The 43,768-nt window shown below is 71.8% G+C and carries 41 protein-coding genes and 1 rRNA gene (1 of these 42 cut by a window edge); 13 read left to right on the forward strand and 29 right to left on the reverse strand.

The window, feature by feature from the left end; translation table 11 throughout:
• Nucleotides 1–81, forward strand: the final stretch of a protein-coding gene (locus KV205_RS23035; RefSeq protein ID WP_265866447.1) for a DUF2637 domain-containing protein. Its footprint begins 1,188 nt before the window's first position; only the last 81 of its 1,269 coding nucleotides appear in the window; the start codon falls outside the window, past its left edge; the stop codon is at nt 79–81.
• Nucleotides 82–188: 107 nt separating this feature from the next.
• Here KV205_RS23035 and lysS read toward each other — a convergent pair whose 3' ends face one another.
• Nucleotides 189–1,910 carry a lysine--tRNA ligase gene (lysS, locus tag KV205_RS23040; RefSeq protein ID WP_265866448.1) on the reverse strand — a complete coding sequence of 574 codons (1,722 nt, stop codon included), beginning with the start codon at nt 1,908–1,910 and terminating at the stop codon, nt 189–191.
• A gap of 218 nt (nt 1,911–2,128) precedes the next feature.
• Between lysS and argS the strand changes: the two genes are divergently transcribed.
• The 4 genes from argS to KV205_RS23060 all read left to right on the forward strand — a co-directional run bounded on the left by argS (nt 2,129) and on the right by KV205_RS23060 (nt 6,924).
• The gene (gene argS, locus KV205_RS23045; RefSeq protein ID WP_265866449.1) at nt 2,129–3,901 is read left to right on the forward strand and encodes an arginine--tRNA ligase; all 1,773 of its coding nucleotides are present in this window, start codon (nt 2,129–2,131) and stop codon (nt 3,899–3,901) included.
• A 200-nt stretch (nt 3,902–4,101) separates the two neighbouring features.
• Complete coding sequence (locus tag KV205_RS23050; protein ID WP_265866450.1) at nt 4,102–4,866, forward strand: arylmalonate decarboxylase; 765 nt, start codon at nt 4,102–4,104, stop codon at nt 4,864–4,866.
• Entirely contained in the window at nt 4,863–5,603 is a 741-nt protein-coding gene (locus KV205_RS23055; RefSeq protein ID WP_265866451.1) for an SDR family NAD(P)-dependent oxidoreductase, read from the forward strand. Before KV205_RS23050 ends, KV205_RS23055 begins: the two co-directional genes overlap by 4 nt.
• 106 nt (nt 5,604–5,709) lie before the next feature.
• The gene (locus KV205_RS23060) at nt 5,710–6,924 is read left to right on the forward strand and encodes an MFS transporter (protein ID WP_265866452.1); all 1,215 of its coding nucleotides are present in this window, start codon (nt 5,710–5,712) and stop codon (nt 6,922–6,924) included.
• Nucleotides 6,925–7,007: 83 nt separating this feature from the next.
• Here KV205_RS23060 and KV205_RS23065 read toward each other — a convergent pair whose 3' ends face one another.
• Nucleotides 7,008–7,793 (reverse strand): SDR family oxidoreductase, encoded by a 786-nt coding sequence (locus tag KV205_RS23065; protein WP_265866453.1) that lies wholly within the window; start codon nt 7,791–7,793, stop codon nt 7,008–7,010.
• A gap of 78 nt (nt 7,794–7,871) precedes the next feature.
• Here KV205_RS23065 and KV205_RS23070 point away from each other — a divergent pair, with 78 nt between their 5' ends.
• Nucleotides 7,872–8,342: a MerR family transcriptional regulator gene (locus KV205_RS23070; protein WP_265866454.1), complete on the forward strand. Its 471-nt coding sequence runs from the start codon at nt 7,872–7,874 to the stop codon at nt 8,340–8,342.
• Here KV205_RS23070 and KV205_RS23075 read toward each other — a convergent pair.
• The 11 genes from KV205_RS23075 to KV205_RS23125 all read right to left on the reverse strand — a co-directional run bounded on the left by KV205_RS23075 (nt 8,301) and on the right by KV205_RS23125 (nt 19,302).
• Nucleotides 8,301–9,188, reverse strand: a complete 888-nt coding sequence (locus tag KV205_RS23075) for a fumarylacetoacetate (FAA) hydrolase (RefSeq protein ID WP_265866455.1) — start codon at nt 9,186–9,188, stop codon at nt 8,301–8,303. The genes KV205_RS23070 and KV205_RS23075 overlap by 42 nt on opposite strands.
• A 31-nt stretch (nt 9,189–9,219) precedes the next feature.
• Entirely contained in the window at nt 9,220–10,518 is a 1,299-nt protein-coding gene (locus tag KV205_RS23080; protein WP_265866456.1) for a pyridoxal phosphate-dependent aminotransferase, read from the reverse strand.
• Nucleotides 10,519–10,760: 242 nt separating this feature from the next.
• Nucleotides 10,761–12,392 carry an AMP-binding protein gene (locus KV205_RS23085; RefSeq protein ID WP_265866457.1) on the reverse strand — a complete coding sequence of 544 codons (1,632 nt, stop codon included), beginning with the start codon at nt 12,390–12,392 and terminating at the stop codon, nt 10,761–10,763.
• The gene (locus KV205_RS23090) at nt 12,389–13,537 is read right to left on the reverse strand and encodes a Glu/Leu/Phe/Val dehydrogenase dimerization domain-containing protein (protein ID WP_265866458.1); all 1,149 of its coding nucleotides are present in this window, start codon (nt 13,535–13,537) and stop codon (nt 12,389–12,391) included. Before KV205_RS23090 ends, KV205_RS23085 begins: the two co-directional genes overlap by 4 nt.
• 63 nt (nt 13,538–13,600) lie before the next feature.
• Nucleotides 13,601–14,164 carry a gamma-glutamyl-gamma-aminobutyrate hydrolase family protein gene (locus KV205_RS23095; protein ID WP_265866459.1) on the reverse strand — a complete coding sequence of 188 codons (564 nt, stop codon included), beginning with the start codon at nt 14,162–14,164 and terminating at the stop codon, nt 13,601–13,603.
• A gap of 11 nt (nt 14,165–14,175) precedes the next feature.
• Nucleotides 14,176–14,991: an acetylglutamate kinase gene (locus KV205_RS23100; RefSeq protein ID WP_265866460.1), complete on the reverse strand. Its 816-nt coding sequence runs from the start codon at nt 14,989–14,991 to the stop codon at nt 14,176–14,178.
• The gene (gene argC / locus KV205_RS23105; protein WP_265866461.1) at nt 14,988–16,043 is read right to left on the reverse strand and encodes an N-acetyl-gamma-glutamyl-phosphate reductase; all 1,056 of its coding nucleotides are present in this window, start codon (nt 16,041–16,043) and stop codon (nt 14,988–14,990) included. Before argC ends, KV205_RS23100 begins: the two co-directional genes overlap by 4 nt.
• Nucleotides 16,040–16,891, reverse strand: a complete 852-nt coding sequence (locus KV205_RS23110; RefSeq protein ID WP_265866462.1) for a RimK family alpha-L-glutamate ligase — start codon at nt 16,889–16,891, stop codon at nt 16,040–16,042. Before KV205_RS23110 ends, argC begins: the two co-directional genes overlap by 4 nt.
• 1 nt (nt 16,892) lies before the next feature.
• A complete protein-coding gene (locus KV205_RS23115) occupies nt 16,893–17,081 on the reverse strand; it encodes a lysine biosynthesis protein LysW (protein ID WP_265866463.1) in 189 nt (62 codons plus the stop codon).
• A 123-nt stretch (nt 17,082–17,204) separates the two neighbouring features.
• Nucleotides 17,205–18,356 (reverse strand): LeuA family protein, encoded by a 1,152-nt coding sequence (locus tag KV205_RS23120; protein ID WP_265866464.1) that lies wholly within the window; start codon nt 18,354–18,356, stop codon nt 17,205–17,207.
• 241 nt (nt 18,357–18,597) lie between these two features.
• Complete coding sequence (locus KV205_RS23125; RefSeq protein WP_265866465.1) at nt 18,598–19,302, reverse strand: response regulator transcription factor; 705 nt, start codon at nt 19,300–19,302, stop codon at nt 18,598–18,600.
• 206 nt (nt 19,303–19,508) lie between these two features.
• Between KV205_RS23125 and KV205_RS23130 the strand changes: the two genes are divergently transcribed.
• The 3 genes from KV205_RS23130 (at nt 19,509) to KV205_RS23140 (ending at nt 25,138) form a co-directional block, all read left to right on the forward strand.
• Nucleotides 19,509–20,189, forward strand: a complete 681-nt coding sequence (locus tag KV205_RS23130; RefSeq protein WP_265866466.1) for a TetR/AcrR family transcriptional regulator — start codon at nt 19,509–19,511, stop codon at nt 20,187–20,189.
• Nucleotides 20,190–20,318: 129 nt separating this feature from the next.
• Nucleotides 20,319–24,311 carry a type I polyketide synthase gene (locus KV205_RS23135; RefSeq protein ID WP_265866467.1) on the forward strand — a complete coding sequence of 1,331 codons (3,993 nt, stop codon included), beginning with the start codon at nt 20,319–20,321 and terminating at the stop codon, nt 24,309–24,311.
• A gap of 179 nt (nt 24,312–24,490) precedes the next feature.
• Nucleotides 24,491–25,138, forward strand: a complete 648-nt coding sequence (locus KV205_RS23140) for a TetR/AcrR family transcriptional regulator (RefSeq protein ID WP_265866468.1) — start codon at nt 24,491–24,493, stop codon at nt 25,136–25,138.
• Nucleotides 25,139–25,182: 44 nt separating this feature from the next.
• Here the strand turns inward: KV205_RS23140 and KV205_RS23145 are convergent, their stop codons facing one another.
• The 7 genes from KV205_RS23145 to KV205_RS23175 form a co-directional block, all read right to left on the reverse strand.
• Nucleotides 25,183–25,455: a DUF1876 domain-containing protein gene (locus tag KV205_RS23145; RefSeq protein ID WP_265866501.1), complete on the reverse strand. Its 273-nt coding sequence runs from the start codon at nt 25,453–25,455 to the stop codon at nt 25,183–25,185.
• Between the two features lie 54 nt (nt 25,456–25,509).
• Complete coding sequence (hemB, locus tag KV205_RS23150) at nt 25,510–26,511, reverse strand: porphobilinogen synthase (protein ID WP_265866469.1); 1,002 nt, start codon at nt 26,509–26,511, stop codon at nt 25,510–25,512.
• A gap of 121 nt (nt 26,512–26,632) precedes the next feature.
• Nucleotides 26,633–28,303, reverse strand: a complete 1,671-nt coding sequence (locus tag KV205_RS23155) for a uroporphyrinogen-III synthase (RefSeq protein WP_265866470.1) — start codon at nt 28,301–28,303, stop codon at nt 26,633–26,635.
• A complete protein-coding gene (gene hemC / locus KV205_RS23160; protein WP_265866471.1) occupies nt 28,300–29,295 on the reverse strand; it encodes a hydroxymethylbilane synthase in 996 nt (331 codons plus the stop codon). The genes KV205_RS23155 and hemC overlap by 4 nt, the downstream gene beginning before the upstream one ends.
• Nucleotides 29,292–30,647, reverse strand: coding sequence for a glutamyl-tRNA reductase (locus KV205_RS23165; RefSeq protein WP_265866472.1), 1,356 nt, complete (start codon nt 30,645–30,647; stop codon nt 29,292–29,294). The genes hemC and KV205_RS23165 overlap by 4 nt, the downstream gene beginning before the upstream one ends.
• Nucleotides 30,644–31,471, reverse strand: coding sequence for a redox-sensing transcriptional repressor Rex (locus KV205_RS23170; RefSeq protein WP_265866473.1), 828 nt, complete (start codon nt 31,469–31,471; stop codon nt 30,644–30,646). The genes KV205_RS23165 and KV205_RS23170 overlap by 4 nt, the downstream gene beginning before the upstream one ends.
• Nucleotides 31,472–31,743: 272 nt before the next feature.
• Nucleotides 31,744–32,031, reverse strand: a complete 288-nt coding sequence (locus KV205_RS23175) for a glutaredoxin family protein (RefSeq protein WP_265866474.1) — start codon at nt 32,029–32,031, stop codon at nt 31,744–31,746.
• A gap of 118 nt (nt 32,032–32,149) precedes the next feature.
• Between KV205_RS23175 and KV205_RS23180 the strand changes: the two genes are divergently transcribed.
• From KV205_RS23180 to KV205_RS23190, 3 genes are all read left to right on the forward strand, one after another.
• A complete protein-coding gene (locus KV205_RS23180) occupies nt 32,150–33,109 on the forward strand; it encodes an HAD family phosphatase (RefSeq protein WP_265866475.1) in 960 nt (319 codons plus the stop codon).
• A 444-nt stretch (nt 33,110–33,553) separates the two neighbouring features.
• Nucleotides 33,554–34,357: an ECF subfamily RNA polymerase sigma factor, BldN family gene (locus tag KV205_RS23185; protein WP_265866476.1), complete on the forward strand. Its 804-nt coding sequence runs from the start codon at nt 33,554–33,556 to the stop codon at nt 34,355–34,357.
• 298 nt (nt 34,358–34,655) lie between these two features.
• Nucleotides 34,656–35,840: a DUF5667 domain-containing protein gene (locus KV205_RS23190; RefSeq protein ID WP_265866477.1), complete on the forward strand. Its 1,185-nt coding sequence runs from the start codon at nt 34,656–34,658 to the stop codon at nt 35,838–35,840.
• 81 nt (nt 35,841–35,921) lie between these two features.
• On the opposite strand, the gene KV205_RS23195 is transcribed toward KV205_RS23190, so the two are convergent.
• The 8 genes from KV205_RS23195 to KV205_RS23230 all read right to left on the reverse strand — a co-directional run bounded on the left by KV205_RS23195 (nt 35,922) and on the right by KV205_RS23230 (nt 42,772).
• Entirely contained in the window at nt 35,922–36,932 is a 1,011-nt protein-coding gene (locus KV205_RS23195; RefSeq protein WP_265866478.1) for a lysophospholipid acyltransferase family protein, read from the reverse strand.
• A gap of 14 nt (nt 36,933–36,946) precedes the next feature.
• The gene (locus KV205_RS23200) at nt 36,947–38,023 is read right to left on the reverse strand and encodes an NAD-dependent epimerase/dehydratase family protein (protein WP_265866502.1); all 1,077 of its coding nucleotides are present in this window, start codon (nt 38,021–38,023) and stop codon (nt 36,947–36,949) included.
• Nucleotides 38,024–38,173: 150 nt separating this feature from the next.
• Entirely contained in the window at nt 38,174–38,272 is a 99-nt protein-coding gene (locus tag KV205_RS23205; RefSeq protein ID WP_003948845.1) for a 30S ribosomal protein bS22, read from the reverse strand.
• Nucleotides 38,273–38,422: 150 nt separating this feature from the next.
• Entirely contained in the window at nt 38,423–38,632 is a 210-nt protein-coding gene (locus KV205_RS23210) for a helix-turn-helix domain-containing protein (RefSeq protein ID WP_046910004.1), read from the reverse strand.
• Between the two features lie 126 nt (nt 38,633–38,758).
• Entirely contained in the window at nt 38,759–39,574 is an 816-nt protein-coding gene (locus KV205_RS23215) for a phosphatase (protein WP_265866479.1), read from the reverse strand.
• A gap of 153 nt (nt 39,575–39,727) precedes the next feature.
• Nucleotides 39,728–40,906, reverse strand: a complete 1,179-nt coding sequence (locus tag KV205_RS23220) for an acetoin utilization protein AcuC (RefSeq protein ID WP_265866480.1) — start codon at nt 40,904–40,906, stop codon at nt 39,728–39,730.
• A complete protein-coding gene (locus tag KV205_RS23225) occupies nt 40,875–42,083 on the reverse strand; it encodes an MFS transporter (protein WP_265866481.1) in 1,209 nt (402 codons plus the stop codon). Before KV205_RS23225 ends, KV205_RS23220 begins: the two co-directional genes overlap by 32 nt.
• 41 nt (nt 42,084–42,124) lie before the next feature.
• Complete coding sequence (locus tag KV205_RS23230; RefSeq protein ID WP_265866482.1) at nt 42,125–42,772, reverse strand: HAD family phosphatase; 648 nt, start codon at nt 42,770–42,772, stop codon at nt 42,125–42,127.
• A gap of 68 nt (nt 42,773–42,840) precedes the next feature.
• On the opposite strand from KV205_RS23230, the gene KV205_RS23235 reads away from it, so the two are divergent.
• Nucleotides 42,841–43,437 carry a Uma2 family endonuclease gene (locus KV205_RS23235; RefSeq protein ID WP_265866483.1) on the forward strand — a complete coding sequence of 199 codons (597 nt, stop codon included), beginning with the start codon at nt 42,841–42,843 and terminating at the stop codon, nt 43,435–43,437.
• An 87-nt stretch (nt 43,438–43,524) separates the two neighbouring features.
• Here the strand turns inward: KV205_RS23235 and rrf are convergent.
• Nucleotides 43,525–43,641, reverse strand: a 5S ribosomal RNA gene (gene rrf, locus KV205_RS23240).
• Nucleotides 43,642–43,768: the final 127 nt, after the last annotated feature.

Genomic DNA, 43,768 nt, shown 5'->3' on the forward strand with positions numbered 1-43,768 from the left:
AGTACGTCGATCCTGCGGGAGTTGATCCCGCAGTTGCGGCTCCGGATCGAGCAGGAGTGGGCGGAGACCCACACGCCGTAGGCGGCGCCCGCTCATGAGACCGCCCTCCTCCGCGCGATGCGGAGGAGGGCGGTTTTCGTCGGCTCGGGCCGTCGGTTCGGGCCGTCGGTTCGGGCCGACGGTGACGGCTAGGCGCCGAGCAGCTTGCGCACGCGGTCCGCGCCGACCGCGAGCAGCAGCGTGGGGAGGCGGGGGCCGGTCTCGCGGCTCACGAGGAGCTTGTAGAGGAGGGCGAAGAAGGAGCGCTGGGCGAGCTTGAGCTCCGGGGTGGGCTTGGCTTCGGGGTCGAGGCCGGCCATGACCTTCGGGACGCCGTAGACCAGGGTGGTCAGGCCGTCGAGGGACCAGTGGGTGTCGAGGCCCTCCAGGAGGAGGCGCAGCGACTCGCGGCCTTCGTCGTCGAGCGAGCCGAGGAGTGCGGTGTCGGGCTCGTCGCGGACGATGGTGCGCTGGTCGGCCGGGACCTGGGTGGTGATCCAGTTCTCGGCGCGGTCGAGGCGCGGGCGGACCTCGTCGAGCGTGGTGACCGGGTTCTCCGGGTCGAGCTCGGTGAGGATGCGCAGGGTCTGCTCGTCGTGGCCGGCGGTGATGTCCATGACGGAGGCCAGCGTCCGGTACGGCAGGGGGCGCGGGGTGCGCGGGAGCTCGCCGGCGGCGGTGCGGGCGGCGCGGGCGTGGGCGGCGGCGTCGGCGGGGAGCACGGTGCCGTCGGCGACCTTGGCCTCCAGCTTGTCCCACTCGTCGTAGAGCCGCTGGATCTCCTGGTCGAAGGCGACCTTGAAGGACTGGTTGGGGCGGCGGCGGGCGTAGAGCCAGCGGAGGAGCTGGGGCTCCATGATCTGCAGGGCGTCGGCCGGGGTGGGGACGCCGCCGCGGGAGGAGGACATCTTGGCCATGCCGCTGATGCCGACGAACGCGTACATGGGGCCGATGGGCTGGACGCCGTCGAAGATGCCGACGATCTGGCCGCCGACCTGGAAGGACGAGCCGGGCGAGGAGTGGTCGACGCCGGAGGGCTCGAAGATCACGCCTTCGTAGGCCCAGCGCATGGGCCAGTCGACCTTCCAGACCAGCTTGCCGCGGTTGAACTCGCTGAGCTTGACGGTCTCGGCGAAGCCGCAGGAGGAGCAGGTGTAGGAGAGCTCGGTGGTCTCGTCGTCGTAGCCGGTGACGGTGGTGAGGTCCTTCTCGCACTGGCCGCAGTAGGGCTTGTACGGGAAGTAGCCGGCGCCGCCGCCGGAGCCGTCGTCCTCGCCGGCGGCGCCGGAGCCTTCGGCGGCCTCCAGCTCGGCCTCGTCGACGGGCTTCTGGGACTGCTTCTTGGGGGCCTTCTTCGTCCGGTACTGGTCGAGGATGGCGTCGATGTCGCCGCGGTGGCGCATGGCGTGCAGGATCTGCTCGCGGTAGACGCCGGAGGTGTACTGCTCGGTCTGGCTGATCGGGTCGTACTCGACGCCGAGCTCGGCCAGCGCCTCGACCATGGCGGCCTTGAAGTGCTCGGCCCAGCTCGGGTACGGCGAGCCGGCCGGGGCCGGGACGGAGGTCAGCGGCTTGCCGATGTGCTCGGCCCAGGACTCGTCGACGCCCGCGACGCCGTTGGGCACCTTGCGGTAGCGGTCGTAGTCGTCCCAGGAGATGAGGTGGCGGACCTCGTGTCCGCGGCGGCGGATCTCGTCGGCGACCAGGTGCGGGGTCATGACCTCGCGGAGGTTGCCCAGGTGGATCGGGCCGGAGGGGGAGAGGCCGGAGGCGACGACGACCGGTTTGCCAGGCGCACGTCGCTCCGACTCGGCGATGACCTCGTCCGCGAAACGGGAGACCCAGTCGGTCTCGGTGCTGCTCTGAGCCACGGTCGGTTCGTCCTTCTTCCTTGGTTCCTTCGGAAAGCCTGCGGGCCGGTCGGCCCCACACGAGTCATTGTCCCAGACGGAAGGACGCACTCCGAGGTTGTCCACAGGACGGAACACGCTCCGGGGTTGTCCACAGGGGGAGAAAACTCGTTGCCCGCCCGTGGGACACTTGACAGGCGAAACAGCCCGTAAGTCTCCCACCACAGGAACGGAAGCTCATGGCCTCGGTCCCTTCCCTCGCTTCGACCGTGCAGCAGCGCCTCGCGGAAGGCCTCTCGGCAGCCCTGCCGGAGGCCGGGTCCGCCGACCCGCTGCTGCGACGAAGCGACCGGGCCGACTTCCAGGCCAACGGCATCCTGGCGCTCGCCAAGCAGCTCAAGGGCAATCCGCGTGAGCTGGCGACCAAGGTCGTCGAGGCCATCCCGGCCAATGACGTGCTGCAGGAGATCGAGGTCTCGGGCCCCGGCTTCCTCAACATCACGGTCTCCGACGCGGCGATCGTGAACACGCTCGCGGCCCGTGCCGCCGACGCGCGGCTCGGCGTGCCGTTCAACGAGGCGGCGGGCACGACGGTGATCGACTACGCCCAGCCGAACGTGGCGAAGGAGATGCACGTCGGCCACCTGCGGTCGGCGGTGATCGGCGCGGCGATGGTCGAGATCCTGGAGTTCACCGGCGAGCAGGTGGTCCGGCGTCACCACATCGGCGACTGGGGCACCCAGTTCGGCATGCTCATCCAGTACCTGATCGAGCACCCGCACGAGCTGGACCACAAGGCCGAGGGCGCGGGCGCGGAGGTCTCCGGCGAGGAGGCCATGTCGAACCTGAACCGGCTGTACAAGGCGTCGCGTGCGCTCTTCGACTCCGACGAGGAGTTCAAGACGCGGGCCCGTGCGCGGGTCGTGGACCTGCAGGCGGGCGACGAGCAGACCCTCGCCCTGTGGCAGCGGTTCGTCGACGAGTCGAAGATCTACTTCTACTCGGTCTTCGAGAAGCTCGACATGGACATCCGTGACCCCGACATCGTCGGCGAGTCGGGCTACAACGACATGCTTCAGGAGACCTGCCGGATCCTGGAGGAGTCGGGCGTGGCCGTCCGCTCCGAGGGTGCGCTGTGCGTGTTCTTCGACGACATCAAGGGCCCGGAGGGCAACCCGGTCCCGCTGATCGTCCAGAAGTCCGACGGCGGCTTCGGCTATGCGGCGACGGACCTGTCGGCGATCCGCGACCGGGTGCAGAACCTGAAGGCGTCGACCCTGCTGTACGTGGTGGACGCGCGTCAGTCGCTGCACTTCAAGATGGTCTTCGAGACGGCCCGGCGGGCCGGCTGGCTGAACGACGAGGTGAAGGCGCACCAGCTGGCCTTCGGCACGGTCCTCGGCAAGGACGGCAAGCCGTTCAAGACCCGTGAGGGCGAGACCGTGCGGCTGGTGGACCTGCTCGACGAGGCGGTCGAGCGTGCCTCGGCGGTTGTCCGCGAGAAGGCCGGCCAGGACCTGTCGGAGGACGAGATCGCCGAGCGGGGTGCTCAGGTGGGCATCGGCGCGGTGAAGTACGCGGACCTGTCGACGTCGGCGGCGCGGGACTACAAGTTCGACCTGGACCAGATGGTCTCGCTGAACGGCGACACCTCGGTGTACCTGCAGTACGCGTACGCCCGTATCCAGTCGATCCTGCGCAAGGCCGGTGACGCGAAGCCCGCGGCCCACTCGGAGCTGGCACTCGCAGCCTCGGAGCGGGCACTCGGCCTGCACCTGGACTCGTTCGGCGAGATCATCCAGGAGACCGCCGAGGAGTTCGCCCCGCACAAGCTGGCCGCGTACCTCTACCAGCTGGCGTCGCTGTACACGGCGTTCTACTCGGAGTGCCCGGTCCTGAAGGCCGACACCCCGGAGCAGGTCGAGAACCGCCTCTTCCTCTGCGACCTGACCGCCCGGACCCTCCACCAGGGCATGGCCCTGCTGGGCATCCGGACGCCCGAGCGTCTCTGACACCCGGCAGCACGGGAATGGACGGCCATGCCTTCGGGCATGGCCGTCCTCGCTTTTCCCGGCGCTCATAGCGACGCCCATTCGCAAAGAAAATGTGGCGGCTCGTCAAGAAGTGTCAAGACTGAAAGACATTTCAAGATTGACATGGCAGTACGTCAGGACGGGGGAATCGCCCCCGTTTTCGGCGTTAGCTTGCGGGCATGGATATCTTCACGCTGCCCCGCTTAGGGCTGCTCGTTCCGCCCGAGAACCCCATCGCGGAACCCGAGTACCACCAACTGCTCGGCTCCGAGATGAATGTGTACACGACGCGTTTCCCGGTGACTCCCGGATTCACCCTGGAAACGATGGAGATGTACAACGAGGTGCTTCCCGATGTGCTCGCCACCTTCGGGACCATGCAACTCGACGGCGCCGTCGTGGCGTGCAACGCCTCGCACTATCTGCTGGGCCCCGACGGGGACCGCGCCTTCTGCGCGGAGCTGTCGGAGCGCTGCGGGTTCCCCGTGCAGTCGACGACGCTGGCCATCCTCGACCTGTGCGACGCGCTGGGGGTGCGCAGCCTGACGCTGGTGTCCCCGTACGCGTCGTGGCTCACCGAACTGTCCCGCGGCTACTGGGAGAAGGCCGGCCTGACCGTCGAGCGGATCGTGCTCGCGCCCGCCGGGCCGAACCCGCCGGGCCGCGGCGAGGAGAAGGACGAGGACTTCAACCCGTACCTCGTGACGACGAAGACGCTCCTGGAGCGCATACGGGAGGCCGACGTCCCCGAGGACGGGACCGTGCTGTTCACCGGCACGGGCATGGGGACGCTGCCGGCCGTGGCCGCGCTCGCCGCCGAGGGCACGCGGCGGACCCTCATCACCTCCAACAGCGCGGCGGCGTGGTGGGCGCGGCGCACCGCGGGGCTCGCCGGCGCCGGTGAGCACGCCCTGCTCCAGCGGATCGACGGGGCGGTGCGATGACGACCTCCGAATCCCTCGTGGCCGTGGTGAGCGGCGCCGCGTCCGGGATCGGGGCGGCCGCCGCGGCCGCCCTCGCCGCCCGGGGCATTCGCGTCGCCGGCCTGGACCTGAAGCCCGACGAGGTCGCCGCCCCGGCGGTCGGGATCGCCTGTGACGTCACCGACGACGCCTCCGTGCGCGCCGCGGTCGCGCAGGCCGTCGAGCGCTTCGGCCGGGTCGACATCGTCGTCAACAACGCGGGCATCGCCGCCCAGGGCGACATCACGGGCAACGACGACGACGAGTGGCGGCGGGTCCTCGACGTGAACGTCATCGGCATGGTGCGGCTCGCCCGTGCCGCGCTGCCGCATCTGCGCGAGTCCCCGGCGGCCGCGATCGTGAACACCTGCTCCGTCTTCGCGCTGACCGGCGTGCCCCGGCGCACGCTGTACTCCGCGTCCAAGGGCGCGATCTACTCGCTGACGCTCGCGATGGCCGCCGACCACGTCCGGGAGGGCATACGGGTCAACGCCGTCGCCCCCGGCGCCGTCGACACGCCCTGGATCGCGCGCGTCCTGGCGCTGGCCCCGGACCCGGCGGCGGCGCGGGCCGAGCTGAACGAGCGGCATCCCCTCGGGCGGCTCGCACGCCCCGAGGAGGTCGGCGAGGCCATCGCCTATCTGGCCACCCCCGCCTCCTCCGGCACCACCGGCACGGTCCTCACCGTCGACGGCGGCATCCACGCCCTGCGCCTGTAGCCGCCCGCCGGCGCTGCCCGCCGCCCGCGCGGCCGCTCCCCCGGAGCCCCGTCCCCGCACGCCGCCCTTGACCTTCACATCAATGGAAAGGTTTCAGGATCTCGTCATGACGAGTACCGCTTCCCCCGAGTCCCCCACCCGTGACGCCCCGCCGGCCGAGACCGCGAAGCTGCCGATGGCGGCCCTGCTCGCGCTGGCCGTCGCCGTCTTCATCACCAGCCTCACCGAGACGCTGCCCGCCGGGCTCCTGCCCGCGATGAGCGACACCCTGCACACCAGCGAGTCGGCCGTCGGCCAGACGGTGACCATCTACGCGCTGGGCACGGTCCTCACCACCATCCCGCTCTCCGCGGCCACCGCCGGATGGCGCCGCAAGCGCCTGCTGATGGCCTCGATGGGCGCCTTCGCCGTCGCCAACACCATCACCGCCCTGTCGGTGAACTACCCGCTCACCCTGGTCGGCCGCTTCCTGGCCGGTGTGGCCGCCGGCCTGGCCTGGGCGCTGCTCGCCGGGTACGCCCGCCGCATGGTCGCCCCGCACCAGGAGGGCCGCGCCATCGCCATCGCGATGGCCGGCATCCCCGTCGCCCTGTCGCTCGGCGTCCCGGCCGGCACCTTCCTGGGCAAGATCGCGAACTGGCAGGCGGCGTTCCTCGTCATGACCGGCCTGACCGTGCTGCTCCTGGTCTGGATCGCGGCGATCGTGCCCGACTACCCGGGGCAGGCGGCGGGCGGCAAGATCCCCGTACGCAGCACCCTTCGGGTGCCCGGTGTCACCCCGGTCCTCTTCGTCATGCTGGTCTTCGTCCTCGCGCACACCATCCTGTACGCGTACATCGCCTCCTTCCTCGACGACATCGGCATGGGCGACCAGACGGACGCGGCCCTGCTCGTCTTCGGCGTCGCGTCCCTGGTGAGCATCTGGGTCGTCGGCACCTACATCGCCGCGCACCTGCGGACCCTGACCATCGCCAGCACCCTCCTGGTGGGCCTCGCCGTCGCGGTCCTGGGCGCGTTCTCCGGCACCGACGCCCTGGTATACGTCGCCGCGGCGCTGTGGGGTCTGGGCTGGGGCGGTGTGCCCACCCTGCTGCAGACGGCCGCGGGGCAGGCCGGCGGCGAGGCGGCCGACGCCGCCCAGGCCATCCTGGTGGTGCTGTGGAACGTGGCCATGGCCGGCGGCGGCATCGCCGGCGGCCTCGTGCTGCAGGCCGTCGGGGTCACCCCGTTCCCCTGGATCGTCCTCGCCCTCCTGGTCCCGGTCCTGGTCGTGGTCCTCGCCTCCCGCGCGCACGGCTTCCCCGGAAAGAGCCGGGCCTGACGTCCGCGACGCCGTACGAAAGCCGCGAGGCGCCCCGGCCGGGGGAACGGCCGGGGCGCCTCGCGGCTTTCACGCAGGGTTCGTCAGGCGGTGTAGCCGCCGTCGACGGCGAGCGAGGTGCCGGTGACGTAACGGCCGCCGGGGCCCGCGAGGAAGGCCACCGCGGCGGCGATGTCCTCGGCCTCGCCGAACCGGCCCAGGGCCGTCAGACCGCGCTGGAAGTCGCCGCTCTCGCCGGCGGCCGGGTTCATGTCGGTGTCGATCGGGCCCGGGTCCACGGCGGTGACGGTGATCCCGCGCGGCCCGAGCTCCCGGGCGAGGGCCTTGGTGAAGCCGATGAGCGCGGTCTTGGCCATCGCCTGGACGACGAAGTTCGAGCCGGGGACACGGCCGTTGAAGCACGAGCCGATGCTGATGATCCGGCCCTCGTCGCCCATGTGCCGGGCGGCGGACTGGGAGGCGAGGAAGATCGAGCGGACGTCCACGGCGAGCGCGCGGTCCAGGTCCTCGGCGGTCACCTCGTCGAAGGCGCCGTAGGCGAGGAAGCCGGCGTTGTTCACCAGGATGTCGATCCGGCCCAGGTCGCGGACCGTCTGCTCCACGACCGCCACGGCGGCGTCGGACTCGGTGAGGTCGGCCTGGATGGCGACGGCCTTGCCGCCGGCCGCCTCGATGTCCTTGACGACCGCGCGGGCCTGGTCGGCGGCCCGGACGTAGGTCACGGCCACGGCGGCGCCGGCGGCGGCGAGCCGCTTGGCCACGGCCGCGCCGATACCGCGGCTGCCGCCGGTCACCAGGGCCACCTTGCCGGTCAGCTCGGGCGTCTCGGTCACGGTGCTTCCTCCGTTGGACTGGTGGGTGTTCGTCATGACGGGATCCTGAAACCTTTCCATTAATGTGAGGGTCAAGCGGGTCAAATGAGGTACGTACGAGGGGAGTTGACGGGGATGCGGATCGGTGAGCTGTCGGAGCGCACGGGGACCTCGCGGCGGCTGCTGCGCTATTACGAGGAACAGGGCCTGATCGCCTCGTCGCGCGAGCCCAACGGCTACCGCGACTACGCCGAGGCCTTCGTCGACCGGGTCATGCAGATCCGCGGCCTGCTGGCGGCGGGGCTGCCCACCAGGATCATCAAGCAGATCCTGCCGTGCCTCAGTCAGCCCCGTGCCATCCACTTCGAGGAGGCCACCCCGGAGATGCTGGCCACCCTCGAGGAGGAGTGCGACCGCATGACCGAACGCATCCGGTGTCTGGAGCGCAACCGCGACGCGGTCTCCGCCTACCTCGCGGAAGTACGCCGCAGGAAGGCGGAGCGCGTCGCGGCCCGCACCGACACACCGAGTGCGTCAGGGGGTGCGTCCGGCACACCGAGTACGTCAGTGGGACGAGGCCGTGCCGCCGTACTGGACGGTGTTTGAGAGCACGACCCCGTGGCTGGCCACCTCGATGGTGAGCCGGTCGCCGTCGGCGACCTGGAACCCGTCGTGGAAGCTGCTCAGGTCGGCGCCGGTCAGCAGGTAGTTGACCAGCCCGGGGCGGCGAAGCGCGGGGAAGGAGAAGGCCCGGTCGACCATGTCCTCGACCGTGAAGTACAGGGCGTCGGCGCCGCAGTCGAACTTGCCCTCCCAGGCGACCTGTCCGGCGCGCTCGATGGTGACGCGGCCGGTGGCCGAGCGCGGCGGCTCGCCGACGAAGAGGTACGGCGAGATGCCGGTGTCGCAGAGCTTGCCGGACGGCGTGTAGCCGGGGTGGATCCGGTGCAGGCCGATGTCGCAGAAGTCGTTGCCGAAGGTGAAGCCGGCGTAGTGGGGCGTGCCGTCGGCGTCGTTGACGTGGACGAGGGCGACCTCGGCCTCCTCGATCAGGATGATCGGCTCGGCGGGGACGACGAGCGGCTGACCGGGCGTGCGCAGCCACGAACCGAGGCCCTTGAAGTACCACTTGGGGATCGGCGGCCGGCCGTCGTGCGACTCGATGGCGTCCGCCTTGGACTTGTGGGTGCCGAGGAAGCCGCTGACCAGCGAGGCGCCGGTGGTCGGCAGCAGCGGCGGCAGGGCGTGCAGCTCGGGGTCGCCGGCGGTGACGGTGACCGTCTCGGCGGCCTCGACGAGGGCGGTGATCGCGTCCGGTCCGCCGTCGGTGAGGAAGACGTCGAGGAGCGCGCCCTCGGCGACCGCGTGGAGGGTCTGCGGCTCGCCCGGGGTCTGGATGCCGAGGCTGACGTACCGCCGGTCCCGGTACTCGTATTCGCTGAGGATCAGCATGGGTTCGTGGACCTTTCTCAGGTGGTCGCGGTCAGATGGTCGGGACGGATGTGTGGGCGGGTACGTGGACGAGGTCGTGCAGGACCTCCTCGATGCGGTCCAAGGAGGCCTTGATCCACGGGAGTTCGAGAGGTGCGGAGGAATGCAGGGCCTGGGTGCGCCGCTCTTCGGTGTCGCCGTAGAGCCGGCTGGTGGCGGCCCTGATGCGCAGGACGCGGTCGGGTTCGCCGAACGCGCTGCCGGGCAGGACGCCCAGGCCGTGCCGGTCCGCGAGGAGCGCGGCGAGCTCGCCGCCGCCCGACACCCCGTGCGCGGCGGCGAGGTGGTCGCGCAGCGGCTCGAAGTCCGGGTAGAGGTAGCTGGTGGCGCGGACCGGCGTCAGTGCGGCGCCGGCCGCGGTGAAGTGCCGGTGGACCGCGCGCACGACCGTCTCGTGCAGCCGCCGGGCCGCCGCCACGTACGCGAGGACCTCGGGCGGCTCCGCGAAGGCGTAGGCGGCGGCCGCCTGGACGGGGGCGGCGGTGGTCGACCAGGTCTGGCTGGCGACGGCTTCGAGCCGGTCGCGCAGCGCGCGGCCGAGCGGGCCCTCGGGCAGCCGGGCGACGCCCATGCGCCAGCCGCCCACCGCGAGGTTCTTGGTGAGCCCGGTGGTCACCACGGTCCGCTCGGGCGCGAACACGGCCGGGGAGAGGGCCCGGTCCGCGCCCTCGAAGACGAGGTCGCAGTAGATCTCGTCGGAGACGATGACCAGGTCCAGGTCCCGGGCCGTCTCGGCGAGCCGGCGCAGGGTGTCCGGCTCGGCGACGGTCCCGGTCGGGTTGTCGGGCAGGGTCACCACGACGCACCGCGGATCGCGGCCGGCGGCCCGTGCGGCGGTCACCGCCTCGCGCAGCGCCGCCGGGTCCGGCACTCCGCCCTGGCCCGGCAGGGTGGGCACGTGGAGCGGCCGCGCGCCGGCGAGCCGGGCCTGGGCCGCGTAACTCACCCAGCTCGGCACCGGTACGACCACATCGCCGCCGACGGCCAGCATGAGGGCGAAGAGCACGGGCTTGCTGCCCGGGCCGCAGACCACCGTCTCCGGGTCGGTGTCGAGGTTCCGCCGCCCCCAGTAGCCAGCGGCCGCGGCGCGCAGCGCGGGGCTTCCGGCGACGGGGCCGTAGGCGCCCAGGCCCGCCGCCGCGGCGAGCCGCTCCCGCAGCTCGGGCAGGACGGGCAGGCCGATCTCGCCGCTCGCGAGCGACAGGACCCGCTCCCCGGCGCGGCGCCGGCGCTCCAGCGCCTCGTCGGCGGCGAGGGTCGCCGACATGGTCACCGGCGCGGGTTGGGACATGACGGCCTCCGAAGGCAGAACAAGCACGAAAGAAGGGGGAGGGGGAGGGAGGGGAAAACCGGGGGGTGTCGGGGGAGGTGCACCCCCCGGTGGTCGGTGTGGGGCGCCGCACCGCACGTGCGGGGAGCGGAGCGGCGCCCGGGAGCGGGAGCTCGATCCCGCCCGAACTCAGGCCGCGTACAGCGGGTGGCGTACGACTGGTTCTCGTACGACTGGTCCGCGTACAGCTGGTCCGCGTACGGCTAGTCCGCGTACAGCTTCCTGAGCTCGATCTTGCGGACCTTGCCCGTCAGGGTCTTGGGCAGGGCCGTCATGACCTCCAGGCGCTCGGGGAAGAACCTGGGGTCCTGGCCGGCCTCGCGCAGATGGGCGCGGATCTCGTCCAGGGTCGGCGGGGTGCCGCCGGCCGCGACGACGACCGCGAGGATCGGGTCGTCGATGTGGCCGGTCGGGCCGACGACCGCCGCGTCGGTCACCTTGGGGTGGCCGGCGATGACCGCCTCCAGCTCGGCCATCGGAAGGACGATGCCGTCCCGCATGATGGCGTCCTTGGCGCGGCCGAGGACCCTTATGCCGCCGCGGCCGTCCTCACGGGCGACGTCGCCGGTGTCGAACCAGCCGTCGTCGGTGAGTTCGTCGTCGAAGACGTCCTGCTGCTTGAAGTAGCCGAGCGCCTGCGACGCCCCGCGCACCCGCAGTCGGCCGACCGAGGCCCGCGTGGTGGGGTCCTGGCAGGCGTCGATCCGTATCTGCATGGAGTCGATCGGCCTGCCGTGGCTGTGCGCCGCCCAGTCCTGGTTGTAGTCGAGCCGCGTGATGGTGACCGGACCGAACTCGGACATGCCCCATACCGAGTACGTCCGGGCGCCGAAGGTCGCGCGCAGCTCGTCCACCAGGGGCTGGAGCACCGGCGCCGCGCCCGTGATGGTGTGGCGCAGGCTGGACACGTCGTGCGGGTCGCGCTGCTGGACCCGGGCGACGCCCATGAGGGTGGGCGGCGGCCCGTACAGCAGGGTGGCCCGGTACCGCTCGACCAGGTCGAGCAGTCCGTCGTGGTCCGGTCCGTCCTGGAAGGCGACCGTGCCGCCGAGCATGACGCCGGCGAGGATGCCCTGGCCGAAGCCGGAGTAGTGCACCAGCGGGGTGGTGACGGCGGCGACCAGGTCGTCGCGGAGCATGAAGCTGTCCACATAGCCGCGCACGCCCGAGTGGACGGTGTTCTGGCTGTGCACGACACCCTTGGAGAAGCCGGTGGTGCCGGAGGTGAACAGCACCACGAACGGCTCGTCCGGACGCAGTTGACGATCGATCAGATCGCCCATGCGCCGCTTCTCCCAGTGCACGGAGACGAAGTGGTCGTGGAAGTCGACCGCACCGTCGGGCACGTGCCCGTCGAGGACCACCAGGTGCTCCAGCGGCAGCTCGCCGCGCAGCCCGTCGATGGTCTCGGCGAGCGGGTAGCCCTCCCACTCCGGCACGGTGACGCACACCTTCGCCTCGGTGAGGACGAGCCGGTGACGCAGCTCCTCCGCCTGGCAGACGGGCGCGATCGGGCAGATCACGGCACCGACGGCCATGCAGGCGAACATCAGCGGCACCATCTCCCACCGGTTGGGCAGCTGGACGGCGACGACGTCGCCGCGCTGCACGCCCAGTTCGAGCAGGGCCCCGGCGAACCGGTCGGTGAGCCGGGAGAGTTCGGCGTAGTCGAGCGTGTCGGTACGGGCCTCGTCGAGGCGGCGGCCGGCGATGGCGAGCTTGCGAGGCCGTTCTCGGGCCTGGCGGCGCAGGTCGTCCAGGAAGGTCTCGTCGCGCCACCAGCCGCGGCGGCGGAATTCGGCCAGGCGGTCGGCGGCCGAGGGGGTGACACTCATCCGAAGAGCTCCTGGCGGCGGGCGGCGAGCAGCTCGGGCAGCGGGTTGCCCGCGCGCGAGGCGGCGATGTCGAGCAGGTCGCGGGTGTTGAGGCGGACCCGGTCGGCGACCCAGTCGAAGACCCACTGCTTGCGGGCCTCGTGGGAGAGCTCGAAGGGGACCTTGCGGGTGACGGCCAGGGCCGCCGAGCCGGCGCCGCCGATGTTGGCGATGACACCGGGGACCAGGGCGGCGCCGGAGGCGGCGACCTTCTCCTTCGCCTCCGCGCTGGAGGCGAGGTTGGCGCCCTCGACGACCACGCGGGCGCGCAGCCGGTGCGCGTTCTCGGCGTTGAGGGCGTACTTCTGCGCGGCGAGCACCAGGAGGTCGGCGTCCACGTCGAGCCAGGCGTCGGGCTCGCGGCTCACGGTGACGTGCTGCGGCAGCCGGGAGTGGTCGATCCGGCCGAACTCGTCGGTGATGGCGACCAGATCGGCGACCGGCAGGCGGTCGGCGCTGAGGGTGCCCTGGACGTCGGCGATGCCGACGACGACGTGGCCGCGGTCCTCCAGGAAGCGGGCGACGGCACGGCCGACGGCGCCGAAGCCCTGGATCACGACCCGGGCCGGCTCGGTGCGGCCGCCCGCCTCCAGGGCGGTGAGCGCGGCGACGCCGACGCCGTGGCCGGTGCAGTCGATCAGCGGCTCGTAGTACGTACGCCAGTCGATCGGCATGTCGGGGGCGCCGAGCCGGTAGCGCGGGTCGTAGCCGGCCTCGTCGAAGAAGACGGCGCGGTCGGCCGGGGTGACGCCCATGTCGATGCCGAGGTGGATGCCGCCGTGCAGCAGCGGCTTGACCGTGCGGCCGAAGGTGCGGAAGGTCTGCTCGCGGCCGGCGCCCTCGGAGTTGGCGGCGGTGGCGACGATGCCCGCCTTCGCGCCGCCGATGCGGAGCCCCGCGAGGGTGAACTTCTCGGTCATGTCACGGGCGAGGCCGGCGACCTCCTCCTCGGTGACCCCGGTGGTCATCCGGGTGCCGCCCATGGCGAGGCCGTCGACGAGGGAGTCGACGACGACCCAGCCCTTGATGCTGCCGCCGCTGCCGTTCAGATGGACGGTGAGGGCGGGGTCCTTCGGGTGGTCCTGCGGGTTTTCCAGATCACTCATTGCCAGTCCTTTGGATACTGGGATCGGTGGCCGAGGCCAGAAGAGGTGTGGCCGTCACCGGCGTCACTGGTAGAGCTGCGCGAAGCCGCGCAGGATCTCCATGCCGTCGCTGCGGAACTCCAGGTGCGCCTGGGCGCCGAAGATCCGGCCGTCCTCGGAGCGCATGAACTCCACGGGGGCGTGCTCGGAGCGGCCGATGGAGCGGAAGCCCTCCGGCGCCTCCTGGAGGTACAGGGTGTGCCGGTGGAAGACGGTCACGGTCGGCTTCACGTACTCGAAGAGCGGCTCGGTCTTGTCGACCTGCACCTCGTAACCGCCGACGCGCGACTGCCCTTCCTCCAGGCGGCCGCCGGCCGAGACCGCGATCAGCTGCATGCCGCCGCAGATCGCGAAGACCGGGACGTCGGCGCCCATGACGAGGTCGACGAGCGGCTTGTAGAAGTCCTGGTCGTAGGCCCGCACCTTGGTGCCGCTGAGCACGATGGCCTGGTAGCGGCCGCCGAGCGTGGCGGGTACGGAGGCCGCGTCGACGGCCTCGGTGTCGGAGCCCAGGTCCTCGAAGCGCTTGCGCAGCTGCGGCAGGGACAGGGTTCCGTTGTTGACGACTAGGACACGGGATTTCGCCACGTGCTCGCTCCTCAGGTTCGCGTGATGACGGTGCCGGTACGGGCCGCGAGCAGGTCCGTGGTGGCCGCGCTGCCGATGAAGACGCGCTCCACGCCCCGCTCCAGGGCCTCGCCGGCGGCCCGTAGCTTCTTGCGCATGCCGCCGGTGGCGCCCTTGTCGCGGAATGCGGCGGCCGCCTCGGCGCTGATCTCCCGTACCGGCGCGCCGTCGATCAGCAGATGGGCGACGTCGGTGACCAGGACCAGGTCGGTGGCGCCGGCGGCGCCGGCGATGGCGGCGGCGGCCCGGTCGGCGTCGGTGTTGACCTCCTGGCCGGCCGGGCCCTGGGCGAGCGGGGTGACGAGGTAGGCGTGGCCGGCCTGGAGGTTCTTCAGGGGCGCCGGGTCGACGCCCGTGATCGGGCCGACCAGGTTCTCCAGTTCGACCAGCTTCTTGTCGCGCCACCACCAGCGCTCGCCCTCGCCGGCCCGGACCAGGCCGTCGCTGCCGAGCAGGCGTTCCGCGGTGATGCCGCGGTCGGCGAGCCGGGCGAAGACGTCCTCGGCCATGGCCGCGCTGACGGTCTTGATGTCGGCGATGACCTCGGGCGTGGTCCAGCGGCTCTGGTTGCCGTAGCGGTCGCGCAGGATCGCCGACGGGTCGGTGTAGCGGGCCGGATTCAGCTTCTTGAGCGGCTTGGACCAGCCGTGCACGAGGATCAGCGGGTGTTCCCGGCCGTGCGCGGCCAGGTCGTCCCACCAGCTGCCGTCGAGGTCGTCCAGGCAGCTGCCGCCGAGCTTGACGACGGTCGGCGTCGGCGTCTGCCGCTGTGCCTGCGTCTGGCTCATGCGGGCATCACCGGCTGCATGGTCAGGCCCGACTCCTCGGGCAGCCCGAAGCGGATGTTCGCGGCCTGCACGGCCTGGCCGGCGGCGCCCTTGATGAGGTTGTCCAGGGCGGCGAGGACGACGATCCGGTCGCCCTCGTCGTCCTTCAGGACGGTCACGTCGCAGAAGTTGGAGCCGAGGACGGCCTGCGGGTCGGGCACCGGGATCAGCGTCTCGTTGTTGCGGCGCACCCGGACGAAGCGCTCGCCCTTGTAGAAGCGGGTGTACGCGCGCTGCAGCTCGCGCTGGTCGACCTGCTCGTCGGTGAACACGTACGAGCTGGTCAGCAGCCCGCGGACGTGCGAGACGCCGTACGCCGACATCGTCAGGGAGTCGATGCTCCCCTTCTTGGCGCGCTCCAGGAAGTCGCCGACCTCGGCCGCGTGCCGGTGCCCGGTGGGGGCGTACGGGGCGATGGCGCCGCTGCGGAACGGGTGCAGGTCCGAGGTGCGCAGCTGGAGGCCGCCGCCGCTGGAGCCGCTCTTGCCGTCGACCACGACGGTCTTCAGGTCGAGCCCGAGGCCGAGGGTCAGCGGCGCCAGGCTCAGGGTGAGCGCGGTGGCGTAGCAGCCCGGCATCGAGATCAGCGAGGCTTCCTTGAGCTGGTCGCGGACGAGCTCCGGCACCCCGTAGACGAAGCGGTCGGCGAGGTCGGCGCGACGGTCCACCTTCGGGTACCAGCGGTCGTGGCGCTCGGGGGTGGCGATGCGGAAGGCGCCGCTGAGGTCGACGATCGCGGGGACCTTGTCGACCAGCTGCTCGGCCAGGCGGTTGGAGACCGGGGCCGGGGTGGCCAGGAAGAGGACGTCGACCTGGTCGGCGACCTCCTCGGTGACGGGCTGCACGGTCAGCCCGAGGTCGATGCGCAGGTTGGCGTGCAGTTCGGCCGGGCGCCGGCCGATGTTGGAGGAACCGCCGAGGAAGGTCAGTTCCATGTCGGGGTGCTGGGTGATCAGTCTGATCAGATCGCCGCCGGCGAGCCCGGAGGCTCCGACGACTCCTGCCCGGATCATGCGAGTAACTCCTGCACGTACGAGACGATGGCGGAGGGGATGTCCGCTGCGGTGGTGGAGGCCACGCCGCGGAAGGCGGGGGCGTGGTTGACCTCGTTGACGACGAGGCCGTCCTCGGTGCGGAACAGGTCGATGCCGTAGATGCCCGGGCCGAGTTCGGCGACCACGGCGTCCACGATCTTCACGACGTCGGGGTCGTGCGCGATGGCGGTGCTGCTGTTGCCGAGGGCCGCGTTGCTGCGCCAGTCGGTGCCGGCGCTGGCGAACTCGGCGGCGGCGACGATCTCGCTGCCCGCGACCAGGCAGCGCACGGAGCTGCCGCCGGCCAGGAACGGCTCGACCAGGCAGGCCTGTTCGAAGGCGTGTCCCAGGTCCTCGACGTAGTCGTAGACGGAGTGGGCGGTGTCGGTGTGCCGGATCAGGGTGACCCGCTTGCCCATGCCGCCGAAGATCGGCTTGAGGACGACCGGGACGCCGAGCTCGTCGAGGGCCTTGGCGAAGTCCTTGCGGGACAGCACGAGCCGGAAGTCCGGGACCGGGATGCTCGCGGCCCGCAGGACGGCCCGCAGGACCGCCTTGTTCTCGCAGGCGTTGATGGCCCGGGCGGAGTTGAGGACCGGGATCCCGGCCTCCTCGGCGAGGGTGGCGACCAGGCCGCCACGGGTGTAGCTGCGGCTGCGGACCAGGAGGGCGTCGTACGCGTTCACCGACGGGGCGTCCGCGCCGCCGAGGCACAGCGACTCGTCGTTGACCCAGTCGACCTCGACCCCGAGGCCGGGGCCGAGCTCGATCAGCTTGCGTTCCTCCCAGCCGATCCGGTCGGCGACGACCGCGACCTTCTTGGTCATCTCACTGACCCCAGTCGCGGAGGGTGACCTCGACCATCTCGAGGCTGAGCACGCCGTCCTGCACGTCCTCGACGCGCAGGGTCAGCATGCACTCGGGGCAGGCGAGGGTCTCGCCGGTGACCATCGGCGGCACGGTCAGGTCGGTCTCGCACTCGGGGCAGACGCCGGTCACGGTGGTGGCGGTGGACATGAGTGAACTCCAGTGGGTTGTCATGAGTGGTGGTGCGGTACGCGTGGGGGTGTGCGGTGCGCGTGGGGGAGGTGGTGCGGTGGGGGGTTCTGGGGTGGAGGGGTTTCTGCGGTGTGCGGGGGATCAGACGGCCTGGAAGTCGACGGCGGCCTTGCGGATCGCGTCACGGTCCATGACCGGTCCGCCCGCGCGCTCCTGACGCTCGATCAGCCACGGGGTGAAGATCTCGACGTCGACGAAGACGCCGGACTCGGCGAGCGCCCACTTCACGAGGGCCGGGGTGAGGCGGGTGCGGACGCGCACCTCGCGGGCGTTGCCGACGAGTTCGGCCGGCAGGGTCTCGTACGCCTCGGGGTGGGTGAGCTGGCCCGGCAGCTCGTACGCGAAGGCGTGCGGCGTGGTCGGGCCGGACTGGAAGGCGTCGCCGAGGCCGGCGCCCTTGAGGGCGATCCGGGACAGCTCGGTGAGGTGGCTCAGGTCGAACCGGGTGTCGCCGTGGATCACCCGCAGGGAGGTGAGCAGTTCGGCGAGCGGGGCGTTGCCGCCGCGCTCCCCGATGCCGCCGACGGTCGCGGAGATCCACTGGGCGCCGGCGCGGACCGCGGCGAGCGAGTTGGCGACGGCCATGCCCAGCATGTTGTGCGAGTGGATCTCGATCTCGGAGCCGTCGATCGCGGTGAGGTCGCCGATCACGTCCTCCATCTGCCACGGCGAGAGGTACGCGACGGTCTCGGCGAGCCGGAAGCGGTCCGCCCCGGCCTCGAAGCCCGCGGTGACGTACGGCACGAGCCGCTCGGCCGGGGTGCGCGCACCGTCCTCGCCGCTGAAGGTGACGTGGAAGCCGCGCTCCTTGGCCTGCGAGACCGCGGACTTGGCAAGGGTGTTGAGGAACTTGGCGCTGGGCGAGCCGAGCTTGAGCCGGGCGTGCTGCTCGGAGGTGGGGATGGAGTACATGATGTGCTTCACGCCGAGCCGCTCGGCCTCGTCGAGGGCCTTGGCGACCTGCTGGCGGTCCCGGACGACCACGAGCGTCATGCTGCGCTCGGGGCCGACGGTCTCGTGGGTGGCCAGGATGAGGTCGGCGTCCTTGGAGCCGGGGCCGGCCACCATGCCGACCTCGACCAGCTCGACGCCGGTCTTCACCAGCAGGTCCGCGATGGCCGCGGCGTCCTTGGGGCCGAATTCGACGCCCGCCATGTGCGCGCTGTCCCGCAGCGTCGCATCGGAAATGCGGGGCCTTATCGGGGGGTTTTCCTCGCGTCCTGTCTTCGGCATTGCGTTTTCCTCCGTCGGTATCCGTGGATATCCCGTCGAAGCGCGGAGCGCCTTTCCGCGCTGCGCCTTTCCGCGCCGGTGACCATCCTGTACGCCCCGCTCCTGGCCGGACAACGCTTCTTGTGTCGGAGCTTGTCAAGGAGTGTCAGCGAACGTCATCGGCCGTGAATACCGTGCGGCCCGGGTGAACAAAGGCGCACATGGGAGCGTCTTTTCCGCGCGGCTTCCCTTACTGTCCGCACTATCCGCGGCCGAGCCGATAGCCGACTCCGTGGACGGTGATGATCCATTTCTCGCCGAGTTTCGCGCGCAGATTGCTGACGTGGGTGTCGATGGTGCGGCTGGAAGCCGCCCACGCGGTGTCCCACACGCGGGTCATCAGCTCCTTGCGCGACAGGACGGTCTTGGGGTCCGCGGCGAGGGTGTGCAGCAGGTCGAACTCCTTGGCGGTGAGCTCCACCGGCCGTCCGTCCAGGCGCACTTCGCGGGTGATGTTGTCGATGTGCAGCGGGCTGAGGGAGATGGTGTGCGAGGCGGGCGGCCGGGGGTGCGCCCGGCGCAGTACGGCCTCGACGCGGGCGAGCATCTCGCGCGGCCCGCACGAGGCGACGACGCAGTCGTCCGCGCCGGCCTTCAGGGCGAGGACCCGGTCCAGTTCGGTGTCGCGGGTGGCGATGGAGATGATCGGCTTGTCCCCGGTACGGCGGATCAGCCGGCAGACCTCCAGGCCGTCGATGTCGGGTAAGTCGAGATCGAGCAGGACCATGTCGGACCGCTGGTGCACCGCGAGGGCCTGCTCCCCGGTGCCGACGCTGCTCGCGGCGTACCCCTGCCGCTGCAGATCGCGGACCCGCGCCTCGGCGGCGGTGGTGTCGCCCTCGACCACGAGGACGGAGACCGGCTGGGCCGCGACGGCCCCTTCGGTACGCGGTCTCTGAGCTGCCATCCAAGTCATTGCTCCCCCGTTCGTAGCCGGCGGGACGTGGGCACCACCCACTCCCGAGCCCCGTGGCAGTGGCTTCCGCCCGGGCCTGTCTGACCAGGCCCGGATGCAAACATACACTCAAGTCCATTTCCGGGCCAGAGTCCATGTTTATATGCGAGGGTATACCTGAACTCTCATACAAGGACGATCACTTACCTGGAGGCCTCGTGCGCCAGCCCTCGGACGACGGAGCACCCACTCCCCCGCGCCGGCGGCGCGGCAAGGAGCGCACCCAGGAGCGGGTCTACGTCGCGGCCCTGTCCCTGTTCCGCCGACAGGGGTACGCGGACACCTCCGTCGCGCAGATCGCGGAGCACGCGGGCATCGGGCGCGGCACCTTCTTCAACTACTTCCCGCGCAAGGACTGTCTGCTCAGCGCCTGGTCGCAGGAGCGGATGCGCAAGCTGAACCGCCGTCTGACGCCCCGCCTGGAGAGCGCGGCCGACGCCGTGGAGGCGCTCCGCGCCTGCATGTCCACGCTCGGCGACCTCAACGAGGAGGAGCCGGAGCTGAGCGCCGCGATGCTGACGGCCTGGATCCAGTCCGGGCTCCTGTTCGACGGGCGATCACACCTGGAGTCGCTCTTCGCCCTGATCATCGAGGAGGGCCGGATCCGGGGCGAGATCCGCAGCGCCGCCAGTTCCGAGCAGTTGGGCGAGGCGCTGCGCGATCTGTACGTCGGCGCCCTGCGCCGGTGGGCCGGGCCCGCGACGGACGGCCGGCACCGCCGCCTGCACGCCGACCTGCACGCCGAACTGCAGCTGTCGCTCAGCCTGTTGCTGCACGGCCTGACCGCGCCCCCGCACGGACTCTGTCCGCACAGCGAGCCAAATCATCTCAAATACTGAGAATGCCAGAGATGCACCGAAGAACACTGGGTCAAAGTTGGCTCGGAGTGTAAGTTTGTATCCCGCTAGTCCAACTGCACTGCTGACGAACCCATCGGTCGCATCAAGAAAAGGTTGGCACTCATTCCCATGGCGCTCTTAGCAAACCTCGCCTCCACCCCCATCGCCGTCATCGGCCTCGGGTGCCGGTTCCCGGGCGCGGACGGGCCCGCGCAGTTCTGGGCCAATCTGCTGGCCGGGACGGACTCGATCACCACGGTGCCCGCCGAGCGCTTCGACATCACGGCGGACTACGCGCCGCAGTCCGGCACCCTCGGCAAGACCGCCTCGCGCCACGGCGGCTTCATCGACGACCCGTTCGCCTTCGACCACGCCTTCTTCGGCATCTCGCCCGCCGAGGCGAAGGCCGTCGACCCGCAGCAGCGGCTGCTCCTCCAGACCGCGTGGGAAGCCCTGGAACACGCCGGCATCCGCCCCTCCACGCTGGCCGGCACCCCCGCCGGCGTCTTCGTCGGACAGGCCACCGCCGAGTACGCGGAGGTCTCCGCGGGCCCCGGCGGCCCCAACATCCGCGACATGGCGGGCAGTCGGCTGCGCGCCGTGACCGCCGGCCGGCTCTCCTTCGCCCTCGACCTGCTCGGCCCCAGCGTCGTCCTGGACACCGCCTGCTCCTCCTCCCTGGTCGCGGTCCACCACGCCCGGCAGAGCCTGCTCACCGGCGAGTGCGACCTCGCCCTCGCCGCGGGCGTCAACCTCGTGCTCTCCAGCCACGATGCCATCGCCTACTCCCAGGGCGCCATGCTCTCCCCCGAGGGCCGCTGCCGCTTCGGCGCGGCCGACGCCGACGGATTCGTCCGCAGCGACGGCGTCGGCGTGGTCGTCCTCAAGCGCCTCGCGGACGCCGAGCGTGACGGCGACCCCGTCCTGGCCACCCTCCTCGGCAGCGCCGTCACCAACGACGGGCGCGGCAGCGGACTGCTCCTCCAGCCCGCGGTCAGCGGCCAGGTCGCGATGCTCCGGGCGGCGTGCCGCGCCGCCGGGATCACCCCCGACCGCCTCGACTACGTCGAGTCCCACGGCACCGGCACCGCGGTCGGCGACGCCGTCGAACTGCGCGCCCTCGCCGAGGCGACCGGACGGCCGGCCGAACGGCCGCTGCCCACCGGCTCGGTGAAGACCAACATCGGGCACACCGAGTCGGCCGCCGGGATCGCCGGACTGATCAAGGCCGTCCTCATCGCCCGGCACGGCGTCGTCCCCGCCTCGCTGCACTGCTCCACCGAGAACCCGGTGATCGCCGACGAAGGACTCCACGTCCGCGTGGTCACCCGCACCACCGAACTGCCGCGCGCCGGCGCGGACGCCAGGATCGGCGTCAGCTCCTTCGGCATCTCCGGCACCAACGCGCACGTCGTGGTCGGCTCCCACCGGCCCGCACCCGCCACCGCACCGCCGGCGGCCACCCCGCAGACCGCTCCGACCGCGGCGGGGGCTGCCGGAGCGGAACAGCTGCTGGTCCTCAGCGCCCGGTCGGAGCGCTCGCTCGCCCGCCTCGCCCGGTCCTGGGCCCGCTACCTCGACGGCCCCGGCCGCGACCGGCCGCTGCGCGAGCTGTGCGCCGCCGCGGCCCTGCGCAGGGACGCCCATCCGCACCGGCTCTGGGTCCGCGGCGCCACCCACGCGGCCGTCGCCGAACGGCTGCGCACGCTGGCCGCCGGCGGCCAGGCGACCGGGAGCGGCAGCACCGGCGGCGGCATCGCCGAGGCCGGCTTCGGGGCGCCCCGCCGCACCGCCTTCGTCTTCCCCGGCCAGGGCTCCCAGTGGCTCGGCATGGGCCGCGGACTGCTCGACTCCTCCCCCGCCTTCCGGGCCACGCTGACCGAGTGCGACACCGCGATCCGGGCCGAACTCGGCTGGTCGCTGCTCGACCTGCTCACCACCGCCACCGAACTGCCCACCGACATCGACCTGGTCCAGCCCGCGCTCTGGGCCGTCGGCGTCGGCCTCGCCGCCGCGCTGCGCGAGGCGGGCCTCGACCCGGACGTCTGCCTCGGCCACAGCATGGGCGAGATCGCCGCCTCCTGCGTGGCCGGTGCGCTGAGCCTGCGCGACGGCTGCGCGGTGATCTGCCGCCGCAGCCGGCTGATGCGCCGGCTCGCCGGCCGCGGCGCCATGCTGGCCGTCGAGCTCGGCGCCGACGCGGCGCGCGAACTACTCGGCGAGCGGCCCGAGTTCGCCGGAGTGTGCGTCGCCGCGGAGAACTCCCCCTCGGCCACCGTGCTCGCCGGACCGCACGAGGCGCTCGCCGCCGTCACCGCGACCCTGGAGGGCCGCGACGTGCTCTGCCGCACCGTCCGGGTCGAAGTGGCCTCGCACTCCCCCGACATGGATCTGATCAGCGACGAACTGCTCGCCGCCCTCGCCGACCTGACCCCCGGTCCGGCCGCCGCCGGCCTCGTGTCCAGCGTGCTCGCCGCGCCGGTGCGCGGGGACGAACTCCTGCCCCAGTACTGGCAGGACAACCTGCGCAAGCCGGTCCGCTTCACCGCGGCGGTACGGCTCCTGTGCACGGAGGAGACGCTGTTCCTGGAGGTCAGTCCGCACCCGGTGCTGACCGCGGCCGTCGACGAGACCCGCCGGTCCCTCGGCGCGGAGGGCGCGGAGGGCGGCGCGGCGCTCGCCACCCTGCGGCGCGACTGCGACGAGCCCGTCGCCCTCCTGGAGACCGTGGGCCGGGCCTTCGCCCACGGCGCCCGGGTGGACTGGACCCGGTGGTACGGGTACGGGGACGGCGCCGCGCCCGCGATGCCGGAGGACCTCCCGACGTACGCCTGGGACTGCGACGCGCTCCGCCACCCGGCCGCCCCGGCCGGCGGCAGCACGACGACCCGCCCCGCCCGTCCGGCCGGGCCGTACGTCCGCGAGGACGCCCTCGCCGACTGGGGCATCACCGGCTGGGACACCGGGGTGGACGTGCGCGGCCTCAGACCGGTGCTGCCCTCGGTGTACCTGGCGGCGATGCTCGACACCGCCCGCGCCGCCACCGGTGAAAGCACCGGGATCGCGCTGACCGGGGTCCGGCTCGGCGAGACCCCCCTCACCCTCGACGACCTGCCCGCGGCCGTCCTGCGAGTGACCGTCGAGAGCCCCGGCCCCGACGGAGTGCGGCGGGTGCGCGCCGAGGCCCGGCGCACCCCGGACGCCCCGCCGGAGCTGTGCGCCGAGGCCACCGTGCGGCCCGCCGGGGCCGGTGCCGCGCAGCCGTACGACCGGCGCGCCCTGCTCGACCGCACGCTCGCCCGCCGGCTCGGCTACTGCCGGGCCGAGGACTTCTTCGCGCTGGCCGAGGAGCTCGGCTTCGGCATCGACGAGGAGCTGCGGGCCGTACGGCACGTCTGGCGCCGCGGCGGCCAGGCCGTCGCCCGGCTGCGCCGTACGCCCGGAGCCGGGGCGGGCGGCCCCGACGCCGCCTCCTGGGAGTCGGGCCTGCTGACCCTGCTGGCCGCCTACCGGCCCGGTACCGCGTACGTGCCCACCGGCTTCGGCTCGGTACGGGTGCACGCCGACCCGGGCGAGGAGTTCTGGGCGCTGTGCCGGGTCCGCCCGGCCAGGGGCCAGGACCGGGCGCACGGCGACGTCCTGCTCCTGGACCCCGACGGATGCGTGCTCGCGGAGTTCCTCGGCGTCGAACTCCAGGCCCTGCCCGGCCACCGGGCGCACCCCCTCGCGGCGCTCGGCGCCCGGCTGCTGCCGCGGCCCCGTGAGGCGTACGAGGCGCGGGCGCAGGCCCCGCAGTCCCGGGCCCCCCTGGCCCGCATCCCGGCCCAGCGCACCGCCGCCCAGCGCACCCGCGAGCAGGCTGCCCCGGAGCGCCCGGAGCCCCCGGCGCACCCGAACGGCGCCGTGACCGCGGCCGAGGCCCTGGTGCGGCGGGTTGCCGACCTCCTGGAGATCCCCGAGGACCGGCTCGACCACCGGCGCCCGCTGCGCGAGATGGGCCTGGACTCGCTGATGGCGACCCGGCTGCGCACCGAACTGCGTTCGGACTTCGGGCTCGACCTCACGGCGGGCCGGCTGCTCGGCCCGGAGAGCCTGCACCGGATCCTCGCGACGATCGGCTGACTCCCTCACACAGCCGGCTTCATCGGCCGGACCGGCGGGACGGAGTCCGCCGGTCCGGTTCGGCGGCCGAATATGGCCTACGTATTAACTTTGACTTCGAGTCATAGTTAAACTTTGGTCCATCAACCAGGACCGAGGGGAGCGGGCCTGATCGGCTGACGAACAGATCGGAGTAGCGCGTGAGCCCGACAGAAGCGCCCACGAACCGCCAGGGCGCGGCCCCCCTGGGCCGGCGGGAACGCAACAAGCTCAGGGTCAAGGAGCGGCTGTACAGCTCCGCCATCACCCTCTTCGCGGAGCAGGGCTACGACGAGACCTCCATCGACGAGATCGTGGAGCGCGCCGACGTCGCACGGGGGACGTTCTTCAACTACTTCCAGCGCAAGGAAGACCTCCTCGGCGCCTGGGGAGAGAAGCGGCGCGACGCCCTGCTCGCCACGCTGGCCGCCGACGGCTGCGGCGCGGACTCGGCCGTCGGGCAGCTGCGCCACTGCATGACCACCCTCAGCCGGATCAACGAGGGACACCGGCAGGAGACCAACTCGCTGCTCATGGCCTGGGTCCGGGCCGGCCGCCCGCTCCTGGAGGACCCCTACCTCGCCGATCTGTTCGCCCGGATCGCCGGGGACGGCATCCGCAGCGGCGAGTTCCACACCCGCTTCACCGCCGACCAGATCGGCCACGCGCTGCGCGACCTCTATCTGGGCGCGCTGTACCGCTGGTGCGGCCGCCCGGACGCGGCCCCGGACCAGCTCGCCCACGAGCTCATGAGCACCCTGGACCTGGTCCTGGACGGCGTCCAGGCCGCCCGCGACCCCCGCGACTGACGCAGATCAGAAGCCGGGAGGCCGGGAACGGCCCGGAGGCCCGCTCACCTGTTGATGGGGTGGGAGGTACGGCCCGACACCTCGTCGATCTCGGTGTGGGCCTTCTGCAAGAGCTGGGAGGCGAGGTCCATCAGCGCCCTCGCCCCGGCGATCTCCTCGCCGACCCGCAACTGCTCGGGGTCGGAGGGGTGCCGGTTCGCATTGCCGTGGGCACGGAACTCGGTGCCGTCACTGAGCCGCACCATGCACGCGGCCCGCGTCCGGTCGCCCTCCTCCTGGAACTCCATGTCGACGTGCCAGCCGACGAGCGTGTTCATCGTCATGAGGACCACCTCCAGAGAGGTACCTGTCGGGTACCTCTCCAGGGTGCATCAGATCTGGCGGGCGAGCTTCTGGGCGACCTCGGTGGCCCAGTAGGTGAGGATCATCTGCGCGCCGGCCCGGCGGATGCCGGTCAGGGTCTCGAAGATCGCCTTGTCCCGGTCGATCCAGCCCTTCTCGGCGGCCGCCTCGACCATCGCGTACTCACCGCTGATCTGGTACGCGGCGACCGGCACGTCCACCGACTCGGCGACCTTGGCCAGGATGTCCAGGTACGGGCCGGCCGGCTTCACCATGACCATGTCCGCGCCCTCCTCCAGGTCGAGCGCGAGCTCCCGCAGCGACTCGCGCACATTGGCGGGGTCCTGCTGGTACGTCTTGCGGTCGCCGGTCAGGGAGGAGCCGACGGCCTCGCGGAAGGGGCCGTAGAAGGCGGAGGAGTACTTCGCGGTGTACGCGAGGATCGACACGTCCTCCTTGCCGATGGTGTCCAGGGCGTCCCTGATCACCCCGACCTGGCCGTCCATCATCCCGGACGGCCCCACCACGTGCACGCCGGCGTCGGCCTGCACCTGGGCCATCTCGGCGTACCGCTCCAGGGTGGCGTCGTTGTCGACCCGCCCCTGCGCGTCCAGGACGCCGCAGTGGCCGTGGTCCGTGTACTCGTCCAGGCACAGGTCCGACATGATCACCAGGTCGTCCCCGACCTCGGCCCGCACGTCCCGGATCGCCACCTGCAGGATCCCCTCGGGATCCGTCCCCGCCGTACCGGCCGCGTCCTTCTTCGCGTCCTCCGGCACCCCGAACAGCATGATCCCGGACACCCCGGCCTCCACCGCCTCCACGGCGGCCTTCCGCAGCGTGTCCCGCGTGTGCTGTACGACGCCGGGCATCGCGGAGATCGGCACGGGCGCGTCGACGCCCTCCCGCACGAAGGCGGGCAGGATCAGATCGGCCGCGTGCAGCCGCGTCTCGGCCACCATCCGCCGCATGGCAGGCGTCGTCCGCAGCCGCCGCGGACGCGTCCCGGGAAAGCTTCCGTACGCATTCATGCCATCGAGGCTACGCCCGCCCGCACCGTGCACTTACCGACACGATGTTGCCGCCGCCCACCAACGCGAACGGGGCGCGGCCCCCGAAGGAACCGCGCCCCGCTGCGTGGGCCAGGCCCCGCTACGTCGTGCGACGCCGCCGCGCCCCCGGTCGGCGCTCGCTCGGGCGCGTGACCGGGTCGCCCGCCTCCAGGGCCGCCGCGCGGCGGCGGAGGCCGAACTCGGCGAGGGCCTCGGCGAGCTTGTGGACCGACGGCTCGGGCGAGAGGACGTCGACCCGCAGGCCGTGCTCCTCCGCCGTCTTGGCGGTCGCCGGGCCGATGCAGGCGATGACGGTGACGTTGTGCGGCTTGCCGGCGATGCCGACGAGGTTGCGCACCGTGGACGACGAGGTGAAGAGCACCGCGTCGAAGCCGCCGCCCTTGATCGCCTCACGGGTGTCCGCCGGCGGCGGCGAGGCGCGCACGGTCCGGTAGGCGGTGACGTCGTCGACCTCCCAGCCCAGCTCGATGAGCCCCGCGACCAGCGTCTCGGTCGCGATGTCGGCGCGCGGCAGGAAGACGCGGTCGATCGGGTCGAAGACCGGGTCGTAGGGCGGCCAGTCCTCCAACAGCCCCGCCGCGGACTGCTCACCGCTCGGCACCAGGTCCGGCTTCACGCCGAAGTCGACAAGCGCGGCCGCGGTCTGCTCGCCCACCGCCGCGACCTTGATGCCCGCGAAGGCGCGGGCGTCGAGCCCGTACTCCTCGAACTTCTCCCGTACCGCCTTCACCGCGTTGACCGAGGTGAAGGCGATCCACTCGTAGCGGCCGGTGACGAGCCCCTTGACCGCCCGCTCCATCTGCTGCGGCGTGCGCGGCGGCTCGACGGCGATCGTCGGCACCTCGTGCGGCACCGCGCCGTACGAGCGCAGCTGGTCGGAGAGCGACGCGGCCTGCTCCTTCGTACGCGGCACGAGCACCCGCCAGCCGAAGAGCGGCTTGGACTCGAACCACGACAGCAGGTCCCGCTGCGCCGGGGCGCTGCGCTCGCCGACCACGGCTATCACCGGACGGTGGCCCTCGGGCGACGGGAGCACCTTGCCCTGCTTGAAGACCTGGGCGATCGTGCCGAGCGTCGCGGTCCACGTCCGCTGCCGGGTCGTCGTACCCGCGATGGTCACGGTGAGCGGGGTGTCCGGCTTACGGCCTGCCGCCACCAGCTCACCGGCCGCCGCGGCGACCGAGTCGAGGGAGGTCGAGACGACGACGGTGCCGTCGGAGGCGCCGACCTCGGCCCAGCACCGGTCGTCGGCGGTCCGCGCGTCGACGAAGCGCACGTCCGTGCCCTGCGCGTCGCGCAGCGGCACACCGGCGTACGCGGGCACGCCCACCGCCGTGGCCACGCCGGGCACGACCTCGAAGGGGATGCCGGCCGAGGCGCAGGCGAGCATCTCGGCGCCGGCGTTGCCGTCGAGGCCGGGGTCGCCGGTCACCGCACGGACGACCCGCCTGCCGCCGCGCGCGGCCTCCATGACAAGATTGGTCGCATCCCTCAACACGGGGACACCGACGGTTGTTGACGCCTCGTCGACAACCGTCAGCTCAGGCGTGCTCACGCCCGCGCGCGCATGCCCGCGAACGACTTCGAGCACCTCCGGCTCGGCGATCAGGACGTCCGCGCCGGCCAGGGCTTCGACGGCCCGGAGCGTCAGCAGTCCCGGGTCGCCGGGTCCGGCGCCGAGGAAGGTGACGTGACCGTGGCCGGGGAAGGCGGCGGACGCGGGGCTGGTGGTCGGGGCGGTGGGGCTCAAAGTGCTCGCTCCCCCATAAGACCGGCCGCACCCTTGGCGAGCATCTCGTCCGCGAGTTCGCGTCCGAGCGCCACCGCCTCGTCGTGCGAGGTGGGTACGGGACCGGTGGTGGACAGCTGCACCAGCGTGGAACCGTCGGTGGTGCCGACGACGCCGCGCAGGCGCATTTCGGTGACAGCCTGCTCGTGCGACCCGTGACCGGGACCGTCGGCCAGCAGGTCGGCCAGCGCACCCACGGGTGCGGAGCAGCCGGCCTCCAGGGCGGCGAGCAGGGTTCGCTCGGCGGTCACGGCGACCCGGGTGTACGGGTCGTCGAGCTCGGCGAGCGCGGCGACGAGGTCGGCGTTCGACGCCAGGCACTCGACCGCCAGGGCCCCCTGGCCGGGGGCGGGCAGGACCGCGTCGACCGACAGCGGGTCGGCCGACAGGGAGCCGGTGAGCTCCTCGGTTCCGCCGATGCGGTTGAGTCCGGCGGCGGCGAGGACCACCGCGTCGAGCTCTCCCTTGCGCACATAGCCGACCCGGGTGTCGATGTTGCCGCGGATCGGTACGGTCTCGATGGTGAGGCCGTGGCTGCGCGCGTACGCGTTGAGCTGGGCCATCCGGCGCGGCGAACCGGTGCCGACGCGGGCGCCGGCCGGCAGCGTGTCCAGGGTGACGCCCTCGCGGGCGACCAGGACGTCGCGCGGGTCCTCGCGCCTGGGGATCGCGGCCAGGGTCAGCTCGGGGTGCTGGGCGGTCGGCAGGTCCTTGAGGGAGTGCACGGCGAAGTCGACCTCGCCGGCGAGCAGCGCGTCGCGCAGCGCGGCGACGAACACGCCGGTGCCGCCGATCTGCGCGAGGTGCTCGCGGGAGGTGTCCCCGTACGTCGTGATCTCCACGAGCTCGACGGTCCGGCCGGTCAGCTGCCGGACGGCGTCGGCCACATGTCCGGACTGGGCCATGGCGAGCTTGCTGCGCCTGGTCCCGAGCCTCAGTGCCTTCTCGGTCATACTCGCCCTCGGTTCTTGACGTCGCCGTCGTTTCGGTCGGCCCGGCTGACAGAGGCAACCGTCTCCGGGTCGAGGTCGAAGAGTGTCCGCAACGCGTCCGCGTACCCGGCGCCGCCGGGCTCGCCGGCGAGCTGCTTCACGCGCACGGTGGGCGCGTGCAGGAGCTTGTCGACCACCCGGCGCACGGTCTGGGTGATCTCGGCGCGCTGCTTGTCGTCGAGGCCGGGCAGCCGGCCTTCCAGGCGCGCGACCTCGCCGGCGACGACTTCGGCGGCCATGGCGCGCAGGGCGACCACGGTCGGCGTGATGTGGGCGGCGCGCTGGGCGGCGCCGAAGGCGGCGACCTCGTCGGAGACGATGGTGCGCACCTGGTCGACGTCGCCCGCCATGGGCGCGTCGGCGGAGGCCTCGGCGAGCGATTCGATGTCGACGAGCCGGACGCCGGGCATGCGGTGGGCGGCGGCGTCGATGTCGCGGGGCATCGCGAGGTCGAGCAGGAACAGCGGGGTCTCGCGGCCCCGCAGGGCGGTCTCGACGGCCTCGCCGGTGAGGACGAGTCCGGTGGCGCCGGTGCAGGAGACGACGACGTCGGCACGGGCCAGTTCGTCGCCGACGGCAACCATATCGACCGCGCGTGCGGCCACTCCCGTGCTTCCGGGCTCCGTGAGGATCTCGACGAGGCGCTCGGCGCGGGCGGCGGTGCGGTTGGCGACGACGATCTCGGCGACACCGGCCCGGGCGAGGGTCGCGGCGGCGAGCGAGGACATCGAGCCGGCGCCGATGACGAGGGCGCGCTTGCCCTTGGCCCAGGCGTCGACGTCGGCGCCCTCGGCGAGCTGCTGCAGGCCGAAGGTGACGAGCGACTGCCCGGCCCGGTCGATGCCGGTCTCGCTGTGGGCGCGCTTGCCGACCCGCAGGGCCTGCTGGAACAGGTCGTTCAGGAGGCGTCCTGCGGTGTGCAGGTCCTGGCCGAGCGCGAGGGCGTCCTTGATCTGGCCGAGGATCTGGCCCTCGCCGACGACCATCGAGTCCAGGCCGCAGGCCACCGAGAAGAGGTGGTGGACGGCACGGTCCTCGTAGTGCACATAGAGATAGGGGGTGAGCTCTTCGAGGCCGACGCCGCTGTGCTGGGCGAGCAGCGTGGACAGCTCGGCGACACCGGCGTGGAACTTGTCCACGTCGGCGTAGAGCTCGATGCGGTTGCAGGTGGCCAGGACGGCGCCCTCACCGGCCGGTTCGGCGGCGAGGGTGTCGTGCAGCAGCTTGGCCCGGGCGTCGGCGGAGAGGGAGGCCCGCTCCAGGACGCTGACGGGGGCGCTGCGGTGGCTGAGGCCGACGACGAGGAGGCTCATGCGGGCATCACCGCGGGCATGTCCCCGTCAGGTCCCTTGCGGCCGGAGTCCTGCGCCGTACGGCCGGAGTCCTGAGCGGTACGAGCGGCGGGCGGCGCGGCGGCGGCACCGGCCGGCTCGGCCGGGGCCACGGCCTCGGGGCCGGAGTCGGCGCCGGGCTCCTCGCCGGCCTTGCGCTGCTCGTGGAAGGCGAGGATCTGCAGCTCGATGGAGAGGTCGACCTTGCGCACGTCCACGCCGTCGGGCACGGAGAGCACGGTCGGCGCGAAGTTGAGGATCGAGGTGACACCGGCGGCCACAAGGCGGTCGCAGACCTGCTGGGCGACCCCGGCCGGGGTGGCGATGACGCCGATGGACACGCCGTCCTCGGTGACGATCTTCTCCAGGTCGTCGCTGTGCTGGACCGGGATCCCGGCGACCGGCTTGCCGGTCATCGCGGGGTCGGCGTCGATCAGCGCGGCGACCCGGAAGCCGCGGGAGGCGAAACCGCCGTAGCCGGCGAGCGCGGCGCCGAGGTTACCGATACCGACGATCACGACCGGCCAGTCCTGGGTCAGGCCGAGTTCGCGGGAGATCTGGTAGACGAGGTACTCGACGTCGTAGCCGACACCGCGGGTGCCGTACGAGCCGAGATAGCTGAAGTCCTTGCGCAGCTTCGCGGAGTTGACCCCCGCCGCGGACGCGAGCTCTTCGGAGGAGACCGTCGGCACGGAGCGCTCCGACAGTGCCGTGAGGGCACGCAGATACAGCGGGAGACGGGCGACGGTGGCCTCGGGAATTCCTCGGCTACGGGTCGCCGGTCGGTGAGTTCGGCCAGTTGCCACGGTGCTCCTGCGGGATGAGCGGGGCTGCAGGCGGCCGTGTGTCCCAGGACCGCCCCGTCGAATGCAGGCTATGTCTTTGTGAACGCGTGCACAAAGATGGTGTCCGTTTTGTCCGCCCAAAGTGACCGGGGTCACGCGGCCGGATCGCGACGGTACGGAACCGCGGACGGCATCAGAGCGTTGGAATCCCGAAGGGGGCAAAACCGCACACTCTCCTTACGACGCCGCCCCCGAAACCCAACAAAACGTCCATGATGGTAGCCCCCTTTCGGTCAACCACCCAGTTCGCGCCGGAGCCGCCCGGCGTCCACCCGCCAGAAGGTGTGCTGCTCGCCGTCGACCAGGACGACCGGAATCTGCTCCCAGTAGGCGGCGTACAGCGCCTCGTCCCGCAGGATGTCCTTCTCCTCCCAGAGTGCACCCGTCTCGGCACACACGGTCTCGATCACCGCGCGGGCGTCGTCGCACAGATGACACCCCGGCTTGCCGATCAGCGTCACCGTGCGCGGCCCGCTCTCCCGCGGACCGTCCTTCTTCTTCCGTCCGAACATGCCGCCCATTGTGCGCGCCCGTGCGCGCCGGAATCCGGCCCGTAGGTAACAAGGGAGTCCCCCACTGTTCACACCATGGCATCCCGGCACGTCGGGAAGGACCGAACAGACTGGCTATGCTCCACATATGGCCGCTCCAGGATGGCTCACCCCCCGTAGGCGCTCCGCCACCGCGCGCAGCGTCCTGGCAGGCGAGGCCGCCGCGGAGGCGGCCCGCAAGACCTCGGCCCAGCTCGAACGGGAGCGGGAGGAGGCCGCGGCCGCCGAGGCCGCCGCCGAAGCCGCGCCCGCGGAGCCGGAGTTCCCGGTCGTCGGCGACACCGAGGCCGCCGCCTTCTTCGACCTCGACAACACCGTGATGCAGGGCGCCGCGATCTTCCACTTCGGCCGCGGCCTGTACAAGCGGAAGTTCTTCCAGCGCCGCGAACTCGCCCGGTTCGCCTGGGCGCAGGTCTGGTTCCGGCTCGCCGGCGTCGAGGACCCCGAGCACATGCAGGAGGCCCGGGACAGCGCGCTGTCCATCGTGAAGGGCCACCGCGTCTCCGAACTGATGTCGATCGGCGAGGAGATCTACGACGAGTACATGGCCGACCGCATCTGGCCGGGCACCCGCGCGCTGGCCCAGGCGCACCTGGACGCCGGCCAGAAGGTCTGGCTGGTGACCGCCGCCCCGGTCGAGACCGCCACGATCATCGCCCGCCGGCTCGGCCTGACCGGCGCGCTCGGCACCGTCGCCGAGTCCGTCGACGGCGTCTATACGGGCAAGCTGGTCGGCGAGCTGCTGCACGGCCCCGCCAAGGCCGAGGCGGTACGGGCGCTCGCCGCCGCCGAGGGCCTGGACCTGGCGCGCTGCGCCGCGTACAGCGACTCGCACAACGACATCCCGATGCTGTCCCTGGTCGGACACCCCTACGCGGTCAACCCGGACACCAAGCTGCGCCGGTACGCCAGGGACCGCGAGTGGCGGCTGCGGGACTACCGGACCGGCCGCAAGGCGGCCAAGGTCGGCATCCCCGCCGCGGCCGGCGTGGGCGCCCTCGCGGGCGGCACGGCCGCCGCGCTCGCCCTGCACCGCCGCCGCCGCTGAGCCGGCGCCCACCGGGCACGGCACGCGCGGGCGGATTTACCGATCATGCCGATACGTTTCGGCCGCGATCGATCACGACAACCCGGGACCGGCGGCGCTCACCCGTCCGTGGTCGAACACCCCCGTACACATGGCCCGTCGGGCCATCCGGGCTCCCTACCCGGCACGGGCCCCCGGCCACTCCCCCTCAGCGCACTTGAGCACAAGCACACCCATGGTTGATCACACTCGGAAGCAAACCGATCAGCAATCGGTCACCAAGTACGAGTGATCACGACCACAAGCAGTAACGGATCAGACTGAACCGGTGATTTGAGCAACTGGGTGTAGCACTGCCTGTACTAAGCGTTATTCTCCTCAGACGCATACCGGAACCCACGCGTCGCCACGACGAGTGAACGGTCCCGCACTGCACGTGATGGAAGCTCTGCCTCTGGGAGTCCCGTGTACCCACACGTCGGGGTTGACGCCTCGGGCCTGGCTACGCTGCGCGCAACGGTCCTCGACCACCTGCGCGGCTTCGTCCCCACCGCGTACGCCGCCCTCGCACCCGCTTTCGGCGGACCCGCCTTCGCCGGGGGGCCGGCACCCGCCGGGCCCTGCTATGCCCTGGCCGAGAGCGGCGCCGCCGTCGGCAGACGCTCCGCCCGGGGCGGCGCCGGCACGTCGACCGCCGCCCGCAGGCCCACCGCCGACAGCGACAGCGCCCGGATGATGGACCTGGTCGAACGCGCCCAGGCGGGCGAGGCCGACGCCTTCGGCCGGCTCTACGACCAGTACAGCGACACCGTCTACCGCTACATCTACTACCGCGTGGGCGGGAAGGCGACGGCGGAGGACCTCACCAGCGAGACGTTCCTGCGCGCCCTGCGCCGGATCTCCACCTTCACCTGGCAGGGCCGCGACTTCGGCGCCTGGCTGGTCACCATCGCCCGCAACCTGGTGGCCGACCACTTCAAGTCCAGCCGCTTCCGGCTCGAGGTCACCACCGGCGAGATGCTCGACGCCAACGAGGTGGAGCGCAGCCCCGAGGACTCCGTCCTCGAGTCGCTGTCCAACGCCGCCCTCCTCGACGCCGTCCGCCGCCTCAACCCGCAGCAGCAGGAGTGCGTGACGCTGCGCTTCCTCCAGGGCCTGTCGGTCGCCGAGACCGCCCGCGTCATGGGGAAGAACGAGGGAGCGATCAAGACCCTCCAGTACCGGGCCGTGCGCACGCTGGCCCGGCTCCTCCCGGACGACGCCCGCTGAGCGCTCCGCGCCCCCCACACGCGCAGCCCGCCCCTCGCTCCCCACGCCCCCTCCCCCCACGCCACCCACGTCCCTCCCTCCCCGCCCGATACACAGTCGGTGACGACTCGATGACGCACTGGTCCGATCATCTTTCGCGCGTAACCCAAGTGCCGCGCCGCTCGTTGTGCGAAATGCAGGCTCCCTGTGGTCACGCCATGTCCACTTCCACTCACTCTTTCGTGTGGATGCGCTCAAGGTGTGCAACCTTCCGAACCCCTCGGGGAGTCGACCGTCATGACGAGAGGAGGTGCCGCCAGTGATCGCGAACGTTTCGGCGCACCGGCGGGCGAACGCCTTCGCCCAGGCCCTGGAGCATCGGACGTCCGAGGGCGCGGCGGCCGAGCCACCCGAGGCATCGGCCGAACCGGCCGAGCACGGACGGCTGTTGGCCCTGGCGAACGGACTCGGCGAGCTGCCGAAGCCGGAGATGGACCCCGAGGTCAAGGTGGTGCAGCGAGCCCAGCTCGTGGCCGCCATGGAAGCGATGCTCATGGAGGGGGGCGCCGGAGCGGGCCCTACCGTGCCGGAGCAGCGGAGCTCCCACGGCAAGGGAGCGCACCGGCTCCGCAAACTCCGGCCGCGCTCCCGCTGGACCAAGGGCCTGGCCGCCGGCGGCCTCACGGTCGGTGTGGCGGCCGGGGCGTTCAGCGGAGTCGCCGCTGCCAGCTCCGACGCCCTTCCCGGTGACTCGCTCTACGGGCTCAAGCGGGGCATGGAGGACATCAAGCTCGGGATGGCGGACGACGACGCCGACCGGGGCGGGCTCTATCTCGACCAGGCGTCCACGCGCCTGAGCGAGGCCCGCAGGCTCATGGAGCGCGGCCGGGCCGGCGACCTCGACCACGAGTCGCTCGGCGAGATCCGCCGGGTCCTCGACGGCATGAAGCACGACGCCTCCGAGGGCCACCGGCTGCTCCGCCAGGCCTACGAGCGGGACGGCGAGATCGGGCCCATGGCCCGGCTCAACTCCTTCGCCCAGGCCCACCGAGCCACCTGGGACGGGCTGCGGGACCGCCTCCCGGTCCAGCTCACCGACGTGGGCAACGAGGTGGACGACGTCTTCATCGCCATAGACGAAGAGGTCGAGCCGCTCCAGTCCGTGCTGCCGCGCACCCCCGAGCGCGGCTCCATCGGTTCCGGCGACCCGAGCGCGCCGCGAAGCACCCCGTCGGCCACCACCCAGCGCCCGCACACCTCGTCCGCCTCCCCGTCCCACAGCGGCGACGCGACCCAGCCCCAGCCGTCCGGCACGGGCACGGGCGCGCCGAAGGACGGCGGGCTCCTCGGCGGCACGGGCGACCTGCTCAAGCCCCCGCAGACGGGCACCAGCACCGCCCCGTCCGGCGACGAGTCCACCCCGTCCGTCCCGGACGTCACGATCCCGCCGATCCTCCCGGGCCTGCTGCCGGGCCTCGGCATCGACAGCAGCGACGCGAGCTGACGCGGACGCGGTACGAGGAGGGGCCCGCCACCCGGGATGGGTGGCGGGCCCCTCCTCGTACCGCCGGACCGGGAAGAACCCCTAGAAGAACACCGACCTGCGCTGCACCAACAACTTGTACAGCGTGTGCTGGATCTGTTCGCGGACCTGGTCCGTCAGGTTGAACATCAGCATCGGGTCCTCCGCCGCCTCCAGCGGGTAGCCGTCCGTCGGGATCGGCTCGCCGAACTGGATCGTCCACTTCGTCGGCAGCGGCAGCGCGCCCAGCGGGCCCAGCCACGGGAAGGTCGGGGTCAGCGGGAAGTACGGCAGGCCGAGCACCCGGGCGAGCGTCTTCGCGTTGCCGAGCATCGGGTAGATCTCCTCGGCGCCCACGATCGAGCACGGCACGATCGGCACCCCGGCCCGCAGCGCCGTCGAGACGAAGCCGCCGCGGCCGAAGCGCTGGAGCTTGTAGCGCTCGGCGAAGGGCTTGCCGATGCCCTTGAAGCCCTCCGGCATCACCCCGACGATCTCCCCGGCCTTCAGCAGCCGTTCGGCGTCCTCGGCGCAGGCCAGCGTGTGGCCGGCCTTGCGGGCCAGCTCGTTGACCACCGGCAGCATGAACACCAGGTCGGCGGCGAGCAGCCGCAGATGACGGCCCGCCGGGTGGTGATCGTGCACGGCGACCTGCATCATCAGGCCGTCCAGCGGCAGCGTCCCGGAGTGGTTGGCCACCACCAGGGCGCCACCGTCCTTCGGGATGTTCTCGACGCCCTTCACCTCCACCCGGAAGTACTTCTCGGCCAGCGGGCGGAGCAGCGACATCAGGACCTGGTCGGTGAGCTCCTCGTCGTAGCCGAACTCGTCGACCTCGTAGTCGCCGGTGACCCGCCGCCGCAGGAACGCGAGCCCGCCCGCGAGCCGCCGCTCCCAGCCGGAGCCCCGGGCCCCGCCGGGCGCCGGGGCCTCGGGCTCGGCCGGAGCGGGAGCCGGTGCCGGCTGCGTCGGCAGCGCCCGTACGGCGGCCGCGCCGTCGCTCCTGCCACCGGGCGGCCGGCGGCGGGCCCGGGACCGGTCGTCGTCGAAGGGGATGACCTTGGCGTCCGCCATCGCGATCTGGGCTCCTATTCCGCGGTCGGGGAGGTCGGTTCGGGTACGGGACGGTCGGCGAGCCGGTCCGCGAGCCGGTCGGTGAGCCGGTCCACGGCGCCCGCCAGGAGCTCCGGCGGCAGCAGACCCGGGCCCCGGCTCCCCGCGAAGTCCGCGAAGGCCCCGGCGGTGGTGTAGCGGGGCGTGAAGCCGAGGGTCTCGCGCATCTGCACCGTCGACACCACCCGGCCGTGGGTGAGCAGCCGGATCTGCTCCGGCGCGAAGTCGGTCAGGCCGACCGTGCGCAGCGCCTGCCCGACCCAGGTGACCGCGGGCAGCAGCACCGGCACCGTCGGCCGGCCGAGCCGCCGGGCGCACTGGGACAGCAGCAGCACCCCGTCGCCGGCGATGTTGAAGGTGCCGCTGTTGAGGGTGGCGCGACGCGGTTCGCGGGAGGCCAGTTCGAGGACGTCGATGACGTCGTCCTCGTGGACGAACTGCAGCCGCGGGTCGTAGCCGAGGACGGTGGGCAGGACCGGCAGGTCCAGATACTCGGCGAGCGGGGAGTCCACCCGCGGCCCGAGGATGTTCGCGAAGCGCAGCACGCACACCGCCACGTCCGGGCGGCGCCGGGCGAAGCCCCGTACGTATCCCTCGACCTCGACCGCGTCCTTCGCGAAGCCGCCGCTCGGCAGCGACTTGGCGGGGGTCGTCTCGGTGAAGACCGCCGGGTCGCGGGGCGCGGCCCCGTACACGCTCGTGCTGGACTTCACGACCAGCCGGCGCACCCGCGGCGACTTCTGGCAGGCGCCGAGCAGCTGCATGGTGCCGATGACGTTGGTCTCCTTGACCGACGTACGGCCGCCGGAGCCGAGCGCGGTGCCGGTGACGTCCATGTGCACGACGGTGTCCACGTCGTACTGCGCGAGGACCTTGGCGACCGTCGGCTGCCGGATGTCGGCCCGGACGAACTCGGCGGCGCCCAGCGGGTGCGGGGACTCGACCGCGTCCACGGCGACCACCCGGTCGACCTCCGGATCGCGCTGCACGCGCCGGACGAAACGCGCCCCGAGGTGCCGTGCCGCACCGGTGACGAGCACGACCTTGCCCAAGAGAAGCGCCTTCCGTCGGTCTTCCATCGGTGTTCCGCTGACCGCCACCGTAGCGCCTTCACATTTCGGCGCAATAAAAGCGTGGCCCCCCACCGGAAAACGGTGAGGGGCCACGCCTGACGCACGACGCCGTCGAAGCGGCGCGCGCGCTTACTTCTTGTTGCGACGCTGAACGCGCGTGCGCTTGAGCAGCTTGCGGTGCTTCTTCTTCGCCATCCGCTTACGCCGCTTCTTGATAACAGAGCCCACGACTACCCTCGCTCACTTCTCGGAACATCCCCGCGCCAGCGGGGATCGGTGCGGGGCGTCTGGGCCCACACGACCTACGAGGGGCTAGCCTACCGCCCCGAGCGACCGGCTCGTAAACCGAGGGCGTCATCCCGGGACGGCACGTGCCCGCTAAGCGGTCGCGACCCCCACGAAGGATTCCCTGAGGTACTCGTGAACCGCCTGTTCCGGCACCCGGAAGGACCTCCCCACCCGGATCGCCGGCAGATGACCGCTGTGCACCAAGCGGTACACGGTCATCTTCGAGACGCGCATCACCGAGGCGACCTCCGCCACGGTCAGAAACTTCACCTCGTTGAGAGGCCTGTCGCCAGCAGCCATGACCCACCTGTACCTTCCGCCGCGACGCCCACCGGCTTCCCCTCCGGTGACTCTTCGTCGCTGAGCGCTCACGCCCAGAGTAGGGGCGGGTGGTACGAGTGGGGAAGAGGAGCAACCATCGGCCGTTTACCGTGACAGACACGCTCGATTGAGTACATAGCGAGTGAGTGGACGGTAGTAGTCCGAGCGGACCCCGTCATCAAGCGGAACGGCCACCGACACCTGCCCCTCGGCCTCCCCGACGAACAGCGCCGGATCGTCCGTGTCGGCGAGCCCGATGCTCTCGATACCCAGCTGACCTGCCCCGCAGACCCAGCCGTGGTCGCCCACCACCAGCTCCGGAAGCGGCCCGCCGGCCTCGGCCGCGCTCTCCAGGGCCGCCCGAACCGGCAGCGGCGAGTGCGTGTGCGCCCCTGGCTCGCGCCCTGCGGCCGGCAGGTCCGGTTCTCGCACCAGCGCGACACCGCGTACGTAGTCGAGGAGGTGCGTGCGTACGCCGAACCGGGTCGTTATGTCGACACATCTCCCCTGCGCCGGGGTGAGAACAAGACAGCCCGCCGCCGACAAAGCGTCTGCGAGCGCGGCGTAGAAACCGAGCAGCCGGTGCGGATGGCCCGTCCCGAGGAGCACCGGAGCCCGCCGCCGGGCCGCCGCGCCGAGCCGCTCCGCGAACGCCGCGAGCGCCCCCAGCGTCCGCTCCGGATCGATCACGTCCGGCCCCGAACGGTGCGCCGGATCGCCCGACACCCCGCACTTGTCCGCCATCAGCCGCAGCAGTTCACCCTCGTCCCAGCCGCCTTCGGGATCCAGCCCGAGCGTCACCCGCGGATCCCCGGCCGCGAACAGCCGATAGCTCCGCAGGCTCTCCTCCCGCGAGGTCGCCACGGTCCCGGCCAACCCGGCCGCCAACAGATGCGCCCGCAGCGCCCCGGTACTCAGCACCCTGACGATGCTGCCGGAACGACACTGCACCGGGGCCGAAACCCCGAACGCGCCCCACAGTCGGCGTAACCCGGCGCCCGCTGTCCCCCCGCCCGTACGAACGGATCAGGCCAGAAGGCGGATCAGGCCAGCAGGCGGACCGGGCAAGGCGGATCAGGCCAGCAGCCCGCGCAGCGGGAACGCCGCCCGCCGCGTCGCGAGCACCGCCTGGTCGAGCCGGTCCGCCGGGTCGTAGCCGTCCGCCCAGTCCCGCACCCCGACCGGCCAGCGCCCGTCCGTCATCCGCGCCGGCCCCAGCTGCCGGGTCCGCGCGTACACCTCGTCCCGCCACGAGGACGGGATCACTGACTCCGGATCCACCGGAGCGTGCGCCGCGATCCCCACCAGATGCGTCCACGACCGCGGTACGACGTCCACCACCGCGTACCCGCCGCCCCCGAGCGCCAGCCACCGCCCGCCCTCGACATGCGCGTGCGCCAGCTCGTGACACGCCTCCTGCACCGCCCGCTGCGCGTCGAGCGACACCGCCAGATGGGCCAGCGGATCCTCGAAGTGGGTGTCCGCGCCGTGCTGCGTCACCAGGACCTGCGGCCGGAAGTCGGCGATCAGCTCCGGCACCACCGCGTGGAACGCCCGCACCCAGCCCGCGTCCGCGGTCCCCGCCGGAAGCGCCACGTTCACCGCGCTCCCCTCCCCCGCGCCCGGGCCGCCGGTCTCCTCCGGCCAGCCCGTCTGCGGGAACAGCGTCCGCGGATGCTCGTGCAGCGAGATCGTCAGGACCCGCGGATCGTCCCAGAACGCCGCCTGCACCCCGTCCCCGTGGTGCACGTCCACATCCACGTACGCCACCCGCTCCGCGCCCAGTTCGAGCAGCCGGGCGATCGCCAGCGAGGCATCGTTGTAGATGCAGAAACCGGAGGCCGCGCCCGGCATCGCGTGGTGCAGCCCGCCCGCGAAGTTCACGGCGTGCGCCGCGTCCCCCCGCCACACGGCCTCCGCCGCGCCCACCGACTGCCCGGCGATCAGCGCGGACACCTCGTGCATGCCCGCGAACGCCGGATCGTCCACCGTCCCCAGGCCGTACGTCTGGTCCGCGGCCCGCGGATCCGCCGAAGCCGCCCGCACCGCCGCCACGTAGTCCTCGCGGTGCACAAGCCGCAGCGTGGAGTCCCCGGCCGGCTTCGCCGCCACCACGTCCACCTGACGGTCGAGCCCGAACGCCCGCACCAGCCCCATGGTCAGCGCGAGCCGCACCGGATCCATCGGGTGCTCCGACCCGAAGTCGTACCCGGTGACAGCTTCATCCCACATCAACAGTGCGCGGCCGCTCATGCCCGCCACCGTATCGGGCCTTCGGAGCGCCGAACGACGTGGCATACACCACCGTCACCAGGACCAACACCATCGGCACCAGCATCGCCCCGCGATAGCTCCACGCGTCCCCGAGCGCCCCCACCAGCGGCGAGCCGACCAGGAATCCCACGTAGTTGAAGACGTTGAGCCGCGCCACCGCCGCGTCGCTCGCCCCGGGGAAGAGCCTTCCGGCGGCGGCGAAGGTCTGCGGCACGACCACGCTGAGCCCGAGCCCGAGCACCGTGAACCCGGCCATGCCCACCCAGGGCCCCTGCGCCGCCGCCACGACCGCGAACCCCAGCGCCGCGAGCACCGCGCCCGCCCGCACCACCAGGACCGCGCCGAACCGCCGCACCCCGAAGTCCCCGACCGTCCGTCCGAGCAGGGTCGTCACCATGTACGCGTTGTACGGCACCGTCGCCAGCTCCTCCGAGCTGTGCAGCACGTCCTGGAGGTACTTCGCCGACCAGTTGGAGACCGTCGAGTCCCCGATGTACGCGAAGGTCATCACCAGGCACAGCGGCAGCAGCAGCCGGAACACCACGCGCTGGGAGCCCGCCGGTTCGCCGGCGCCCATGGCGGCCTCGGCTTCCCCGCCCCCGTCCACGTACCAGCGGCTGCCGACGAACGCCACCGGCAGCAGCACCACGACCACCGGCAGATACGACACGAACAGCGGCAGATGCCAGTGCGCCCCCGCCCAGGCGAGCGAGGCACCGGCGATCCCGCCCAGGCTGTACGAGGCGTGGAAGCCGAGCATGATGCTCCGCCCGTACGCCCGCTGCAGGCTCACGCCCAGCATGTTCATGGACGCGTCCAGGGCGCCGACCGCGAGCCCGAACACCCCGAGCGCCACGGCCGCCGCCCACAACTCCGCACCGGCGCCCACCGCGAGGAGCGCGAGCAGCACCACGGGCTGCGCCCACCGCAGCACGGCGGCCGGCCCGACCCGCGCCGCCAGCTTCTCGGTGACGACGCTGGACACCCCGGCCAGGACCGGCACCGCCGCCAGGAACGCGGGCAGCAGCCCGTCGGATATCCCGTACCGGTCCTGGATCGCCGGAATCCGGGTCACGAGCAGGGCGAAGGCGACCCCCTGCACGAAGAAGCTCACCGTGAGGGATCCCCGCCCACGCCGCAACCGCGCATCTGTCATGGCGGCACAGTAGGGCCGGGACCTACCCAGCGGTAGATGGATCACATGCCCAATGTGCCGAGCAGCTCGTCCATGTGCTCGAAGCAGCCGGTGACCCCGGTCAGCCGCTCCCTCGGCGTCATCGCGGTGAACCCGTACACGTCCATCCCGGCCGCGACCGCCGCCTGCACCCCGAGCGCGCTGTCCTCGACCACGACACAGCGGCCCGGCGGCACGCCCATCCGCTCGGCCGCGTACAGAAAGAGGTCGGGCGCCGGCTTCCCCCGGCCGACGTCCTCGGCACTGAACACGATCTCCTCCCGGAACCAGGCGTCGAGCCCGGTCTTCCGATGCCCCACCCGGATCCGCTCATGACTCCCGGACGAGGCCACGCAGTACGGCACCCCTGCGGCGACGAGCCGCTTGAGCACGTCCGGCGCGCCGGTCACGGGCTCCAACTCCCGCTGGAACGCCTCAAATACGCGCTGGTGGAAGGTGGCGTCGAAGTCGGCCGGCAGCGTCCGCCCGGTCCGCTCCTCGACGATCTCGTGCACGCGGTGCATGGCGGACCCCATGAAGTCGCGAACCGACTCCTCGTACGTGGTGGGGTGCCCGAGCTCGGTGAGGTAGGCAGCAAGGAGGTGGTTGGAGATGGGCTCGCTGTCGACGAGCACACCGTCATTGTCGAAGATCACCAGGTCGTAGCGCATAGGACAAACCTAGATCCCTGCAGGTGGCCGATGGATACGCTGGTCCGGGCACCTACCAGGAGGACAGCATGGCCGACCTCACCCCCGAGCAGATGCACCGGCTGCACGACTTCGCGGAGCAGCTGGCGGAGCTGGCCGAACATCAGGAAGACCAATGGAAGGTGCAGACCACCGACGGTCAGATCTTCCTCACCATGATGAGCCCCACGGCTCCACACGGTCTCAACGTGGTGAGACTGCGCCGTCAGATCGAGGCGCAGACGCCCGAGGTCATCGCCCTCAACGACACCAACATGGGCGATCCCGTGACGGGCCTGACCAAGGTGCCCGACCTCATGGTCATCGCGGAGGAGGACACCGACGACACGGCGAAGAGCATCAACTCCCGCGATGTCCTGATGGTCGTGGAGGTCGTCTCCCGGTCCGATTCCCTCACGGACATCCGCGACAAGCTCTGCGACTACCCCAAGATGGGAGTCCCGCTGTACGTCGTCGTGGACCCGCGCAAGGACAAGAGGACCGTCACAGTGCACAGCGACCCGTCGCAGGGCCCCGACGGTATCCGCTATCGCAAGGAAGTCCCTTACGCATTCGGAGACAGCGTCACCGCCGGCCGCTGGACTCTCGACACGACCGGCCTCAAGAGCTACCCGGCCGACTGGTGAGCCATCGGAGCGAGGCTACGCCTCGACCCCGGCCGTGAACGCAGAAAAGCCCCGCACCAGATGGTGCGGGGCTTTCCCACAATGATTGTTCGGCGGCGTCCTACTCTCCCACAGGGTCCCCCCTGCAGTACCATCGGCGCTGAAAGGCTTAGCTTCCGGGTTCGGAATGTAACCGGGCGTTTCCCTAACGCTATGACCACCGAAACACTATGAAGTTGAACCGCCGCGCCTCCCGAAGGGGGGCGTGTTCGTTACTTCAGAACTAACACAGTGGACGCGAGCAACTGAGGACAAGCCCTCGGCCTATTAGTACCGGTCAGCTCCACCCATT

The organism is Streptomyces sp. SKN60, from assembly GCF_026236535.1.
Lineage (GTDB): Bacteria > Actinomycetota > Actinomycetes > Streptomycetales > Streptomycetaceae > Streptomyces.

What these genes read in the sequence shown, in the direction of transcription:
- KV205_RS23220 (WP_265866480.1), bottom strand. Translation starts at nt 40,906, where the DNA reads ATGAGCGGCCGCGCACTGTTGATGTGGGATGAAGCTGTCACCGGGTAC.
- KV205_RS23100 (WP_265866460.1), bottom strand. Translation starts at nt 14,991, where the DNA reads ATGAGCCAGACGCAGGCACAGCGGCAGACGCCGACGCCGACCGTCGTC.
- KV205_RS23085 (WP_265866457.1), bottom strand. Translation starts at nt 12,392, where the DNA reads ATGAGTGTCACCCCCTCGGCCGCCGACCGCCTGGCCGAATTCCGCCGC.
- KV205_RS23110 (WP_265866462.1), bottom strand. Translation starts at nt 16,891, where the DNA reads ATGACCAAGAAGGTCGCGGTCGTCGCCGACCGGATCGGCTGGGAGGAA.
- KV205_RS23060 (WP_265866452.1), top strand. Translation starts at nt 5,710, where the DNA reads ATGACGAGTACCGCTTCCCCCGAGTCCCCCACCCGTGACGCCCCGCCG.
- KV205_RS23135 (WP_265866467.1), top strand. Translation starts at nt 20,319, where the DNA reads ATGGCGCTCTTAGCAAACCTCGCCTCCACCCCCATCGCCGTCATCGGC.
- KV205_RS23210 (WP_046910004.1), bottom strand. Translation starts at nt 38,632, where the DNA reads ATGGCTGCTGGCGACAGGCCTCTCAACGAGGTGAAGTTTCTGACCGTG.
- KV205_RS23225 (WP_265866481.1), bottom strand. Translation starts at nt 42,083, where the DNA reads ATGACAGATGCGCGGTTGCGGCGTGGGCGGGGATCCCTCACGGTGAGC.
- KV205_RS23065 (WP_265866453.1), bottom strand. Translation starts at nt 7,793, where the DNA reads ATGACGAACACCCACCAGTCCAACGGAGGAAGCACCGTGACCGAGACG.
- argS (WP_265866449.1), top strand. Translation starts at nt 2,129, where the DNA reads ATGGCCTCGGTCCCTTCCCTCGCTTCGACCGTGCAGCAGCGCCTCGCG.
- KV205_RS23115 (WP_265866463.1), bottom strand. Translation starts at nt 17,081, where the DNA reads ATGTCCACCGCCACCACCGTGACCGGCGTCTGCCCCGAGTGCGAGACC.
- KV205_RS23125 (WP_265866465.1), bottom strand. Translation starts at nt 19,302, where the DNA reads ATGGCAGCTCAGAGACCGCGTACCGAAGGGGCCGTCGCGGCCCAGCCG.
- KV205_RS23195 (WP_265866478.1), bottom strand. Translation starts at nt 36,932, where the DNA reads ATGGCGGACGCCAAGGTCATCCCCTTCGACGACGACCGGTCCCGGGCC.
- KV205_RS23055 (WP_265866451.1), top strand. Translation starts at nt 4,863, where the DNA reads ATGACGACCTCCGAATCCCTCGTGGCCGTGGTGAGCGGCGCCGCGTCC.
- hemB (WP_265866469.1), bottom strand. Translation starts at nt 26,511, where the DNA reads ATGAATGCGTACGGAAGCTTTCCCGGGACGCGTCCGCGGCGGCTGCGG.
- hemC (WP_265866471.1), bottom strand. Translation starts at nt 29,295, where the DNA reads ATGACCGAGAAGGCACTGAGGCTCGGGACCAGGCGCAGCAAGCTCGCC.
- KV205_RS23180 (WP_265866475.1), top strand. Translation starts at nt 32,150, where the DNA reads ATGGCCGCTCCAGGATGGCTCACCCCCCGTAGGCGCTCCGCCACCGCG.
- KV205_RS23070 (WP_265866454.1), top strand. Translation starts at nt 7,872, where the DNA reads ATGCGGATCGGTGAGCTGTCGGAGCGCACGGGGACCTCGCGGCGGCTG.
- KV205_RS23075 (WP_265866455.1), bottom strand. Translation starts at nt 9,188, where the DNA reads ATGCTGATCCTCAGCGAATACGAGTACCGGGACCGGCGGTACGTCAGC.
- KV205_RS23165 (WP_265866472.1), bottom strand. Translation starts at nt 30,647, where the DNA reads ATGAGCCTCCTCGTCGTCGGCCTCAGCCACCGCAGCGCCCCCGTCAGC.
- KV205_RS23120 (WP_265866464.1), bottom strand. Translation starts at nt 18,356, where the DNA reads ATGCCGAAGACAGGACGCGAGGAAAACCCCCCGATAAGGCCCCGCATT.
- KV205_RS23050 (WP_265866450.1), top strand. Translation starts at nt 4,102, where the DNA reads ATGGATATCTTCACGCTGCCCCGCTTAGGGCTGCTCGTTCCGCCCGAG.
- KV205_RS23230 (WP_265866482.1), bottom strand. Translation starts at nt 42,772, where the DNA reads ATGCGCTACGACCTGGTGATCTTCGACAATGACGGTGTGCTCGTCGAC.
- KV205_RS23090 (WP_265866458.1), bottom strand. Translation starts at nt 13,537, where the DNA reads ATGAGTGATCTGGAAAACCCGCAGGACCACCCGAAGGACCCCGCCCTC.
- KV205_RS23145 (WP_265866501.1), bottom strand. Translation starts at nt 25,455, where the DNA reads ATGAACACGCTCGTCGGCTGGCACGTCGACATGGAGTTCCAGGAGGAG.
- KV205_RS23080 (WP_265866456.1), bottom strand. Translation starts at nt 10,518, where the DNA reads ATGTCCCAACCCGCGCCGGTGACCATGTCGGCGACCCTCGCCGCCGAC.
- argC (WP_265866461.1), bottom strand. Translation starts at nt 16,043, where the DNA reads ATGATCCGGGCAGGAGTCGTCGGAGCCTCCGGGCTCGCCGGCGGCGAT.
- KV205_RS23175 (WP_265866474.1), bottom strand. Translation starts at nt 32,031, where the DNA reads ATGGGCGGCATGTTCGGACGGAAGAAGAAGGACGGTCCGCGGGAGAGC.
- KV205_RS23235 (WP_265866483.1), top strand. Translation starts at nt 42,841, where the DNA reads ATGGCCGACCTCACCCCCGAGCAGATGCACCGGCTGCACGACTTCGCG.